We start from the raw sequence: 57671 nt of genomic DNA on the forward strand, positions 1-57671 counted from the left end.
CGAGGCGCGAGTCGTCGATGTCCATGCCCTCGAAGCTGCGGAACGTGTCCGCGTCGGTGATGGCGGCCCGGACGTCGTCGAACCGGGTCAGGGCGTACCAGCCGTAGCGCTCGCTGTGGTGGACGGGCGCCTCGTTCCGCATCCACCGGTACACCGCGAACGGGTCGGTCGGGTAGAAGTCCGGGTCGAACGGGTCGTACTCGACGGCGGTGGGTGCGGCCATCGCGTCCTCCGGGGGTCATACGTCGTCGGATGCGCTCACCGGCTGAGCTTTGAAGCGCTTCAAACAAGCTTAGAGCGCTTCAAAGCGACGCGTCAACGACCCCCGTGCCGGCGCGATGCACACCGGCCGGTCCCGGCGAGGGCGGTGCTCCGCCCCCGCCGGGACCGCACGGACCTACCGGGGCAGGATGTCCTTGTCGAAGATGTCCAGCGGGACCTTCAACGTCACCGCGGCGTTCGGGATGTCGACGATCCCCCCGATGTGCATCTCGCACGGCGCGACCGAGATGATCGTGTACGCCTGCTCCGGTGAGTACCCGAACGTGCCGAGGTAGTCGATCGCCTGCTCGACGGCGTCGACGGCCGCCATCGTGGCGTCGATGTACTTCTGCTCGGTCCCCTTGGCCGACAGCCCGGTGAAGCTCAGGTACCGGGTACCCAGGTTCGGATCCACCGGCGAGGGCCGCAGCATCGGCGTCCGCACGCCGTAGCGCGCCATCCCGTCCTTGATCACGTTGAACCGGTACCAGCCGGCACCGTCCATCTCGATCGCGTTCCAGGTGATCTCGCCGTCGCCCTCGGCGAAGTGGAAGTCACCGGTCGAGAACAACCCACCCTCGACGAACACCGGGAAGTACACCCGCGACCCGCGCGAGAGGTTCTTGATGTCGAGGTTCCCGCCGTTCTCCCGTGGCGGCACCGTCCGGGCCGCGGTCGCCGCGACCCGCTCCCACTCCGCCCCCTCCAGGGTCCGCAGCACCGCGGTCGAGGTCGCCTCCGCCCGCGGAGCCGCCAGCCCCTCGGCGATCAGCGGGTCCTCCCGCGCGTTCCAGGTCTCGAGCAGCTCCATCGACGGCGCCACCCCGATCACCCCCGGATGCGACAACGCCGGGATCTCCACCCCGGGGATCTGCCGGCTGGTCGCGAACAACCCGTGCAGATCCCACACCGTCTTGTAGCCCTGCGGGAACCACGACGCGAGCGGCCCACCCATCCCGGGCAGGATGTTCGAGTATCCGATCCCCGACAACGGCTGCACATCCAGCACGTCGACCACCAGCAGATCACCCGGCTCGGCCCCGTCCACCCGGACCGGACCGGCCATCGGATGGGTCCGGGTCAGATCGAAGTCCCGGATGTCCTGATCATCATCGACATCCTGCAGCTGGTAGTCGTCGTAACCACCGGCCTCCAGGATGATCTCGTCCCCGGGACCGAGCTCGTGCAGCGGCGGAATGTCCGGGTGCCACCGGTTGTGCCCCAGCTCCCGCTGCTCGGCCAACGGCACGCCGACCTCGCAGCGATACCGCGGCACACCCAGATCCCGGTCCGGGAACCGGGACACACCGGACTTCGTGAAATCGATGGGACCTGCAGACATCGTCGTCCTCCGTAGGGGTAGGTGACGACGACCATACTTCCAAATGGAAGTATGTCAACGCGCTCATGGTTCGCGCAGCACGGCTTCCAGCGCGCCCGCCTGCCACGGGGCGAGGCCCTCGAACTGCGCGTCGAGCGCGGCCTCGACCTGCTCCGCGAGCACGGTGACCAGCTCCCGGCCCCGCGGGGCGAGCCGCACGAGCACCCGGCGCCGGTCCATGCCGTCGAGCCCCCGGTGCACGAGGGCGTTCTCGACCAGCTTGTCGACGATCCGGGTCGTGGTCGGCGCCGGGGCCCGGCAGGCCGTCACCAGGTCGGACATCGGCGCGGCCTCGGCGCCCGCGAGGTGGTGCAGGACCCACCACTGCTCGACCGTCAGGCCCGCCGGAGCGACCACGCCCTGGATCGCCCGCTCGCACGCGAACGCCCGGTCCGCCACCAGGCGGGCGAGCTCGGTCGCGCTCGGTCCGTCCACCGCCACCCCGTTGCCTCCTCGGTCCCGGCCTTGCCTTCCCGGCCGACACTCGGGATAGTTTCATATGGACGTGTGTGATTCCAGCTCGCTCACCAGGACGAGGAGGTCCGCGTGGAGGAGCCGTTTCGCGTCGGGCTCGCCATCCCGCTGCAGGGACCGGGCGGGATCTTCGGACCGTCCTGCGAGGCGGTCGCCGAGCTCGCCGCGGCCGAGGTGAACGCCGCCGGCGGCGTACTCGGCCGCGAGCTCGTGTTCGAGGTCGTCGACGCCGGCGCACCCCTGCCCGAGATCCGCCGCACCGTCCACGACCTGCTCGAACGCCGCCGCCTCGACGCCGTCACCGGCTGGCACATCTCCAGCGTCCGCGAGGCACTCGCTCCCGTCCTGCGCGGCCGCGCACCCTACGTCTACACCTCCCTCTACGAAGGCGGCCCCATCCCCACCGGCGTCTACACCAGCGGCGAGGTCCCCGCCCTGCAGATCGCCCCCGCCCTGACCTGGATGCGCGACCACGCCGCCGTCCACCGCTGGGCACTGGTCGGCGCCAACTACGTCTGGCCCCGCCGCACCGCCACCCGGATCCGCGACTACGCCCGCACCGCCGGGATCGAGGTCGTCCACGAAGCCTTCGTCTCCTACGGCTGCCGCGACTTCACCACCACCCTCGTCGACATCGCCCGCAGCGACGCCGACGGCGTCCTCATGCTGCTCGTCGGCCAGGACGCCGTCATGTTCAACCGCCAGTTCGCCGAAGCCGGCCTCGACACCGTCATGCCCCGCTTCACCCCGCTCATGGAAGAGAACATGCTGCTCGCCACCGGCGCCGAAGGCACCGCCGACCTCTACGTCGCCGCCGCCTACTTCAACTCCCTGGCCACCGCCTCGGCACTCGACTTCATGTCCGCCTACGTCCACCGCCACGGCCCGGACGCGCCCGCGCTCAACAACGCCGCCGAGTCCTGCTACGAAGGCGTCCTCGCCCTCGTCTCGCTCACCGCCGCGGCCGGATCCACCCGGACCGCGGACATCGCAGCGGCGAACGCGGAGACCCCGGTCTCCTACGAAGGCCCCCGCGGCACCGTGACCCTCAGCAGCGGAACCCTCGACCAGGGCCGCCAGGCCGTCCACCTCGCCCGGGCCGACGGCTACGACTTCGACGTGCTGACCAGGCTGTAGCACTGCCGTCCCTCCCTGCCGGGGCTCGGTCCGGACGTCGGCGGTGGTGCCGCGGCATCGTGCGACCGGCCCGGATCGACGGGAGTTCACCGGTGGGCCGCGACCGGGCACGATGGATCCCGCCCACAGGCACGAGAACCGGGGACCGCACCGATGAGCGCACGGATCCTGCTGGTCGAGGACGACCGCACGATCGGTGACGTCCTGCTGGGCAGCCTCACCGCCCACGGCTACACGGCCCGGTGGGAACAGGCCGGCGGCCCCGCGCTCGACGCGGCCGCGCGGAACGGGTTCGACCTGGTGCTGCTCGACCTCGGCCTCCCCGACCTCGACGGCGTCGAGGTCTGCCGGCGGATCCGGGCGCTGCACCCGGACACCGTCGTCGTGATCCTCACGGCGCGGGCCGCGGAGATGGACGTCGTGCTCGGCCTGGACGCCGGCGCCGACGACTACCTCACCAAGCCGGTGCGGCTCGGCGAGCTGCTGGCCCGGGTCCGGGCCCACCTGCGGCGGGCCGGGGGCGAGCGGGCGGGCGTGCTCGAGGTCGGGGACCTGCGGGTCGACACCGGTGCCCGGCGGGCGTCGGTGGCCGGGCGGGAGCTGGAGCTGCGGGCCCGCGAGTTCGACCTGCTGGCCCGGCTCGCCCGCGACCCCGGGACGGCGCTGAGCCGGGAGGTGCTGATGGCCGACGTCTGGGACGAGCACTGGTTCGGCTCGACGAAGACCCTGGACGTGCACGTGGCAGCCGTGCGGCGGCGGCTCGCCGCGCACACCTCGGGCCGGGTCCCGGTGATCACGACGTTGCGCGGGCACGGCTACCGGCTCGAGCTGCCGTGAGACAGCGGATCGTGCGGATGGCGCTGGTGGCCGCCGCGGTCGCGCTGGTGCTGTTCGGGGTCCCGCTCGCCGCCGGCCTGGCCGAGTTCGCGACGGCCCGGGAGCTCGGCTCGCTGCAACGGCTCGCGGACATCACCGCGCGGAACGTCTACGACGACCTCGACCACGACCGGGTCCCGGACCGGCTGCCGCGCGAGGACGGCCTCGCCGCCGTCGCCCTGTACGACGAGGACGCCCGCCTGCTCGCCGGCGACGGCCCGCCGGCCGGCGACGAGGAGGTCGGCCGGGTGCTGCGCCGCGGGCTCGTCTCGGCGCCGCCCGGCGAGCTCGTCGTGGTCGCCCCGGTGCGCGACGGCGAGGACGTCATCGCCGTGGTCCGGGTGGCGGGATCCCGCAGCGCGGTGCTCGCCGGCCTGGTCCCGGTGTGGCTGGGGATGCTGGCACTGGCCGGGCTCGTGCTGGTCGCGGTGTGGCTCCTCGCCCGGCGGCTGGCCCGGCGGATGGCCCGGCCGCTGGAGGATCTCGCCCGGGACGCGGACCGGCTCGGCGCGGGCGACTTCGGGGTGCGGCCGGCACCGACCGGGATGCCGGAGGTCGACCAGGTGGGCACCGCGCTCGGGCACACCGCCGAACGGCTCGACGACCTGCTGGCCCGCGAGCGGGCGTTCTCGGCCGAGGCGTCGCACCAGCTGCGCACGCCGCTCGCCGGCCTGCGGCTCCGGCTGGAGTCCGCGCTGGACCGTCCGGACGGCCTGGACCGGGCCACCGTGACCGACGGGCTGGCCTCGATCGACCGGCTGGAACGCACGATCGACGAGCTGCTCCTGCTCGCCCGGGAGCGCCGCAGCGGCGCCGTGCCGGTGGACCTGCGGCGGCTGCTCACCGAGGCCGAGGCGGAGTGGACCGGCCGGCTCGCCGGCGACGGCCGGAAGTTCCGCACGTCCCGGCCGCCGGACCTGCCCGACCCGCCGGCGTCCGCGGCGGCGGTCCGGCAGATCGTCGCCGTGCTGCTGGACAACGCGCTGCAGCACGGCGCGGGCACGGTGACGGTCACCGCCCGGGAGGCGGGCCCGGACGCGGTCGCGCTGGACGTCGCCGACGAGGGCCCCGGCGTCGCACCGGAGGACCTGGCCGGGTCCCGGGGCGGTCTCGGGGTCGGGCTGGCCCGCCGGCTGGCCGAGGCCGAGGGCGGCCGGCTCACCGCCCGCCGCTCGCCGTCGGTGGTGACGCTGCTGCTGCCCCTCGACCCGTTGCCGTAGCGGTTTACCGTCCGTTTGCCCTCGGCTGGGCTCTTCCTGGGGGCGGGCGGCCTACCGTCGGTGCGGACACCGGACGGAGGCCCCCGATGACGATGCCGGCCACGACGTACGGGCTCGCCCGCGACCTGGTCTTCCTCGCCGTCGCGGGCGACGACGAGCTGGCCGCGCTGGGCATCTGGTACGCGACCGTCGCGATGACGGCCGAGGACGCGCCGGCAGCCGCGGTGCCGCCCGGCGCCCTGGTCCTGCACTGGACCGTTCCCCGGGCCACGCCCCCTCGCCGGCAGCGGGTGTGCCTGTCGATGACGGGTCCCGGGCACCCGGTCCGGGCGGTGCTCGAGCGGGCGGGCGCGGTGCTGCGTGGCCTCGGCACCCCTGACGGGCCGGTCGTGGCGGTCGTGCCGTCCACCCCGCGGATCCGGCTCGACGTCGCCGGCCGGCTGGTGACCACCGGCTACGACGTGCTCACCGGCTGACGGTCAGTACCGACGTTCGCCCAGGTAGGGGGCCCGTGGAGCGGCTCGTCCGCTCACGTACGGTGCGGGCCATGGCTACCGAGACGACCCGAGAGACGGAGACCACCCCGGCCGAGACGGAGGCGGCCGGCACCGACGGCACGGACACGGGTTCGACCGCTGCGGCCACCACCGACACCACGCCCGACGCGCCCGCCGGCGACGCCGGGACGACCGACCGGAGCCCCGGCGCCTCGGACGGAGCCGAGGCCACGACCACCACCGGGAGCACGACCGGAAGCACCACCACCGCCACGGCCGTCGCCGAGCGCCACACCCCGGCCGCCGGGGCGGCCGCGGGCTCGGGCGGTGCCGTCGCGGGCGGCGGCGCGGTCGTCGGCGCCGGGCTCGGGTTCGCCTCGCTGACCGGCACCCCGGTCACCGAGATGCTGCGCGACCGCGCGCAGCTGATCGGCCAGATCGACGCCGCGACCGGCATGCCCGGTAACCAGATCGAGGCGTTCTACGGCACGCCGTGGCACACCGCGGCGCTGGTGAACGGCGTCGTCGCGCTGATCGCCGTGGCCGTCGGCGCCATCCTGCTGCTCGGCCCCGCGCGCAAGCCCGGCGCGCCGTCCTGGGCGCGCCCGGTCGCGCTCGGCGGGCTCCTGCTCGGCGTGCTCGGCCTGCTCGTCGCCGGCGGGATGTACCTCGACCTGTTCGCCGCCCAGCCGGCGCTGCCGGCCATGCCGGGGATGCCCGGGATGGGCGGATAGCACCCGTCCGTGGGCCGGGCCCGTCGCGTGCGCGCGGCGGGCCCGGCTCATGCCCTGGTCTGGTACTCGCGGGCCACCTCGACCAGCATCTGGTGCATCGCCCGCTCGGCGGGCGCCCACAGCCGCTCCGGCCGGTGCGCGACCAGCACCCGCCGCGACGGCGCATCCCGGCCGAGGCCGAGCACGCGGACGTCCGGCCGCGGCGCGGAGACCGCGGTCCGTGGCGCCAGCGCCACCCCGACGCCGACGCTCACCATCGCCTGGGCCTCCTGGTAGTCGTTCGCCTCGAAGGCGATCCGGGGCGAGAACCCGGCGGCACGGCAGCTCCGTTCGAGCACCTCCGCGACCGGATGGTCGTGCGCGCGGACGATCCAGTCCTCGCCTGCCAGCTCGGCCATCGTCGTGTGCCGGCGCCGGGCGAGCCGGTGGTCCTCGGCGACGACGAGCACGGTCGGGTCGTCGAGCAGCGGCGTGAGCGAGAACGCGCCGGGGTCGACCCGGTCCCACTCGTAGTCCCACAGCAGCGAGAGCCCGACGCGCCCGGTCTCCAGCATCGCCACCAGCTCGTCGAACCGGGCGCTGCGGACGTCGAGCCGGATGTCGGGGAACTGCCGCCGGAACCGGCTCACGACCGGGGGCATGAGGGCGCTCGCGACGGTCGGGAACGTGCCGATCGCGAGCGTCCCCCGCCGGAGCCCCGCCAGCTCGGCGAGATCCGCCTCCGCCGCCTCCAGCCGGCGCAGCACGTGCCGGGCGTGGCCGGCGAGCACCGTGCCGGCCTCGGTCGGCCGCACCCCGCGTGCCTGGCGGTGCAGCAGCGGCTGCCCCGCCTCGATCTCGAGTCGCCGCAGCTGCTGCGAGACCGCCGACGGCGAGTACCCGAGCTGCTCGGCGGCCGCCGTCATGGACCCCGAGTCGAGCACGGCCGCGAGCAACGCGAGCCGCCGGACGTCCAGCACGAGCGCCTCCGATCCGCTGTGGTGTGCACAGCCGAGTGTCGGATTGTGCCATGGGCGTGCACTCGTACTTCACCCTTGGCATCGAGGTTATCGACCCCCGCCTCGGAAAGCGGCCCGATGCCGGCCGACCGAGCATGAAGCATCGATGAAGATGCATGCAGATAGTCGCGATTGTGCTGCACGCTCCTCCGGGTCACCGTTGCCCCACACCACGACGGCACCCGGCGGCCGTCCACTCTCGGAGGAGCAGCTGTGCGAGACATCCCGGCCACGTGGATGCGTGGCGGCACCAGCAAGTGCTGGGTGTTCGACCGTCAGTCGCTGGCCGTGCCCGGCCGCGGCGTCGACGAGATCCTGCTCCGCCTGTACGGCAGTCCGGATCCGCGCCAGGTCGACGGCATCGGCGGGGCGACGTCGACCACCAGCAAGGCCGTGCTGCTCGCGCCGAGCGCCAGCCCGGGCGTCGACGTCGACTACACGTTCGCCCAGGTCGGCATCCGTGAGGGTCGGGTGGACTGGACCAGCAACTGCGGCAACTGCTCGGCGGTCGTCGGCCCGTACGCGCTGCGTCGCGGCTGGGTCGTGCCGGCCGGGGACGTCACCACCGTGCGGGTGCAGAACACCAACACGGGCCAGTGCATCGTGCTGGAGGTCCCGACCCCGGTCGGGCAGGTGGTCGAGGACGGCGACGAACGGATCCCCGGGGTCCCGCGGCCCGGCCTGGGCGTCCGGATGTGGTTCGTCGACCCGGCGGGCCGGACGACCGGGTGCCTCCTGCCCTCCGGCCGGTGCCTCGACGATCTCGACGGCGTGCCCGCCACCCTGGTCGATGCCGGGGCCCCGCTCGTCGTCGTGCCCGCGGCCGCGGTCGGGCTGACCGGCCACGAGTCCCCCACCGAGATCGACGGGACGCCCCGGCTGCTCGACCGGCTGGACCGCATCCGCCGGGCCGGTGCCGTCCGGATGGGCCTGGCTGCCTCCGCCGAGGACGCCGCCCGGGCAACACCGAAGCTCGCCCTCGTCGCACCCGGGACGCCCGGGCTCTCGGACGTCACCGTCCGCATGCTCTCGATGGGCCGGGCGCACCCCGCGCTCGCGGTCACCGGCAGCATCGCGCTCACGATGGCGGCCCGGACCCCCGGCACCGTGCTCGACGGGTCCGGGTCCGCGGACCGTGACGATCTGCATGACGACCTGCTCCTCGACACCCCGGCGGGGGTCGTCGTCACCCGGACCGGGAGCTACGACGGCCGCCCGGCCGTCGCCGTCCGGCGGACCGTCCGGCGGCTCGCCGACGCCGTCCTGGCCCTGCCCGGCGACGAGAACGCCGCAACCGTTCCCTCCGCGGTCACCGCAGCCTGACAATCGACGCGGCGCGGCGGAGACCGACCGCCGCGCCGCGGACCCGGACCGCAACCGAACCGAAGGACAATGATGTCGCCCCAACTGCTCTCCGTCCTGGTCCTGGCCGGAATGTTCGTCATCGCGACGATCCTGCCGATCAACATCGGGATCCTCGCCTTCGTCGCCTCCTTCCTGGTCGGCACGTTCATGCTCGGCCTCGAGGAGAAGGAGATCTTCGAAGGCTTTCCCGTCTCGCTGTTCGTCACCGTCGTCGGTGTCACCTACCTGTTCTCGGTGGCGAAGCTGAACGGGACGATCGACCTGCTCGTCGAGGCCGGGATCCGCCTGGTGCGCGGCCGCGCGATCCTCGTGCCCTGGGTGCTGTTCGTCGTCGCCGCGGTGCTGACCGCGCTCGGGACCTTCACCCCGGCCGCCGTGGCGCTGCTGGTCCCGGTCGGGATGAGCTTCGCCTTCCGGTACCGGATCAGCCCGCTGATGATCGGGATGATGGTCATCTGCGGCGCGCACGCCGGGGCGTTCTCCCCGATGGCGGTCTCCGGTGCGCTGGTGTTCGGGATCGTCGGCGAGTCCGGCCTCGCCGTCTCGGCCGCGGTGCTGTTCTTCTCGAGCCTGCTGTTCAACAGCCTGCTGGCCGCGATCACCTACGTGCTGCTCCGTCGCCGGGGCGAGGAGAGCTTCGTCGAACGGCCCGGGTCCGACGACGACGGCGCCCTCCCGGCAGGCGGCGGTGGCGTGGCGACCCTGGTCCGTACCGAGCGCCGCGTCGTGACCTGGCAGCAGCGCGCCACCCTGCTCGCGCTGGTCGGGCTGGTCGTCGGGGCCCTGGCGTTCCACCTGCAGATCGGGTTCCTCGCCCTGGCCGCGGGCGCCGTCCTCGGCCTCATGGACCGCGACAACCTCGGCAAGGCGATCGACGGCATCAGCTGGCCGACGATCCTGCTGGTCGCCGGCATGGTCACCTACGTGGGCGTGCTGGAGCACGCGGGGACCATCGAGTGGGTCTCGGAGGGCGCCGTCGGCATGGGCGTCCCGCTCGTGGTCGCGCTGGTCCTCTGCCTGGTCGTCGGCGTCACCTCGGCGTTCGCGTCCTCGACCGCGATCCTGACCGCGGTCATCCCGATGGCGATCCCGCTGCTGCTGACCGGTTCGCTCCCGGCAGCCGGCGTCGTCGCGGCGATGGCGATCTCCACCACGATCGTCGACGTGTCGCCGTTCTCGACCAACGGTGCGCTGGTCCTGGCGAACGCGCGCGGCGTGGACCGGGCCCGCTTCTACCGGCAGATCATCGGCTACACGTGCGCGATCGTCGGCCTCGGCCCGGTGGCCGCGTGGGGGATCCTGGTGCTCCCCGGCGCGTTCTGACGGCGCACCCTGCGGACCGGCGTCGACGGGCACTGGCCGACGGCGGCCGGGACGGCGACACTCGTGCCTGGACCCGGCAAGGAGGAGCCCGGATGAAGAAGCTCGTCAACAACCCGGCCGACGTCGTCGCCGAGGCCCTGGTCGGCCTGGCCAGGGCCCATCCCGGCCGGCTGCGGGTCGACCACGTGAACCGGGTGGTGCAGCGGGCCGACGCCCCGGTGCGGGGCAAGGTCGGCATCGTGTCGGGCGGCGGCACCGGGCACGAGCCGCTGCACAGCGGTTTCGTCGGTCCCGGCATGCTCGACGCCGCCTGCCCCGGTGAGGTGTTCACCTCCCCGGTACCCGACCAGATGCTCGCGGCGACCACCGCGGTCGACGGCGGCGCCGGCGTGCTGCACGTGGTCAAGAACTACACCGGCGACGTCATGAACTTCGACATGGCGGCCGAGATGGCCGCCGCCGAGTCCGGGGTCCCCGTCGAGTCGGTGGTCGTCGACGACGACGTCGCCGTCCAGGACAGCCTCTACACCGCGGGCCGGCGCGGCGTCGGCGCGACCCTGTTCGTCGAGAAGATCGCCGGGGCCGCCGCCGAGCAGGGCCGCGACCTCGCCGGCGTCGCCGGGATCGCCCGGCGGGTCGACGCCGGCTCCCGCAGCATGGGCATGGCCCTCACGTCGTGCACCGTGCCGGCCAAGGGCAGCCCCACGTTCGACCTGCCCGACGACGAGATCGAGGTCGGCATCGGGATCCACGGCGAACCCGGCCGGCGCCGGGTGCCGATCGCCCCGGCGGGCGAGATCGCCGAGATGCTGGTCGAACCGGTCCTGTCCGATCTGGACTTCACCGGCTCCGGCGGCGTGCTGGTGCTGGTGAACGGCATGGGCGGCACCCCGCTGCTCGAGCTCTACCTGATGTACGGCGAGATCGCCGCGCTGCTCGACAAGGCCGGCGTGAGCGTGGCCCGCAGCCTGGTGGGCTCCTACGTCACGAGCCTGGACATGGCCGGGTGCTCGCTGACCCTGCTCCGGGCCGACGACGAGCTGCTGTCCCTCTGGGACGCTCCCGTGTCGACGACGGCGCTGCGCTGGGGGATGTGACCGCCTTGCCGGACACCACGATCGACGCGGACGCGCTGGGCCGCTGGTTGCGGGCGTTCGCCGCCGCGATCGCCGAGCAGAAGGACGCGCTCACCGCGCTCGACGCGGAGATCGGCGACGCCGACCACGGGGCCAACATGGACCGGGGGATGCAGGCCGTCGTGGCCGAACTGGACGGTGCGGCGGGCGGGGACCCGGCGGCCGTCCTCAAACGGACCGGGATGGCGCTGGTCCGCAGCGTCGGCGGGGCCAGCGGCCCGCTGTACGGGACGCTGTTCCTGCGCATGGCCACCGCGGCCGGGTCCGCCGGGCTCGGCCCGGCCGGGTTCTCCGCGTGCCTGCGTGCCGGCCTGGACGGCGTCGCCGCGCGGGGCAAGGCCGAGCCGGGCGACAAGACGATGATCGACGCCCTGTCCCCCGCCGTCGCCGCGCTGGCCGAGGCCGTCGCCGCGGGCCGGCCGCTGGCCGAGGCGCTGCGGGACGCGGCCGTGGCCGCCGAGCGGGGCCGGGACGCCACCACCCCGATGGTCGCCCGCAAGGGGCGGGCCAGCTACCTGGGCGAGCGCAGCGCCGGGCACCAGGATCCCGGCGCGACGTCCGCCGCGCTGCTGATCGCCACCGCCGCCGACACGCTCGCCGGGTGATCGGGCATGACGGTCGGCATCGTCGTCGTCTCGCACAGCCGCGCGCTCGCGGAGGCCGCGGTCGCGCTCGCCGTCGAGATGGCCCCGGAGCCGTCGATCGAGTGTGCCGCCGGCACCGAGAGCGGCGGGTTCGGCACCGACGCCGTCACGATCGGTACCGCGGTGGCCCGGGCCGACTCCGGCGACGGCGTCGTGGTGCTCATGGATCTCGGCAGCGCCGTGCTGTCCGCCGAGACGGCCCTCGAGCTCCTCGACGACGAGCTCCGCGACCGGGTGCTGCTGTGCCCCGCGCCGCTGGTCGAGGGCCTGGTCACGGCGGCGGTCACGGCCGCGGGCGGGGGCGGGGCCGCGGAGGTCGCCGCCGAGGCCGCGCACGCGCTGGACGCCAAGCGGTCGCACCTCGGCGACGACGCCCCGGGCGCCGGCGCGGCCGGGGCGGGGGCGGGGGCGGGCGCGAATGACACCGCCGGGCCGGCGACCGGTGCTACCGCCTCCGCGCGGTTCACGGTGTCCGTTCCGCACGGGCTGCACGCCCGGCCGGCCGCGCGGGTCGTGCAGGCCGTGCGCGGGCTGGATGCGGACGTCCGGCTGCGCAACCACACCCTCGGCACCGCGGAGGTCCCCGCGACGAGCCTGTCGCGGGTGGCCACGCTCGGCGCGCTGCAGGGCCACGAGGTCGAGGTCCTCGCCGGGGGCCCGGACGCGGACGCCGCCGTCCGGGCGCTGCTGGACCTGGCCCGCGACCGGTTCGGCGAGGAAGGAACGGAGGGCGGGGAACCGGCCCCGCAGCCCGCCCCGGTGACCTGGGCCGGCGGCCCGCTGCCCGCGTCCCCGGGTGTCGGGATCGGCCCGGCGTGCCTGCTCGGCCCCGCCGTCGTCGCCGTGCCGGCGCCGCACCCCGGTGCGCCGCCCGCGCAGCGCGCGCGGCTGGAGGAGGCGTTCCGGCAGGTGCGTGCCGCGCTGGGTGCCGTCCGGGACCGGGCGGCGCGCGAGATCGGGGCCGGGGAGGCCGCCATCTTCGACGCGCAGCTGCTGCTGCTCGACGACCCCGACCTCACCGGCGCCGTCACGGCCCGGATCGACGCGGGCGAGGACGCGGCCCGGGCCTGGGCCGACGGCGTCGAGGACGTCGCGCAGCGGTTCGAGACCGCGCCGGACGACTACCTGCGGGCCCGCGCGGCGGACGTCCGCGACCTGCGGGACCAGGTGCTGCGCGGGCTCGGCGGGCGCACGACCGAGGGCGTCGACGCCGACGGCGTGCTCGTCGCCGACGATCTCACCCCGGCCCGGGCCGCCGAGCTGGACCCGTCGGTGACCACCGGGGTCCTGCTCGCCCACGGCAGCCCCACCGCGCACAGCGTGATCCTGCTGCGCGCCCGCGGGATCCCGGCCGTCGTCGGAGCCGCGTCGCTGGTGGCGGGTGTCCGCCACGGCAGCACCGTCGCGCTCGACGGCACCACCGGCGAGGTGTCCGTCGACCCGGACGAGGTCACCCTCGCCGCGTTCCGCGACCGCGCCGACGTGCTGCGGCGCCGGCGCACCGAGGCACTCGCGCACGCCGGTGAGCCGGCCGTCACCGCCGACGGCACGACGGTGCTGGTCGGCGCGAACCTCGGTTCCGCGGCGGACGCCGCCGACGCGGTCGGCGCCGACCTCGCCGGCCTCGTGCGGACCGAGTTCTGCTTCCTCGACCGGTCCGGGCCGCCCACCGTCGACGAGCAGGAGGAGGCCTACCGGGCGATCGCCGAGGCGATGGGCGGGCGGCGGATCACCCTGCGCACCCTCGACGTCGGCGGGGACAAGCCGCTGCCGTACCTTCCGGTGGCCCCGGAGGCGAACCCGTTCCTCGGGATGCGGGGCATCCGGCTGGCGCTGGCCCGGCCGGACCTGCTGGCCGAGCAGCTCGAGGCGATCGTCCGGGTCGCGCACGACCACCCGGTCGACGTCATGTTCCCGATGGTCGGCACGCTGTCCGAGCTGATCGCGGCCCGCGAGCTGCTGGACCGGGCGGTGGCGGGCGTCGACCGCGGGCAGCCCGACGGCCTGCGCGTGGGGATCATGGTGGAGGTGCCCGCGACGGCGCTGAAGGCCGCCGCGTTCGCCCCGCACGTCGACTTCCTGTCCATCGGGACGAACGACCTCACCCAGTACGCGCTGGCCGCCGAACGCGGCAACGAGGCCCTCGCCGCGCTCGCGGACCCGCTGGACCCCGGGGTGCTCGCCCTGGTCGCCGCGGCGGGGGCGGTGGCCGGGCCGGACCTGCTGGTCGCGGTGTGCGGCGAGCTCGCAGGGGACGAGGCCGCGGTCCCGCTGCTGGTCGGGCTGGGGGTCCGCGAGCTGAGCGTCGCCCCGGCCGCTGCAGCCGGGATCAAGCAGGCGGTCCGGTCCGTCGACGTGGCGGGGGCCCGCGAGCTGGCGGCGCGTGCACTCGCGGCGCCGGACGCCACCGCGGTCCGGGCCCTGCTCACCTGAGCCGGCGGGACCGGCCCGCCGCACGCGTCCTCCTCGAGGCGCCCGGCTCACGGGTCGTCACGACCGCAGGGCACACCCGATGAGGCTCGCGGCCGGTCCGGACGGGCGGACGGCCGCGGGCCACACCGCGCGCAGCACCCGGGAGAGGTCGATCCCCTCGGTCGGCACCTCGACCAGCGCGCGGGTCGCGAGGTCGCCGCCGACGACCAGCTCGCTCAGGACGGCGGGACCGCCGCCGCCGAGGACCGTGCTGCGGATCGCGGTGCTGGACCCGAGTTCGAGCAGCGGCGGCACGAGCCGGTGCCCGGCCCGGGCCACCGCCCGTTCGAGGGTCTCCCGGGTGCCCGAGCCCCGCTCCCGGCTGATGATCGGTGTGCCCGCCAGCTCCGCCACGTCCACCGGGCGCCGGCGGCGGGTCCACCGGTGGCCGGGCGCCACGACGAGGACGAGCCGGTCCCGCGCGACGACCCGGGACCGCAGCCCCGTGGAGCCGTGCGGCGACTCGATGAACCCGACGTCGACGAGCTGGTCCCGGGTCAGCTCGCACACCCGCGTCGAGTTCGTGACCTGAAGCCCGACGTGGAGATCCGGATCGGACCGGCGGAGCTCCCCGAGCCAGATCGGCAGGAGGTGCTCGGCGACCGTCAGGCTGGCCGCCACCGTCAGCTGGCCCGCGGCCTCGCGGCGCAGTGCCCGGGTGCCCTCGACCAGCACCGAGAGCTCGTCGAGGACCCGCTCGGCCCATCCGGAGACCAGCTCGCCGGCCTCGGTGAGCACGGATCCGCGGCGGCTGCGGTGCAGCAGCCGCACGCCGAGCTCGCGCTCCAGCGCGGTCAGCCGCTTGCTGACCGCGGGCTGGCTGAGGGCCGACTCCCCGGCCGCCGCGCTGATGCTGCCGCGCCGGGCGACGAGCACCAGCAGCCGCAGCGACCCGACGTCCGGCAGCGGTTCCATTCCCGGATGTTATGACGTGCGGCCGATTCGACGGCTACCGGACGAGCCGGGAGGCCGGGACCGTGGTGGGCATGGCGACAACGTCGGATCCCGGGACGGAGCGGGGGCGCCGCATCGGCGGGCTCGTCCCGGGTCTCCTCCTCGTCGTCGCGGGGACGGCCGTCTCCTGGGCGGTCACCTCGGTCGTCCCCGCGGTCGGCGCGCTCACCGCCGCCGTGGTGCTGGGGGTGCTGGCCGGGCCGCGCCTGCCCGGTCCCGCGCAGCCCGGCCTGCAGTGGGTGACGCGCCGGTTCCTGCGGGCCGGCGTCGTCCTGCTCGGGCTCCAGCTCGGGCTCGACCAGCTGACCGGCCTGGGCACCGCCGTGGTGCTCGCGGTGGTCGGCACCGTGCTGGTGACCTTCGCCGGGACCCTGCTGCTCGGGCGGCTGCTCGGGGTATCCCGCGGCCTCACACTCATGATCGCGACCGGCTTCTCGATCTGCGGTGCGTCCGCGATCGCGGCGATGGACAGCGTCACCGACAGCGACCGCGAGGACGTCGCGACCGGGATCGGGCTGGTGACGCTCTACGGCAGCGCGGCGATCGCCGCGGTCCCCCTCGTCGGCACCGGCGCCGGGCTCGGGCCGCACGCGCTCGGTGCGTGGGCGGGCCTGTCCGTGCACGAGGTGGCCCAGGTCGTGGCCGCCGCGTCACCGGCCGGCGCGGCGGCGGTGTCGGTCGCGGTCGTGGTCAAGCTGACCCGTGTGGTGCTGCTGGCCCCGATCGTCGCCGGTGTCGGGCTGGTCGAGCGGCGCCGGTCCGGTGGGTCCGCGGGCAGGCGGCCCCCGCTGGTCCCGCTGTTCGTCCTGGGCTTCCTGGCCATGGCGGCCGTCCGCAGCACCGGGCTGGTGCCGGGGCCGGTGCTCGAGCTCGCCCAGGGTACGACGACGCTGCTGCTCGCCGCGGCCCTGTTCGGGCTCGGGACCGGGGTCCGCGTCGGCGGATTGCTGCGGACCGGACGGCGCGGGCTGGCACTCGGTGCGTTGTCCACGCTGCTGGTCGGGCTTGCCGGCTACGGCGCGCTCGCGGTCGCCGGGGTCGTGTGACCGCTTCCCCCGAGGCCGGCGGCGACCAGCGGATCTTCCCGAGCTGGGGGGATCATGGGGTCCGGGCCGGACGTCGGCGTGGGGACGCCGTCCGACCGCGGCCCGGGAAGGGGACGGACACGTGACCGCACGGAACCGACGTGCCGGGAGTCGACGGCCGCGGTGTGCCGCGGTGGTCGGCGCGCTGGTGACCGTCCTGGCCGTGTCGGCGTGCACGGCGGACCCGCCGCGCGGGCCGGGTGCACCGGCCGCGCCGCGCCCGCAGGCGTCCGCCGCGGACACCGTCGCGAGCGGGCTGGGCGTTCCCTGGTCGGTCGCGTTCCACCGGGGCGTCCCGCTGGTCAGCGAACGGGACTCCGCGCGGATCCTCGAGCTCGACGGGGCCGGCGGCGCGCGCGTGGTCGGCACCGTGGAGGGCGTCACCGCGGTCGGCGAGGGCGGCCTGCTGGGGATCGCCACGCACCAGGGCGAGCTCTACGCCTACTCGACCTCGGCGGAGGGCAACCGCATCCAGCGGTTCCCGCTGGTCGGCGACCCGGGCGCGCTCCGGCTGGGCCCGCCGCGGACGATCCTGGCGGACCTGCCGTCGGCGAGCTACCACAACGGGGGCCGCATCGCGTTCGGCCCGGACGGCATGCTGTACGCCACGGTCGGCGACGCCGGCGACCGCGACAGCGCGCAGGACCTCGGTGCGCTGTCCGGGAAGATCCTCCGCCTGACCCCGGACGGCGGCGTCCCCGCCGACAACCCGTTCCCGGGATCGCCGGTCTACAGCTACGGGCACCGCAACCCGCAGGGCCTCGCCTGGGCCGACGACGGCACGCTGTTCGCCAGCGAGTTCGGGCAGAACACCTGGGACGAGCTGAACGTCATCGAACCCGGTGCGAACTACGGGTGGCCCCTCGTCGAGGGGATCGCCGGCCGGCCCGGGCACGTCGACCCCGTCCAGCAGTGGGATCCCGCGGACGCCAGCCCCAGCGGGATCGCCATCCACCGGGGACGGATCCTCGTCGCGAACCTGCGCGGTGAGCGGCTGTTCGCGGTGCCGGTCTCCGCCCCCGCGACGTCGGTCGAGCTCCACACCGGGACCTACGGCCGGCTCCGCGACGTCGTCGTCGCCCCCGACGGGACGCCGTGGATCGTCACCAGCAACACCGACGGCCGCGGGGACCCGTCCGCCGGTGACGACCGGGTCGTCCGGATCCCCTCGCCCTGAGCCGGCCATACCCCGATGGCGGGCCCGCCTGGCGGGCGGGTGGGGGGACGGGGGACCCTGTGGGTGTGAGTGAGAACCCGGTAGCGCTCGATCTCGACGACGCGGGGCTGGCTCAGGCCCTGCCACGTCCCGCGCATCGCCACGACGAGATCGGTGAGGTCCCGTTCCGTCCGGTCCAGTTCCGTGACAACGATCTGCCCACGGCACTGGAACGCGCCGCGTCCTGGCTGCGCGACACCCAGCGGTGGCTGGGCGAGCCCGTCGACGTGATCGCCGTCCATCTCGACTACGACGACGCCCCCGACGCCGTCTACTACGAGCTGAAGCTGCTCTGCAACGAGGAGGACCTCGCGGGGGCACCGATCGCGGTCCGGGACCAGACCTCGGAGCGGCGCCGGTCGGCCCAGGCCTGAGCACACGGACCGGCCGTGCCCGACGTGTGCGGGCACGGCCGGTCCGCCCCGTTCAGCGGCTCGCCTTCAGCTCCGGGAACTGGTCGTCGCGGTACTCGTGGACCGTCCCCGTGCCGGCGGCGGCGTCCTCCTCGCGGCGCCGCAGCTCCACCCGCCGGATCTTCCCCGAGATCGTCTTGGGGAGCTCGAAGAACTCCAGGCGCCGGACCCGCTGGAAGGGCGCGAGCTTCTCGCGCGCGTGCCGGAGGATCTCCCGTGCGGTCTCCCCGGTCGGGTCGTACCCGGCGGCGAGGGCGACGTAGGCCTTCGGGACGGCGAGCCGCAGCTCGTCGGGGGCCGGTACCACGGCGGCCTCGGCGACCGCCGGGTGCTCGATCAGCACGCTCTCCAGCTCGAACGGGGAGATCTTGTAGTCGGACGCCTTGAACACGTCGTCGGTCCGTCCGATGTAGAAGATGTACCCGTCCTCGTCCCGCGACGCGACGTCACCCGTGTGGTAATAGCCGCCCGCCATGGCCTCGGCGTTGCGCTCCTCGTCGTCCCGGTAGCCGGTCATCAGCCCCATCGGGCGGCGGGCCAGGTCGATGCAGATCTCGCCCTCGCTCCCCGGGCGCCCGGTCGTCGGGTCGACCAGCACGACCGGAACCCCCGGCAGCGGCAGCCCCATCGACCCGGGCTTGACGGGCATGCCGGGCACGTTCCCGACCGCGAGGGTGAGCTCGGTCTGCCCGTAGCCGTCGCGGATGGTCAGCCCCCACGCCGACCGGATCTGCTCCATGACCTCGGGGTTGAGCGGCTCCCCCGCCGACAGCAGCTCCCGCAGCGCGCCGGGACCGCCGGACAGGTCGGCCTTGATCAGCATGCGCCACACCGTCGGCGGTGCGCAGAACGTGTTCACCCCCGCCCGCCGGACCTGCTCGAGCAGCGAGGCGGGGTCGAACCGCGAGTAGTTGTAGACGAAGATCGTCGCCTCGGCGATCCACGGCGCGAAGAAGCACGACCACGCGTGCTTGGCCCAGCCGGGCGAGGAGATGTTGAGGTGCACGTCGCCGGGCTTCGCCGCGACCCAGAACGACGTCGCCAGGTGCCCCACCGGGTACGACACCTGGGTGTGCTCGACCAGCTTGGGCCGGCTCGTCGTCCCGGAGGTGAAGTACAGCAGCAGCGGGTCCGACGGCGCCGTCCCGGGGTGCGGCGCAGGCGCGGCGTCGCGGGTGTAGGCGTCCCGGAACGGGATGGCGCCGGGCCCCGCGGCCCCGACGACGAACCGGGTGAGCGTGCCGGCGAGGCCGTCGAACTTGGCGGCGTCGGCCTCGTTGACGACGGCGTGCCGGGCGTCGGCCCGCGCGATCCGGTCGGCCAGCTCGGCCGCACCGAGCGCCGTGGTCGTCGGCAGGATCACCGCGCCGAGCTTCATGACCGCGAGCATCGCGTCCCACAGCTCGACCTGGTTGTTCAGCATGATCAGCACGCGGTCGCCGCGGCCGACGCCGTGCGCGGCCAGGTGCGCCGCGACCTGGTCCGAGCGGCGGGCCATCTCGTCGAACGAGTACCGGGCCTCCGACCCGTCCTCCTCGACGATCCACAGTGCCGGCCGGTCGACGCCCCGGGCGACGGCGTCGAACCAGTCGACCGCCCAGTTGAAGCGATCACCGAAGTCGGGCCACTCGAACTCCGTGACCGCCTTCCCGTAGTCGCTCGCGAGGTTCTGCAGCACGTCCCGTGCTGCGCGGTAGGCCTCCGTGGTGCTCGACATCCATCACTCCGTGCGCGGGGTTCGAGGCACTGCCGCGACAGTGGGGCAGGCAGCACCGGGGACAGGGGTTCGGGGTGAGCCTCGCGCCGGACGGGGTGCGGCTGCTACCCCCGCACGGAGGTAGTGCGGTTCCGGCGACGCTCCTACGGTCGGGGAACCGGCCCGTTCCGAGGAGTGCACCGATGGCGATACCGCCGCCCGACCCCGCCCGCCTGTCCGCTCTGAACGAGCACTTCGCGTTCGGGCTGTCCGAGACGGAGCTCGCGGAGTACGGGCCCGCGGTGGCCGCCACGCTCACCGCCTCCGAGCGGGTCGAGGAGCTGTACACCGCGACCGCGCCACCGCCGCCGGACCGGAAGTGGGCCGAGCCGGCCGACAACCCGCTCGGCGCCTGGTACGTCACGACCTCGATCCCCGGGGCCGCAGGCGGCCCGCTCGCCGGCCGGACCGTGGCCGTGAAGGACAACGTGCCCGTGGCCGGCGTGCCGATGATGAACGGCTCGCGCACCGTCGAGGGGTTCGTCCCGCGCCGGGACGCCACCGTCGTGACCCGGCTGCTGGACGCCGGGGCGACGATCGCCGGCAAGTCCGTCTGCGAGGACCTGTGCTTCTCCGGGGGCAGCTTCACCTCGCATCCCGGGCCGGTGCGCAACCCGTGGGATCCCGCCCGCAACGCCGGGGGCTCGTCGTCGGGCAGCGCCGCCCTCGTCGTCTCCGGGGCGGTCGACCTGGCCCTCGGCGGCGACCAGGGCGGCTCGGTCCGGATCCCCGCCTCGTTCTGCGGCGGTGTCGGGCACAAGCCCACCCACGGCCTGGTGCCCTACACCGGCGCGTTCCCCATCGAGCAGACCATCGACCACCTCGGCCCGATGACCCGCACCGTCGCCGACGCCGCTGCGATGCTGACCGTCCTGGCGGGGGTCGACGGCCTCGACCCCCGCCAGCCCACCGCGATCGACCCGGTGGACTACGCCGCGGCCCTCGGCGACCCCGCGGACGGGCTGCGGATCGGGGTCGTCACCGAGGGCTTCGGCACCCCGGTCAGCGATCCCGGCGTCGACGACGCCGTCCGGGACGCGGTCGCCGTCCTGCGCGGGGCGGGGCTCGCCGCCGAGGAGGTCTCCATCCCCTGGCACGCCGACGCGATGGCGGTCTGGAACGTCATCGCCACCGAGGGGGCGGCGTTCCAGATGATCGACGGCAACGCCTACGGCATGAACTCCCCGGGCCTCTACGACCCCGAACTGATCGCCCACTACGCCGCCGGGCGGATCACCCGCGGCGCCGAGCTGTCCAAGACGGTCAAGCTCGTCGGGCTCTCCGGCCGCTACACCTTCGAGCTCGGCGGCGGGAAGTACTACGCGATGGCCCGCAACCTCGCCCTCGACCTGCGCCGGGCCTACGACGACGCGCTCACCGCCTACGACGCGCTCGTCATGCCCACGCTGCCCTACACCGCCCGGGAGCTGCTCGGCCGCGACGCACCCCTGGACACCTACCTGCCCACCGCCCTGTCGATGATCGGCAACACGGCACCGTTCGACGTGACCGGGCACCCCGCCGCCTCCGTCCCCACTGCACTGGTCGACGGGCTCCCGGCCGGGCTGATGATCGTCGGGAAGCGGTTCGACGACGCCACCGTCCTGCGCGTCGCCCACACCTACGAGCAGGCCGTCGGTGGGTTCCCGGCGCCCCCGCCGCGGGCCGGCTGAGCTCCGCGGCCCGGGCCCGGCGTCAGCAGCCGCCTCCGCCGCCGTCGCTGCAGCCGGCCCCGCCACCGCCGTCTCCGAAGAAGATCCCGCCGGCATGTGACCCGCTGCGCCGGCGGGTCGGTGTCCACGGTGTACCGGTGCTCGTGCTGCGCACCCGCGGCCGCAGCCGGAACCAGGTTCGCGCGGCGAGCACCAGCGGTGCCACCCCGATGAACGCCGCCACCACGACCAGCTCCCCGATCCCGAGCTCGCCGGCGTGCGTGACCACGTACCCGATGCCCAGCACGCCGAAGCCGGCCAGACCGGCCGCGAGCAACCCCGACAGCACCGTGACGGCTGCCGCCACCGGCCGCCGCCAGCGGGCCGGCGCGGGCGAGGCCGGCCGGGGACGCCCGGTCCGCGTCGTGTCCGATCCCGGTTCCGAGGCAGCCATGCCGCGATACTGCCGTTCCCGCCCGTCCGGAGCGAGGACTCTGACCGACCCCTGACCGCGCCCTGACGTTCCTCGAACATTCCGCGGTCACGGTGGGGCCATGCGCATCGCAGCACCGGCGTTCCGCGCATCGGGGAGGGGTGGCCGGACGGCCTTTGAGGGGGAGGCCGTCCGGCGCCTGCTCCAGCGGGTCGGCCTGGGAGCGCGCCGCGACGAGCTGGAGGCGGCGCGGGCCGTCGGGTTCGACGCGACGCTGGTCCGGCTGCTGTCCCCGCCGGGGCGCGACGCCGGGGCGGCCGCGACACAGCCGCCCACCTTCGCACCGGCCGGGCCGCGGGCCGGGAAGAACGACCCGGAGGCCCGCGCGGAGCAGCGTCGCGAGGCGGCCCTGCAGTCGCGCCGGCTCGGGGTGTGGTGGCTGGACCGGATGGCGGCCGCCGATGAGCCGTTCCCGGAACGGATGGCCTGGTTCTGGCACGGGCACTTCGCCACGAGCGCGCAGAAGGTGCGCCACCCGCAGCTGATGTCGGCGCAGAACGAGACGCTGCGGCGGCTCGGCCGGGGCGACTTCCGCGCGCTCGCCCGCGCGATGGTGGTCGACCCGGCCATGCTGGTGTGGCTGGACGGCGGCGGGAACCGGGTCGGCAGGCCGAACGAGAACCTGGCCCGCGAGTTCATGGAGCTGTTCACCCTCGGCGTCGGCAACTACACCGAGGACGACGTGCGGCAAGCGGCGCGCGCGCTCACCGGATGGCGGGTCGACCGCCGGACCCTCGCCGCGCGGCTCGACCCGGCCGCCCACGACCCCGGCCCGAAGACCGTGCTGGGCACCACGGCCGAGTACGACGCCGCCGGGCTCTCCGACCTGCTGGTCACCCGGCCCGCGTCGCCCCGCTTCCTGGCCGGCCGGGTGTGGCGCCGGTTCGTCTCGGACACGCCGCCGGACCCGGCGACCCTCGACGCCCTGGTCGCCGCGTACGGCCCGGCCCACGACATCACGGCGATGGTGCGCGCCGCGGTGACGTCCCCGGCGTTCGGTGACCCGTCATCGGTGCTCGTGCGCCAGCCGGTGGAGTGGCTGGTCGGGGCGCTGCGCGCGCTGCGCCTGCCGGCGTCCCGGATGAGGGAGACCGCCCTGGCCGGCGGTCTGCGCGATCTCGGCCAGACCCCGTTCTTCCCGCCGGACGTCGGTGGCTGGCCGGCCGGTCCGGCCTGGCTGTCGACGGCCGCCGCGCTGTCCCGGCTCCGGACGGCACGCGCCCTCAGCGGTGCCGCGGACCTGTCCCCCGTCACCGACGAACCCGTCCGCGGGCGGGTCGAGGCCACCGCCGCGCTGCTCGGGCTGCCCGGGTTCACCGCGCGCACCACGGCCGCGCTGGCCCCGCTCGCCCGGCGGCCGCCGGACCTGGTCGCGGCCGCACTCGCGTCCCCCGAGAACACCGTCAGCGCCTGAAGCGGAGGGATCCGTGAACACCCTGACCCGACGCCGGTTCCTGGCCTTCAGCGGGATGGCGACGGCTGCCGCCGCGGCGACCAGCGCCGGCTGGATGGAGCTGGCCGACCGCGCCCGCACCGACCCGCTCCCGCCCGGTGCCCCGGTGCTCGTGCTGGTCACGCTGTACGGCGGCAACGACGGCCTGAACACGGTGGTGCCCGCGGCCGACCCCGCCTACCACTCGGCCCGGCCCGACCTCGCCTACGACCAGGGCGAGGTGCTCGACCTCGGCGAGGGGCTGGGTCTCAACCCCGGCCTGCCCGGGCTCAAGGGGCAGTGGGACCGCGGCACGCTCGCGATCGTGCGCGGGGTGAGCTACCCGAAGCCCGACCGCAGCCATTTCCGCTCGATGGACATCTGGCAGACCGCGGACCCGGTCGGCCCGTCGTCGACCGGGTGGATCGGACGGTGGCTGGACGCGAACGGCCGGGACCCGCTCGCCGCGGTGTCCCTGGAGCCGGTGCTGCCGCCGCTGCTGGCCGGGGCGGCCACGACCGGGGCCGCGCTGCCACTGCGCGGGCTGGCACTGCCCCGCGGGGAGCTCGGCACGGCGTTCGCAGCGATGGGCTCCGGGGACGGCGGGGAGCCGGCGCTGCAGGCCACGGCCGCACGATCGATCGCCGACCTGCACCGGACCGTGGACACGTTCGGCTCCGCGCTCGGCGACACCACCGGCTCCGCGGGGAAGGGAAGCGACGCGCTCGCCGCGCAGCTCGAGGTGGTGGCCCGCTGCGTCGAGCTGGGGGCGCCGAGCCGGGTGTACTCGGTGAGCCTCGGCGGGTTCGACACGCACGCCGACGAGCGCGACACCCAGCAGCGCCTGCTGTCCGAGGTGGACGCTGCGGTGTCCGGGTTCCTGACCCGGATGACCGGCACGGACCGCGGGCGGCAGGTGGTGGTGACGGTCTACTCCGAGTTCGGACGGCGGGTGGCCGCGAACGCCAACGAGGGCACCGACCACGGCACCGCGGGCCCGGTGCTGGTCGCCGGCGACGGCGTGCGGGGCGGCTTCGTCGGCGAGCAGCCCAGCCTGACCGATCTCGACGACGGCGACCTCAAAGCGACGACCGATTTCCGCGACGTCTACGCCACGCTGCTCACCCGGGTGCTCGGTGCCGACCCGGAACCGGTCCTCGGGCCGGGCCGGACCGAGCTGCCGCTGTTCACCGCGGCATGAGCCCGGCGAGCGTGACCGTGAAGGCGACCCCGCCCTCGGGCGCAGGTGCCGCGGAGATCGTCCCGCCCATCCGGGTCACCAGGCCGTGCGCCAGAGCCAGCCCGACCCCACCGGTCCCGGTCGGACGGTGGCCCCGGTACCTGTCGTGCAGCGCGCCCCGCTCGAACACCACGGCATAGTCCTCGTCGGACAGTCCCGGTCCGCCGTCGCGCACCTGCAGCACGCCGCCGTCCCGCGCGGCGAGCACCAGCGGGGCCCCGGCCGGGGTCACGCGTAGCGCGTTCTCGGCCAGGCCGTCGAGCACCTGGCGCAGCCGGCGCGGGTCGGCCCGCACCGGGACCGGGTGGTCCGGCGTCTCGACGTGCAGCACGACGCCGGTGTCCCGGCCGCGGAGCTCCCACGCCTGCCCGGCCTCGGTCACCAGCGCGGCGAGGTCCACCTCGGCCGGGTCGACGGCGAAGTCGTCGGCCTCGAGCCGGGCCAGCTCCATCAGGTCGGTGACCAGGCGGTCCAGGCGCCCCGCCTCCCGCACGATCGTCGCACCGGCCGGCCGCACGTCCGGCCCGGTGACGACGCCGTCGGCGAGCGACTCCCCGAAGCCCCGCACCGCGGTCAGCGGGGTGCGCAGCTCGTGCGACACCGACAGCAGGAACCGGCGTTGCCGGTCCTCGCTGCGGGCCAGCGCGTCCGCCAGCTCGTTCACCGCGCCGGCCACCTCGGCCACCTCGGCCGGCCCGCGGACCGGGACCCGCACGTCGCGCTCACGTCCGCGCAACCGGTGCGCGGCCGCCGCGACCGTGCGCAGCGGGCGCCCGGACATCCGGCCGACGACGGCGCCCACCAGCACCGCGACCACCACCCCGACGCCGACGGCCAGCCCGACGTTCCGCCGCAGCGCACCGACCGGCCCGGAGTCGACCGAGCGCACCAGCGCGAACGCCCCGGCCGGGCTGGGCCGCGCCTCGACCAGGTAGACCTTCCCGCCGACGTCGGCGGCACCGGAGACCGGCGTCCCGGTCCGCGCCCGGTCCGCACGGGCGCGGGTCAGCGCGAGGCCGACCGGACCGTTCCCGGCCCGGGGCGTCCCGAGCCGCACCACGGCCACCTCCTGGGCCCGCAGCACGTCGACCACCCGGCGCATGCCCGCCACGCCGCCGGACGGTGTCGCGGGCCCCTCGACCAGCTGGGCGGCGACCACGTCGGCCTGCTGGGCCAGCGTCCCGCGGGTCACCTGGCGCGCGGTCATGGTGACCAGCTGCAGGGACACGACGGCGGCGACGCCGACCGCCGCGAGCGCGACGAGCAGGCAGGCGGCGGTCACCCGCCAGGCCAGCGACACCGGCCGCCGGGTCACCGCGGGCCCTCCTCCGCGGCGTAGCCGACACCGCGCACGGTCCGGATCGGACCGGACGGACCGAGCTTCGCGCGCAGCTGCGCGACGTGCACATCCACCGTGCGGGTGCCGGTCCCGGCCGGGTAGCCCCAGACCGCGGACAGCAGCTGCTCGCGGGAGAACACCCGGCCCGGCGCCCTCATCAGGTGGGCCAGCAGGTCGAACTCCGTCGCGGTGAGCTCGACCTCGTCGTCACCGGCGTGCACCCGCCTGCGGTCGACGTCCACCCGGACCGTGCCGGCGACGAGCTGCTCGCCCGCCACATCCCCGGACCGGCGCAGCACGGTGCGGACCCGCACGGCCAGCTCGCGCGGGCTGAACGGCTTGGTCACGTAGTCGTCGGCGCCGATCTCCAGGCCGAGTATGCGGTCCACCTCGTCGTCGCGGGCGGTCACGAACAGCACCGGCGTCCGGTCCTGCGCCGCGCGCAGCCGCCGGCACACCTCGATCCCGTCCAGCCCGGGCAGCCCGACGTCCAGCACGATCGCCACCGGCCGGTGCCGGCGGACCGCGCCCAGGGCGGCCTCGCCGTCCGGCTCGACCAGCACCCCGAACCCGTCGCGGCGCAGGTACAGCGCCACCAGCTCGGCGATCGCGCGGTCGTCCTCGACCACCAGGACCAGTCCCCGCTCTCCGGTCGGCGTCATGGACCGATACTGGCATCGAGTGCCCCGGTGGCTCCCGGGGTCTACTTCTTCAGCCGCCGGCTGCCGCCGTGCCAGTCCTCGGTGACGCCGACACCGTCCCCGGCGACGCCGAGCGCCCGCAGCTGCGGCCGCTCGCGCAGGCTCCGCTTGAGCTCGGCGAACCCGGGGAACCGGGCCAGGGCGATCACGTGGTCCCACAGCTGCTCGGCCTCGTCCGCACCGGGCAGCCGGCTGATCACGGGCCCGAAGAACGCGACGCCCTCCGGCGGTTCGAAGTGGATGATCGGGGTGCCGACGTCCTTCCCGGTCAGCGCGAGCGCCTCGTCGGTCTCGGCCCGTACGACGGCGTCGAGCGTGTCGTCGTCGAGGGCGCCGGACAGCGCGCGGGGCAGCCCGGCCGCGTCGAGGATCGGCTCGACGAACGCCGCGGTCCCCCGCCGCTCCTCGCGGTCGCCGGTGACCGGATCGCTGTCGAAGATCGCCGCGCCGAGGGCCGCGTAGAGCCGGCCGACGGCGTCCGGTCCGTGCTCGTCGCGGGTGCGGGCGGCCACCCGGAGCAGCCGCAGGCCCGCGGTGTGGCCGGCCTCGTACTCGGGCGGGAAGTGGGCGTCGTAGTCGACGTGGGCGTTGACCAGGCGCAGCGAGATGAACCGCCACTCGACCGAGTAGTCGCGGCGCGCCTGCACCTGCCGGACCCATTTGCTGGTCATCCAGGCGAACGGGCACACGGGGTCGAAGTAGAAGCGGATGTCGGCCATCGGGTCACTCCTCCGGTCGGGGCGGGGTCGGTGGCGCACGGCCCGCTGCACACCCCGAGGGTACTTGCGCGCGGGCGAGCATCGCCCGTACGGTAGGTATAACGTTCACTTTACTAAGGACGCCATGAGCAAGCGTGACGACATCCTCACGACCGCCGAACGCCTCTTCGACCGGCAGGGGTTCCACGGCACCGGCATCGACCAGATCGTCCGGGAGGCCGGGGTCACCCCACGCACCCTCTACCGCCATTTCCCGTCCAAGGAACAGCTCGTCGTCGAGGTGCTGCAGCAGCGCGAGGAGCGCTTCCTCGGCCGGCTCGAGCACGGCCTCGACCCCGACGCCGGCACGGAGCCGGACCGGGCGTCGCTGTTCGCCGAGCTCGAGAGCTGGTTCTCCGAGGAGAGCGACCGGGGCTGCCTGTTCCTGCGCGCGCTCGCGGAGTACGGGCACAAGGACGCCGAGATCACCCGACGGGTCCTGCGCCACAAGCAGCGCGGGCTCGAGCACCTGTACGCGCGGCTCGAGGACTCCCACAACTCCCCCGACGAGCTCCGCGACAAGGCCGAAGGCCTGATGCTGATCATGGAGGGCGCCGTCGCGCTGGCCCCGGTCATCGGCGGATCCGATGCGGCGCGGCGTGCCCGCCGGCTCGCAGATCGCCTTCTGGCGAACCCACCCCGCACCGACCTCGACAGGAGGGGCGCATGACGCCGACCGTTCCCGACACGATGCACGCCGTGCTGCTCACCGGGCACGGCGGGCTCGACCAGCTCGAGTACCGCACGGACGTGGCCGTTCCCCGGCCCGGCCCCGACGAGGTCCTCATCCGGGTCGCCGCCGCCGGGATCAACAACACCGACATCAACACCCGGATCGGCTGGTACTCGAAGTCCGTGGGTCAGGCCACCGGCTCCGGGGGCGCGACCGGGTTCGAGAGCGTCGACGACGCGGATGCCACCTGGTCGGGGAAGGCGCTGGAGTTCCCGCGCATCCAGGGCGCCGACTGCTGCGGGCACATCGTGTCGGTCGGCCGGAACGTGGACCGGTCCCGCATCGGTGAGCGGGTGCTGGTGCGGACCATGCTGCGCAGCTACGTCGACTACCGGCCCTTCGAGTGCTGGACCTTCGGCAGCGAGTGCGACGGCGCCTTCGCCCAGTTCGCCGTCGCACCGGCCGGCGAGACCCACGAGGTGGACAGCGACTGGTCCGATGTGGAGCTCGCCTCGATCCCGTGCGCGTACTCCACCGCCGAGAACATGCTGCACCGGGTCGGTCTCGGCGCCGAGACCGTGCTGATCACGGGTGCGTCGGGTGGCGTGGGATCGGCCGCCGTCCAGCTCGCCACGCGGCGCGGCGCGACCGTCATCGCGCTCTCCTCCCCCGCCAAGGCCGACGAGATCCGCGCGCTCGGTGCCGACCGGGTCGTCGACCGCGGCGCCGACCTGGTCGCGGAGCTCGGGGCCGGCTCGGTCGACGCCGTCATCGACCTCGTGGGGGGCGACCAGTGGCCCGCCCTGCTCGACGTCCTGCGCCGCGGCGGTCGGTACGCGACCGCCGGTGCGATCGCCGGACCGATCACGGAGATCGACCTGCGGACGCTCTACCTCAAGGACCTGACCCTGCTGGGCTGCACCTTCCAGGAGGACGAGGTCTTCGCGAACCTGATCTCCTACATCGAGGCCGGGGAGATCCGGCCGAACGTCGCGAAGGTGTTCCCGTTGCGGGACATCGCCCAGGCGCAGGAGGAGTTCCTGGGCAAGACGTTCACCGGCAAGCTCGTACTCACCGTTCCGGAGGCCGGGGAATGAAGATCGCCGAAGTCCACGTCCACCAGTACGGCCTGCCGGTCCGGAACGGCCCGTACCGGCTGGCCCGCGCCGACGTCTGGTCCCTCATCACGACGCTGGTCAAGCTGGTGGGCGACAACGGGCTCGTCGGCTGGGGCGAGACCTGCCCGCTCGGCCCCACCTACGCCGAGGCGCACCCCGCCGGAGCCGTGGCGGCACTGAGCGAGATGGCACCGGGACTGATCGGCGCCGAGGTGCTGCCGGTACCGCTGCACCGACGCATGGACGGCCTGCTCCACGGCCACAACTACGCCAAGGCCGCCGTCGACATCGCGGCTCACGACCTGCTGGGCAAGCAGCTCGGCATCAGCGTGTCCGACCTCCTCGGCGGCGCGGTCACCGACCGGGTGCCGTCCTACTACTCGACGAGTGTCGGCCCACCGGACGACACCGCCCGGCTCGCGGCCGAGAAGCTCGCCGAGGGCTACCCGCGTCTCCAGGTCAAGATCGGCGGGCGGCCGGTCGAGGAGGACATCGAGACCGTCCGCAAGGTCTGGGAGGTCATCCGCGGGTCGGGGATGCGGCTGGCCGTGGACGCCAACCGCAGCCTGACCACGCGGGATGCGCTGCGGCTCAGCCGGGAGTGCCCGGACATCCCGTTCGTCATGGAACAGCCCTGCGACACCCTCGAGGAGCTGCAGAAGATCCGCCCGCAGGTCGGCCACGCCATCTACATCGACGAGAGCGGCACCAGCCTGAACACGGCGATCACCGCCGCCGGCACCGGACTGATCGACGGCTTCGGCATGAAGGTCACCCGCATTGGCGGGCTCGCCCCGATGCGCGCGTTCCGCGACCTCTGCGCGGCCCGGAACCTGCCCCACACCTGCGACGACTCCTGGGGCGGCGACATCATCGCCGCCGCATGCACCCACGTCGGTGCGACGGTCGCACCCGAGCTGCTGGAGGGCGTCTGGCTCGCGGCCGACAGCATCGACGGTCACTACGACCAGGAGAACGGCATCCGCGCCGAAGGCGGCCACATCACGCGACCGCAGGGGCCCGGACTGGGCGTGGTGCCCGATGAGACGCTGTTCGGCGCGCCGGTGGCGTCGTTCTGACCACGGAGCCGGCCCCTGCGGCGGCGAGGTCCGGCCACGAGGACCGGGCCGATACGATCGCGTGATGGAATCGGTCCTCGGGGTCGGTGGCATCTTCTTCCGTGCCCGTGATCCGGAAGCACTGACCCGCTGGTACGAGCAGAACCTGGGCGTCACGCCGCCACCCACGACCTACGACGAGCCGTCCTGGCACCAGCAGGCCGGTCCGACCGTCTTCGCGGCCATGCCCGACGACTCCCCGCATTTCCCCGACGCGCGCCAGCAGTGGTCGATCAACTTTCGGGTCGCGAACCTCGACGCGATGATCGACCAGCTGCGCCGCAACGGTGTGGACGTCACACCGCACGACGAGACCTACCCGAACGGCAGGTTCGCCGAGCTGACCGACCCCGAAGGGACGCCGATCCAGCTGTGGGAACCTGCGGGCGCGGACGTCGGGGAGTTCCCTCGCGGAGCAACGTCCTGAGCTGCTCCCTGACGGTGCCCTGCGTCGGATGGCTGCTCGCTGGCGGTGTCGTCGCCGACGACGACCAGCCGCCCGGTGCCGACCGCGTCCGGGCCGCCTTGACGCGGTCGGCGATGCGGCTGGGATGGCGCACTCGTTCAGCAGGATGGCGTCGACGTTCTACGTCCGTCCATGCCGTCTCGGGATGGTGTCCGGGCCCCGTCGGGGCCAGCGGGCTGGCCGTTCCACCGGACACGCACTTAGCCTTGCTCCCGACGTCGCCGCACAGAGACGTGGGAGACGAGGTCGCATGCGTGTAGCCGCGGAGTTCTGGAGCACGGACCGTGACAGGTCAATCGTGGTGGACCAATGGCGGCAGATGCTCTCGGCGACTCACCTGCCGTGGACTGTCACGGTTCCGCCCCAGGTGCCCGGGCCGGCCGTGTTCGAGGCGACGGTGCAGCGGTGGTGGATCGATGACCTGGCGCTGGTGGACTGCACGTGTGGGCCGTGCTCCGGTACCCGGACGCGACGGGACATGGCCGACACCGACGGCGAGTTCGTCGTTGTTCTGATCAACCGGGCCGGCCGAGAAACGGTTGCTCAGGGCGAGGCGGAGGCGGGGCTGCAGCCCGGTGACGCGGTCGTGTGGGACAGCTCGAAGTCTGCACGGTTCGCCGTTCTGGAGCCGTTGGCCAAGCGGAGTCTGCTCATCCCGCGGGCGGCACTGGACGAGGTCGTGGGCCGTGCGCAGGTGACCGGCGGCGTGATGCTGGACGGTCGGAATCCGGCTACGCGACTGCTGACGTCATACCTGGACACGCTCAGCGCGGCGTTGCCGGACCTGGACCCTGCCGGAGTCAGTGCCGCGCGCAACGCCACGCTGGAACTGTTCATCGGGGCACTGCGGACGGGGAGCAACGTTCCGGAATCGAAGGCCGGCCAACCGGCCCTGCGGGCTGCGATGGACCGCTACATCGAGCGCCACCTCGTCGACGACCCGACCATCTCCACAGCCCGGTTGGCGAAGGCCCATGGCGTCTCGGTACGCACCGTCAACCGGATCTTCAACGCCACCGGGCAGACGGTGAACGAGGTGGTCCGTGTACGCCGACTTGCCCGCGCCCGGGAGGAACTGGCCGACACCGACCGGCCGGTGGCCTCGATCGCGCACCGCTACGGCTTCTCCGACACCAGCCACCTGAGCCGGTTGTTCAAGGCGCACTACGGCTCGACCCCGAGCGACTACCGGGCAGCAGCCCGACGGTGACGCGGCTGCTGTCCGTGGACCGTCGTGGCGTATCTGTTCGACCAGATGGCGCGCGCGTTCAACGTGGCGGCCGCCGCTCACACGAGACTGGGGTCACAGCGGCTCAGGGGTGAGCGGGCGCCTCCCCGGGCCGACGGATCCGACCCTGGAGGTACGGGCGATGGCTCGACGTGACGTGGAGTTCACCGGCGAGGACGTGATCCTGCGTGGCTGGTTCTATCCCGCCGAGGGAACCGGAACGGCGGCTCCGGTGATCGTGATGGCGCACGGCTTCTCAGCTGTGAAGGAGATGTACCTCGACAAGTACGCGGAAGCGTTCGCTGCTGCCGGGCTGAACGTCCTGGTGTTCGACAACCGCAACTTCGGCGCCAGTGACGGTGAGCCGCGCCAGGAGATCGACCCGATTCAGCAGGTCCGTGACTACCGCCACGCCATCACCTACGCGCAGAGCCTGCCCGAGGTCGATCGCACCAAGGTCGGCGTGTGGGGGTCGAGCTACTCCGGCGGGCACGTGCTGGTCGTCGCCGCCATCGACAAGCGGGTCGGCGCCGTCGTCTCCCAGGTGCCGCTCGTGTCCGGCCACGAGAACATCCGATCTCTGGTGCGGTCGGACTTCATCGGCGGCTTCCGCGAGATGTTCGACGCCGACCGAGAGGCCCGCGGACGGGGCGAGGCCCCGGCGATGGTGCCGGTGGTCGACAAGGACCCCCTCGGCCCCTCGGCGTTGCCGACGCCGGATTCCTACCAGTGGTTCACCGAGACCCACGAGCAGCGCGCCCCCTCCTGGCGCAACGAGGTCACCTTGCGCACCGTGGAGATGCTCTCGGAGTACGAGCCCGGCTCCTACATCTCGCGGATCGCGCCGACCCCGCTGCTGATGCTCGTCGCGCGCAACGATGTACTCACGCCGACCGAGCTCGCGATCGGCACGTTCGAGAACGCCAGGGAGCCGAAGAAACTGGTGGTTCTGCCGGGCGGTCATTTCGACGCCTACGTGAACGGATTCGAGGAGTCCTCCGAGCCCGCCACGGACTGGTTCGTCCAGCACCTCAACGGGTGAGGACGACCGGTGGCCCACCAGCTCACCGCGATCTACGCACCGCCCGTTGATCCGGCCGCGTTCGACAGACACGACGACGAGGTCCACGCGCCCCTGGCGGCGATGTTCCCCGGTCTGCGGAGCTTCACGATCCACCGGCCCGGCCCCGGTCCGGACGGCGGGCCGCCCGCAGCGCACCTGGTCGCCGTTCTGACCTTCGACTCGGAGGACGCACTCAACGCCGCGCTCAGCGGGCCGGCGGGGCAGGCGGCGGTCGCGGACCTCGACAACTTCGCTCAGGCAGGGGTCACCATCCTCACCGGCCCTGTCGAAGTCGTCGTCCGACAGTGAACAACCCAAAGGGAGAAACGATGCCTGATCGGCTGCAGGACAAAGTCATCGTCGTCACGGGGGCCGCATCCGGATTCGGGCGCGGCATGTCCGTCGCGTTCGCGGCAGAGGGCGCAAAGGTCGTCGTCAGCGACGTACACGAGGACGCCAACGCCGGCGGCTTCGAGACCGACGGCTCGATCACAACCGTGCAGGAGATCGAGAAGCACGGCGGAACCGCCACGTACGTGCAGTGCGACGTCACCGACGCCGGGCAGGTCGACGACCTGATCGCCACCACGGTCTCGACCTTCGGACGTCTGGACGTAATGGTCAACAACGCCGGCGTCTATCGACGGGACAAGCTCGTGCACGAGTTCGGTGTCGAGGACCTCTACGCCTGCTTCGACGTCAACTGCAAGGGCAGCTTCTTCGGCGCCCAGTCCGCGATCAAACAGTTCCTTGCCCAGGGCGACGGCGGCAACATCATCAACCTGGTCTCGACAGCCGGGCTGCAGGGCCACCCGTCCCAGTCGGTCTACAACATCTCCAAGGGTGCTCAGGCCCAACTGACCCGCTGCCTGGCCATCGAGTACGGCCGAGACGGCATCCGTACCAACGGGATCTGCCCCACGTTCGCCAAGACCTCGCTGACCCGGAAGTTGTTCGACGACAAGGGCTTCGACGACTTCTTCGTCGAGTCCGTCCCGCTCAAGCGCTGGGGCGAGGTCGCCGACATCGCCGACCTGGCCGTGTTCCTGGCCTCCGACGAGTCCAGCTACATCCACGGCGACCTGATCCGCATCGACGGTGGCGAGACCCTCTGCCGCTACTCCGTCTGACCCACTTGGCACCCAGGAGCGTCGCGGCTCGACGCGGCGCGCAGGAAGGACACCTCATGGCTCGACTGATAGGAAAGACTGCCGCCGTCACCGGCTCCAGCTCCGGCAACGGCCGCGCGATCGCCCTCGCCCTGGCCGCCGAAGGCGCCAACGTCGTCTGCTCCGACATCCGCAAGAACGCGCTCGACGGCGGCTACGAGGACAACCTCGGCCAGGACACCGATGACATCATTCGTGCCAACGGCGGCAAGGCCGAGTACCTCGACGCCGACGCCGGCAAGCGTGACGATGTCCAGGCCGTCGTCGACCGCGCGGTTCAGGCGTTCGGACGCCTCGACATCATGGTCAACAACGCGGGCATCTTCACGGGCCTGCACACGATCGTCGACGAGACCGAGGAGGAGTTCGACAAGACCATGCTGGTCAACTGCAAGAGCGTGTGGTTGGGCTGCAAGTCCGCGATCACGCAGATGCGCCGGCAGGACGTCGTCGACGGCACCCGCGGCCGCATCGTCAACATCGCCTCCATCGGTGGACTCGTCGGCCTGGCCATGGAGCCGGCCTACTGCACCGCCAAGGGCGCCGTGGTGAACCTGACCCGCCAGCTCGCAGTCGACTTCTCCCCGGAGCGAATCAACATCAACGCGGTCTGCCCTGGCTTCCTGCACACCGCGATGGTCCGGCCGTTCATCGACGACCCGGAACTCAACGAGGTCCTGCACTCGAAGACTCCGTGGCCGGACCTGGGCTACGCCGAAGACGTCGCCAAGGCCACCACGTTCCTGGCCTCCGCGGACGCGTCCTGGGCCAGCGGCAGCATGCTCACCATCGACGGCGGCTACACCGCCCCCTGACCCGCGACCGGGTCACGAGCTCTCCGCGGCTTCTCGCGGTGACACCGACGATCCGGTGGCCTGGACGGCGTCCGGTCGGAGGCCCCGGATTCAACGGCGGTCGCGTCCGCAAGTTCGGGATCGCCAGCTCCACCGTGCCCGGCGCGGGTATCCTCTCCCGGACCCGATAGCGGAGCCGACAGTCGTCGGCGCAGCAACTCGCGTGGACGGACGAGGTACCGTACCTGTGACTGCCGGCCGACACGTCAGAGGATTCGACACCGCACATGAGCGAGGGCACTCCCTCCGACAGCCATCGCCCCTCACTCGATCCGGGCGAGCGGCTCAGCCCGCAGATCGCGCGCCTCATCCGCGAGCTGATCATGAATGGGGAGGCCAAGGGCCACTCGTGGTTGCGGACCGAGCATCTCGGATCGCGATTCGGGGTCAGCGCCACCCCGGTCCGTGAAGCACTGATGTCCTTGCACGGCGAGGGTCTGGTGTCCTTCCATCCCGGCCGCGGGTTCCAGGTCGTCCCGATGACGCGACAGGACCTCCTCGATCTCTACGACGCACAGGCCCACTTCGCCGGAGAGCTCACCTCGCGCGCCGCTCCGCTCCTCACCGACCAGGACCTCGAGCTCCTCCAGCAGATGCAGCAGGACCTGATCAGGGCACTCGAGGAGGGCGACGGCGTCGGCGCCGAGTCGATCGAGATCGGGTTGCACCGCGTCATCAACGTGGCCGCCGACGCGCCGAAGCTGCGCTGGCTGCTCAAGTCAACCACCCGTTACGCGCCGTTCCGGTCCTGGAGCAGCGTCCCGCACTGGTCGACCGCGGCCCCGGACGACCACCTGCTCATCCTGCGCAGCCTGGAGCGACGCAGCGCCACCACCGCCGGCGCAGCCATGACCGCGCACATCCACAACGTGGCCGATCTCCTCGCGGACCACCTCATGGAGCGCGGCGTGCTCGTGGAGGACCACGAGGCGGCGCCGGACAGGATGCGATCGCACCTGGCTGACGTCTCCCGCCGCGCCGGCTCGCGACTCCCCGGCCGCCGGGACCGGCCCGCTCCGGGATCCCCTCCGGCTCGCTGATCGTCCCGGCGGCCCGACTGTCTCGCCCGGGGCGCCGGCCGTTGCCCGAGGTCGCTGCATCGTCCCGACAGCCTCGCATGATCGCGCTAGATTCTATACAATCATTCTCCAGTCACGCGTCGATCAACCGGCGCGACGATGCGGAGGAACATGGATCACACGGATGTGTCGGACCCGACCGAGCCGGCCGGGTCCGGTCACCCGACCCGTCCCGCCGTCACGGGCCCCGGACACCGGTTCCGGCGCTCGGCGTATCGGCCCGGTCGCCCCGGTGTTCACCGGGGTCGAGGTGACATCCCGACGTCGTCGACGCACAGTCGGAGAACAGCAACCTCGCCCCTGGCCACGGAACCCTCTCGGGCGCGCCGACAGGCCGCCGCCGCGACCACCTCCGTGCTGCCTTCGCGCTTCCCGCCGACGGGCACGTCGAGCCGCCTGCTGCCCGGCCGAGCCCTGGTCGGCGATCGGATCGCGGCCAGGGCCGAGCAGCCGCACAACCTTGCACTAGACCATAATCTCTATAGATTGAATCGCCACGGGCGAGCGAACTGACGAAGGAGTCGGCCATGCCGTTGTACGACTACGCGTGCTCCTGCGGGGCCCGCTTCGAGATGATGGTGCCGTCCTGGAGCTCCCCCGCTCCGGGCTGCCCGGCGTGCGGAGCGGCCACCCACCGCCGTCCCCCATCACCGGCGATGCACGGTCGCGCCACGCCTCCGGCGGCCATGTCCACCGCGCCGCAGTCGTGGGAGGGCGTCAACAACGGCGACCGGGACACGATCACGCACTGGCGACGTCAGATGGACGCTCGCCAGGAGTTCGAGTCCCGCCACCCCGAGCACAAGGAGCACCGGGATGCGGTCGCCGCGCACGAGGGAAGCTTCGAGCGCCGTCCGCTGACCTACAAGGAACTCGCGTCACGTGCCGCGACCACCAAGGACGCCACGACAGCGGCCGCGGAGGCCAGCCGGGATCGCCGCACGGGCCCCGGCTCCACGAGTTCCGCCACGTGACCGGCGGCGCCCCTCCCACCACCCGCCCGGCCGATCAACGAAGCGAGGAACGATGAAGACGACCGCGGCGGTCATCCACGAGGCCGGAAGGCCGCTCGAGCTGGTCGAGCTCGATGTCGCGGCGCCGGGTGAGGGTGAGGTTCTCATCCGCTACACCCACGCCGGGCTCTGCCATTCCGACCTGCACGTCATGCAGGGCGACATGAAGGGCTGGTTGCCGCTCGTGCTCGGGCACGAGGGCGCCGGCGTCGTCGAGGACGTGGGCCCGGGCGTCACCCGGGTCGCTCCGGGCGACCACGTGGTCTGCTCGTTCATCCCGAGCTGCGGGCACTGCCATTGGTGCGCCACCGGGCAGCAGGCGATCTGCGACATGGGCGCCAACATCATGCGCGGCTTCCTCCCGGGTGAGAGCTGGCCGCTGTCGGGGCCTGCCGGGCGCTACGGGGCGATGTGCATGCTCGGAACCTTCAGCCAGTACGGCGTGATCCATCAGACCTCGGCGGTACGCATCGAGCCCGATCTGCCGCTGGACAAGGCCGCACTCGTCGGCTGCGGCGTGCCGACCGGGTGGGGTTCGGCGGTGAACGCCGCCGACGTCCGGGCCGGTGAGACCGTCGTCGTCTACGGCACGGGCGGGATCGGAATCAACGCCGTGCAGGGCGCCCGGCACGCGGGCGCGGTCAACGTCATCGCAGTGGATCCGGTGGCGACCAAGCGCGAGGCAGCCCGCCAGTTCGGTGCCACGCATGCGGTCGGGACCGCCGACGAGGCCCGCGAGCTGTCGTCGTCACTCACCCGCGGAGTGGGTGCAGCCAAGGCGATCGTGACGGTGGGGACGATGACCTCCGAGGTGGTCTCACAGGCGTTCGACGCGGTCAGCAAGGCCGGGGTGGTGGTCCTGGTCGCGCTGGGAGACTTCGACACCAGGACCATCGAGGTGTCCGGCACCGTCGCGACGCTGTGGAAGAAGACGATCCGCGGCAGCCTCTTCGGTGACTGCAACCCGACCACCGACATCCCGCACCTGCTCGGGCTCTACCGGACCGGTGACCTCGAGCTCGACGGCCTGGTGACCCGGACCTACGCCCTCGACCAGGTCAACCAGGGCTACGACGACCTGCTGGCCGGGCACAACATCCGCGGCCTGATCGTCCACGAGCACTGATCGACCCACGAGGGTGAGGCGCCCGGTCCGGCGGGCCGGGCGCCTCACCCTGCCCCGGGTCTCGGCCGGCGCGGCCCGGTGCTCGGGTGTGGGTGGGGCGACGGCGGCGCCCCGTGGCGGGACCCGGGCACGCACCTCTCCGCCGGCGCGTGCCCGGCCGTGCTCAGAGCTGGATGGACTTGATCTCCTGGTACTCCTCGAGCCCGGGCCGGCCCATCTCCCGGCCGACGCCGGAGCGCTTGTAGCCGCCGAACGGCGCGAACGCGTTGTAGGCCCCACCGTTGACGTCGATCTGCCCGGTGCGCACCCTGCGGGCGAAGGCCAGCGCACGATCCTGGTCCGCCGACCACACCGCACCGTGCAGGCCGTACTCGGAGTTGTTGGCGATCGCCAGCGCCTCGTCGTCGTCCCGGTAGGGGATCACCGACAGCACCGGCCCGAAGATCTCCTCCTGGGCGATGGTCGAGTCCGGGTCGACGTCACCGAACACCGTGGGTGCCACGTAGAAGCCCGTCGTCCGGCCCTCCGGAGCATCGGCTCCACCGGTGACGAGCCGGGCACCCTCCTCGATGCCCGTACGGATGTAGCCGCGGACCCGTTCGCGCTGGGCGGCGGAGACCATCGGGCCCAGCTTGGTCCTGGGGTCGAGCGGGTCACCGGGGACGAAGCCCTCGGCGGCAGCCTTGGCCAGCTCGAGCACCTCGTCCTGCCGGTCGGCGGGGACGACGAGCCGGGTCCAGGCGGTGCAGGTCTGGCCGCCGTTGAGGAAGGCGTTGGCCACACCCATCTTCACCGCGCCCGCGACGTCGGCGTCGTCGAGCAGGACGTTCGCGGACTTGCCGCCGAGTTCGAGGGTCACCTTCTTCACCGTGCGCGCGGCCAGCTCCGCGACCCGGGAGCCGGCCCGGACCGACCCGGTGAACGACACCATGTCGACGTCGGCGTGGGTCGCCAGCGCCTCACCGATGACCGGGCCGGTACCGTGCACCAAGTTGATCACGCCCGCCGGGAAGCCGGCCTCGTCGATCGCCTCGAACAGGTGCCGCACCACGAGTGGCGCGACCTCGCTCGGCTTGAGGACGACGGTGCATCCCGCCGCGAGGGCAGGTGCGATCTTGGCGGTGATCTGGTGCAACGGGTAGTTCCACGGGGTGATCGCCGCGACCACACCGACCGGCTCCCGCACGACGAGGGAGTTGCCGACCTTCTCCTCCGGCTCGTCGCCCTCGAGGATCTCGACGTAGGTCGAGACGTCGGTCTGCGGCAACGCCGCCTGGATCCGGCTCGAGATCCGCATCGGGGTACCGACGTCCCTGGAGATCGTCTCGGCGATCTCCTCCGCCCGCTTCGCCAAGCCGTCGTGCAGCCGGCGCAGGTACTCGGCACGTTCCGGTCGCGTCGTCGCGGCCCACTCCGGGAACGCCTCCCGGGCGGCCGCGACAGCCTCCTCGACGTCGTCCACGGTGCCCTCCGGCACCGCGCCGATGACCTCCTCGGTGCTCGGATCGACCACCGGAATCGTGCCGCTGCCGGTGCTCGGCACCCAGGCACCGGAGCGATAGAGCTTCTCGGTCTCCACGGTCATTGCTCGCTCCTTCTCGCCGCGCGACGGCGGCATCGCCGACCCGGCAGAACGTCGGGGCGGACGAACTCGTACGCAGCGATTCTATAGAAGATGACAAACGGCAACAGCGCCGCTCCGCTCGGCGGCGGACGCGGACGGCGAGGTCGCCGTCCGGTGGGAGCCGGGTCACGGGTTGCCGCCTGCCCACCTGGATCGAACCCAGGCCTCCGACCGGCCCGAGGACTGGAACGGCAGCCGATCTGCAATTCATGTCCGCTTCTGCATGTTTTCTGCAGAATCCTTGTCCTTGCGGTGACAGCGAGGACGCCCCGGATACGCAAGCCGAACCTGCCGTCGGTAGGCGCCGACCTCGATCAGGAACCCCAGGTGCAGACCGACCGGATGGTGCCTGAAGAGCCCCGGTCCGATCGACGGGCCGCCGATGATCGGGACGTCGTTCACGGCGAGACGACCGACGACCCGCTCCAGCGGGTCGTCGGTGATGAGGCAGGGCTCGGAGGTCGCCGGGTCCGCGAGCCGGCCCCGGACCGGCGGATGGCATGTCGCACCGGCCCGGGGCCGTGCCGATCAGGTGTAGGAGTTGCCCGGGCCCAGCTTGAGCTCGGTGAACTGCACCGGGTCGTGGCCGAAGACGACCTGGGCGTCGGTCTTCTCCTGGATGCTGCGGATCTTCTCCACGGAGTTGAACCAGGCCACGGTGTCGTAGACGATGCCGGCCGCGATCGGGGGCGGCCCGAAGCTCTCGCTGCGGTACAGCGAGTCCGAGGCGAAGATCATCGTCCCGGTGTCCTTGAGGTCCACCTGCAGCGACAGCGTCCCCCAGGTGTGGCCCGGGGTGCGCAGGAGCGTGACCCCCGGGAGGATCTCGGTGTCCTCGTTGATGGTGGTCAGCTCGAGGCCGTCGTAGTCGGACTTGATGTGAGCGCCCTTGTTGTAGCCGTCGAAGCTGAACGCGCCCTCCTTCTCGGCCTCGTCGACGACGATGGTCGTGTCTGTGCCGTTCCAGAACTGGGCGTTGGCGGCGTGGTCGAGGTGCAGGTGCGAGAGCAGGAGGTAGTCGATGTCGCCCGCCTCGAGCCCGAGCTGCTTGAGGCGGGAGTCCAGCCACATGTCCTCGGTCGTGGCGTCGACCGGGAAGAACTGGTCGAGGCCGGTCGGCCCCCAGCGCTCTTCCCAGTTCCGGGGCACCCCCGTGTCCCACAGCAGCTTCTTGCCGTCAGGGTGCTCGATGAAGACGGCATGAGTCGGAACCTCGACCCAGTCCTTCTTCTTGTCCGGGCTCTGCTGAGTCGCCATCCGCGACGGGTCGATCAACAGCCACGTCAGGTCCGCGTGCATCGTGCCCGTCGGCAGGATCGTCACCTTGATCTTGTCATCTGCCACGTCCTGAACCTCCTCGTCGTTGTGGTAGGTGCTGCGGTCCGCCGTTCCGTGTCGAGCTCGATCCGCTACTGCGATCCCGACGGTCCCCGGCCCGGCCAGTGATCTGGGCCATAGCCGACCGTTCCATATTCCATAGAATCATGTCAACGCAGGCATGGGTCGCCACACCCACACGGGCGACGAGGATGCACCGCCCTTCACCGCCGATCGCGGTCCACGGTGTGCACGAGCCCCGCGCGAGGACCTCGCATCGGCGAATCTGGACCGGCGAACCACCGCTCCCGGGAGCCGGGCCACGCCGACCGCTCGCTTGACTTTTTCAGATTCTATAGAGATAGTCGCCGAGGTGCAGGTCACACTTCGGGAGGTTGCTCGATGGAGAGCTTGATGATGGACCGCCAGCTACTGCTCAGCTCCCTGCTGTGGCGCACCGAGCGGCTCTTCCATGACAAGAAGATCATCACCAGACTCGGCGACGGCCAGTACCACAGCTACACCTACCGCGAGTACGGCCGGCGGGTCCGCAAGCTCGCCAACGCCCTGGGCAAGCTCGGGGTCGAGCACGGCGACCGGGTCGCCACGCTGGGCTGGAACCACTACCGGCACATGGAGACCTACTTCGCCGTGCCCGGCACCGGGGCGGTGCTGCACACGGTCAACCTGCGGCTGTTCCCCGAGCAGCAGCGTTACACGATCAACCACGTCGAGGACCAGGTGCTGTTCTTCGATCCGGACCAGCTGTCCGTGGTCGAGGAGCTGGTGGACCTCGGGATCCCGACGGTCAAGGCGTTCGTGGTCTTCGGCGACACGGTGCCCGAGACCCGGCTGAGCAACGTCCACGCCTACGAGGAGCTGATCGCCGGCGAGTCCGACCGGTACGAGTTCCCCGAGTTCGACGAGCACGACGCCGCCGCGATCTGCTTCACCTCGGCGACCACCGGCGACCCGAAGGGCGTCGTCTACAGCCACCGCGGCATGGTCCTGCAGGCGATGTGCCTGGCCATGCACGACAAGCTCGGCATGAGCGAGGACCAGGTCTGGCTCGAGGTCGCCCCGATGTTCCACTGCAACGGGTGGAACATCCCGCACACGGCCCTGCTGCAGGGCAGCACCCTGGTCCTCCCCGGAGTGCACCCGCAGCCGATCGACTACGTGCAGATGATCTCGGACCTGAAGATCACCGGCATGAACGCCGCGGTCACGATCGGCACGCTGATGCGGGACGCCGTCGTGTCCTCCGGAAGGGACTGGGACCTCAGCAGCCTCACGACGATCTGGCTCGGGGGCCAGGCGCCGTCCAAGGCGATCATGCAATGGTGGGAGGAGCAGTACGGCACCTACATCACCCAGGGCTGGGGCATGACCGAGAACACCCCCCAGATCTGCTTCTCGGCCATCAAGAGCACGCTGCGCGACGGAGCGACCGAGGACGAGCTGCTGGCCTTGCGCCAGAAGCAGGGTCAGCCGATCCCGCTGGTCCAGATCAAGATCATCGGCCCGGAGGATACCGAGCTGCCGTGGGACGGCGAGAGCGTCGGCGACTTCTGGGTCCGGTCGCCGTTCACCGCCAGCGAGTACTACAAGGACGACCGCACCGCCGAGAGCATGGTCGACGGCTGGTTCCGCACCGGCGACGTCGGCGCCATCGACCCCGACGGCTACGTGATCCTCAAGGACCGCTCGAAGGACCTCATCAAGTCCGGCGGTGAGTGGATCTCCTCGATCGACCTCGAGAACGCCCTGATGGCGCACCCGAAGGTGCGCGAGGCGACCGTGGTCAACATCCCGGACGAGAAGTGGCTGGAGCGTCCGCTGGCCTGCGTGGTGGCGACCGACGAGTCGCTGACCGAGGACGAACTGCGCGAGCACCTGTCAGTCGACTTCGCGAAGTGGTCGATCCCGGACCGTTTCCTGTTCGTCAGGGAGGTCCCGAAGACCGGCGTCGGCAAGTACGACAAGAAGATCGTCCGCAACCTCTACGCCGACGGCGGCTTCGAGGCCGTCGAGTCGAAGCTGGGCTGACAGCGGCGCAGTCGCCCGTCCCCGGCGGGGCGGCCCGGGGTGCAGCTCCCGCTCAATGGTCCCGTTCCGGGTGCCGCGCCCCGGTCGCGGTCATCGCCCCCGGTACACGGGCGGGCGCTTCTCGGCGAACGCCGTGGCATCCTCCACGGCATCGTCGGTCCGCATGCACTCGACGAAACGACGGAACTCCTGGGCCATCGCGGCGTCGTGATCCTGGCCGAGTCCGTCGAGGACGGCGGCACGGGCCGCACGCACCGCTATCGGGCCGCGCTCGGCGATCGTGTGGGCGAGGGCGACGGCGGTGGATCGTAGCTCGGGGAGCGGAACGATCCGGTTCACCAGCCCCACCCGGTGTGCCTCGGCGGCATCGATCGGGTCGCCGGTCAGGATCATCTCCATGGCCAGTCCGAGTGGTACGGCGCGTGGCAGCCGGACGGTTCCCCCGCGCCGGGAATGATCGCCCACTTCGTCTCCGAGAGGCCGAGGGTCGCGTTCGGCGAGGCCAGGCGGATGTCGCAGGCCAGCGCCATCTCCAGGCCGCCGGCCAGTGCGTGGCCGTTGATGGCGGCGATGACGGGTTTCGTGCGGGACGTCGCGGTGAATCCGCCGAAGTTCCAGGGCGGCTCCTTACCGGCACGCACGGCCGACCGATAGGCAGGAATCAGTGTCTTCAGGTCTGCCCCCGCGGAGAAGGCTTCGTCCCCGGAGCCGGTGAGGACGGCCACCCGGAGATCGGGGTCGGACTCGAAGTCCGCGATCGCTCGGCCGAGCGCCTCGTCGTGTTCGGGGTCGAGGCTGTTGCGAGCCGCTGGCCGGTCGATGGTGACGACGGCGACGGCGCGATGAACGTTGATCGCCGTGGTCGACGGTCTCCCCTCTCGTAGCGGCTCGTGGCTGTGGTTCCGCGGTGGGATCGTGCATGGCGAACATCCCGCCCGCGGTCGCGGCCGACCGCCTCGAGATGGTGCCTCAGGTCGGGTCGGCTGCGGCCGCGTACTCGCGAAGTGTGCGACGCAGGATCTTTCCGTTCGGGTTCTTCGGAATCTCGTCGACGATCCGGAGCATCCGCGGGTACTTGAAGGCGGCCATCCTCTCCTTGCAGAACTCGACCAGGTCTTCCTGGGTCGTCGCGGCCTCCGACTTGAGGCTGACGAAGGCGGCGACGGTTTCGCCGCGGTAGGCGTCCGGAACGCCCACGGCTCCCGCTTCCCGAACGTCAGGATGCTGGTAGAGCACGTCCTCGATCTCGCGCGGCCAGATCTTGAATCCGGAGGCGACGATGAGGTCTTTCTTCCGATCCACGATGTAGAACCAGCCGTCCGCGTCCATGAAGCCGACGTCACCGGTGTGGAGCCGGCCCGCGGGAATGGCGTCCGCGGTTTCCTCGGGCTTTCGCCAGTATCCGGGGATGACACTGTCGCTCTCCATGACGAGCTCGCCGACCTCACCGGCCGGGACGTCCGCGCCTTCCTCGTCCACGACGCGCACGACGTATCCGCTGACCGGAGGGCCGACGGAGAGCGCACCGCTACGAGGATCGACCGGGGCACGACGGGTCGCGGGCACGGCGTGCGACTCCGAGGTGACCTCCGTCAGCCCGTACAGGTTGTGGACGTAGGCACCGAACTTCGCCTCGAGCTGCTCGACCGTCGCCGCCGAGACCGCCTGCCCGCCGCTCCACAGCTTGGACAGTGAGGTGAGGTCGTAGTCGTCGACCTGCGGTTCGTTCATGAGCGCGATGTAGGCGGTGATGGATCCCATGACCCAGGTCGCGCGGTACCGCTGCACCAGCCGGGCGATCGCCACCGGGTGGAAGCGATAGCCGAGCACCAACGGCATCGGCAGCAGCAGGGAAACCCCGATATGGGCGATGAGACCCGTGACGTGGAACAGCGGCGCGATGCCGAGACACACGTCGTCCGTGGTCAGCGTGCACCACGTCCGGTAGTTCTCGGAGCTGAACACGACCCCGCGGTGCACGTTCATGGCGCCCTTGGGCGGCCCGGTGGTACCGGACGTGTACACCAGGAACGCCACGTCGTCGGCGCTCAGCTCGACCTCGGCGGGGCGCCGTCCCGCGTAGCAGTCCAGCAGCTCGCCGAAGTCCCTGACCCCGGCGGGTCGGTTTCGGCGCACCGCGGGGAACAGATCGTCGGGCCACTCGCCGACGAAGTCCAGCTCGCTGGCGCTGACGATCGGCACATCATGGCGGTCCGCGACAGCACCGAGATCGTGCACGAGCGACTCGAGCTGGATGAGCACCCGTGGCTGCGAGTCGCTCACCAGCTTGTCGAGCTCCGCGGCCCTGAACATCGGGTTCACCGGTACCAGCGTGGCACCCAGACGCCACGACGCGATCATCGCCAGCACGAAGGCCGGCATGTTCTGCACCTGGATCATCACCCGGTCGCCGCGGCCGACCCCGAACTCGTCGGCCAGCCCGACGGCGAGCGCGGCCGACAAGGAGTCGACGTCGGTGACCGTGAGCGTCGCATCCAGGTAGTGGATGAGTGGGAGGTGCGGCGCACGACCGAGAGCCGCATCGAACATGTCCAGTCCCGTGTCGTAGGGCAGGACCGGATTCGCCGGAACCCCCTCGTCGTACAGCGCGAGCCACGGGCGCTGGTCGTACACCGACATCGTTGCCTCCTCTGGGTTGGAAATCGTCGATCGCGACGGCACCCGGCCGGGTGTACGCGAGGCGGTCGTCACCGTGGTCGACGTGCGTGAGGCCGTGCCGTCACGCCGTCGGGAGGTTCTCGTCGAGGCCGAGTTCGCGCGTGCTCCGGTCCCGCATCTCGATCTTGCGGATCTTGCCGGTCACCGTCATCGGGAACTCGTCCGTGACGATCACGTACCGAGGGATCTTGAAGTGCGCGAGCCGGCCCGCACAGAAGTCGCGGAGGATCGGCGCGGTGATCGGGGACCGCTCCGGTCGCATCCGGATCCACGCGCACAGTTCCTCGCCGTACCTGGCGTCCGGAACCCCGATCACCTGCACGTCGGCGATATCCGGATGCGAGTAGAGGAACTCCTCGATCTCGCGCGGGTAGATGTTCTCCCCGCCCCGGATCACCATGTCCTTGAGGCGCCCGACGATGTTGACGTAGTCCTCGTCGTCCATGACGGCGAGGTCGCCGGTGTGCATCCAGCCGGCGTCGTCGATGACCTCGGCCGTCTTGTCGGGCTGCTCCCAGTACCCACGCATCACCAGGTAGCCGCGAGCGCAGAGTTCGCCGGTCTCACCGCGAGGCACGGTCAGTCCCGTACCCGGATCGACGATCTTGATCTCCACGTGGGGCTGGGGGGTCCCGACCGTGGACGTGCGGCGTTCGATCGAGGCCTCGACCCGGGTGTGGGTGGAGACGGGCGACGTCTCCGTCATGCCGTAGCTGATCGTGATCTGGTCCATGTGCATCTCGGCGACGACCCGCTTCATGTACTCGACGGGACACGGCGAGCCGGACATGATTCCCGTCCGCAGGCTCGCCAGGTCCGCCTCCGGGAACCCCGGGTGCTCGAGGATCCCGATGAACATCGTCGGGACGCCGTAGAGTGCCGTGCACCGCTCCGCTTCGACGGCTCGCAGGGTTGCACCGGGATCGAACGACGGCGCCGGGATCACGACGCAGGAGCCGTGCGCCATGGATCCGAGGTTCCCCATGACCATGCCGAAGCAGTGGTAGAAGGGCACCTGCACACACAGGCGATCGTCCTCGGTGAACCGCTGGACCTCGGTGACGAGGAAGCCGTTGTTGAGGATGTTGTGATGCGACAGGGTCGCCCCCTTGGGGAAACCCGTGGTGCCGGAGGTGAACTGGATGTTGATCGGGTCGTCCCGGTCCAGGGTTGCCATCCGCTCGGCAACGGCCTCCACGTCGACGACGCCGCGGTCCAACGCCTCCCACTCCGGACTTCCGATCAGCACGACCTCGCGCAGGTCCGGAACGTCGTGCCGGACCTCGTCGATCATCGAGGCGTAATCGGACGTCTTGAACTCCTGGACCGCGACCAGGACGGAGACCCCCGCGTGCGCGAGCACGAACTTCAGCTCGTGCGACCGGTACGCGGGGTTGACGGTGACGAGGATGGCCCCGACCTTCGCCGTGGCGTACTGCAGCAGAACCCACTCGGGGACGTTCGGCGCCCAGACCGCGACCCGGTCACCCTTGCGGACGCCGAGCCGGAGCAGGCCGGTGGCGAGGCGGTTCACTGCCGAATCGAGATCGCGATAGGTCCATCGCCGCCCGGTCGGCACGTCCACGAGCGCATCGTGGTCTCCGAACTCGGCCACGGTGCGCTCCAACCGCCCCCCGATGGTGTCACCGAGGAGAGGAGTGTCCGACGGCCCGCTCGCGTAGCTCGGCTCGGACCTCACGAGCCGACCGCCGGAACGCCACAGCCACGCCCGTGCAGGAGGCGCGACCGCTCCTGGTTCTCCCACGTCGACCTCGGCATCGACCCCTCCACGATGAGCTGGCCAGTCACGCAATGGATTGTGGATGTATCTATAGAATTTGGCAAGCGCCGTCGCACGTCATCGCAGGACAACCGACTCACGGTGTGCAATCTGACCGCTGAGCGGCAGGTCTCTACATAGAATCAGGCAGATCCATCTCGCACTCGACCGCTTGATTCAGATTCCGCCGTGGGTTCCCGTCGGCAGCGGAGGTCGCGCCGTCCCGTCGCCGCGTCGCTCGACCCCGCGGGCGCAGTTTCCGTGGGGTCACCGTCTGGCTCGATCAGGACACGCGCTGGTCAGCGGTGATCACAAGTTGCTGACCTGCGCTGCTGTGGGGCAGGTCGGGATCGAACCGACGACCTGACCGATTATGAGTCGGCTGCTCTGACCGCTGAGCTACTGCCCCGGTGCACCACGAATCTTGCCAGGGGCGGATCGCCGCACCCGCACCGGAGGGCGGTCACCAGCCTCGTCGCGACGGAGCGCGTCCACCCCCGACCCTCATGATCACCCGTCGGGGGCGGCGGGACGGGGCATTAGCCTGCGTCGGATGCGGCTCGGCTACCTCACCCACGTCACCGGGGACGAGCCCGGGCGGGCGTACCGCGATACCGTCGACCTGGCCGTGCAGGCCGAGGAGCTCGGCTACGACTCGTTCTGGGTCGCCCAGCACCACGACGGTCATCTCGGCGGGCTGCTGCCGTCTCCCCTGGTCCTGCTGGCCGCGGTGGCCGAGCGGACCCGGCTGATCCGCCTCGGCACCGCGGTCGTCGCGCTGCCGCTGGAGGATCCGCGCCGCCTCGCCGAGGACGCGACCGTGCTCGACGTGCTGTCCGGCCGGCGGCTGGAGCTCGGCATCGGCGCGGGCGCCGATCCCGCGGCTGCCCGGCGGTTCGGTCGCTCCTACGACGACCGGCACGCCGAGACCGTGGCCGCGCTCGACGTGCTGCTGGAGCACCTGCCGGCCGCCCTGGCCGAGGAGCGGACCTGGTGGGCGACCGCGTCCGCCGTCGACGCGGCCGCCGACCGGGGGCTCGGCATCCTGTCCGGGAAGCCGCCGGCCGGCGACGCCCGCGTGGTCCCCGATCTCGCGCGGTACTGGACCTACGCGCGCGGGGTACCGAGGGTCGCGCTGTCGCGGCCGCTGCCGCCCGGGCGCTCCAGCGGGCGGATCATCGACGAGCTGCTCGCCGATCCCGCGCTGCCGTGGGCCGGGGAGCTCATCGTGCAGGCGCAGCCGGCGACCGCGCCCGCGGCCGTGCACCGGGAGGTGCTGGAGCGGACGGCCCGCCACGTGCGGCCGTTCCTCGGGGTGGCGGGGCCGGCGCACGCCTCGCCGGCGCCGCGGATCGCGAGGTAGCGGTCCGGGCACCGAGTGCCCGCGGCCACGGGAAGCGCTCAGCTGCCGGTTGTCGGCGCCACTGCGGCACGCTCGCCCAGCCGGACCAGGTCCGCGCCGCGCAGACCCGGCCAGCCGTGCACCGCGTCCCGCCACGGCCCCGGGATCGCCGACACCCCGAACCGCGCCCCGAGCAGCGCCCCGGCGATCGCGGCGACGGTGTCGGTGTCCCCGCCCCCGCCGACGGCGGCGACCACGCCGCCGGCGAACGACTCCGCCCGCCCGACGGCCGCCCAGGCGCCGCACAGCGCGGCGACCACCCAGCCGTTGTCCGCCGCGTAGGCGCCCGGCACCCGCGAGGACGATTCGGACACCCACACCGCCCACTGCGGATCGACGCGGTCCAGTCCGGACCGCAGGTCCAGGGCGCCGGTCCGGACCGCGTGGTCGATCGCCAGGCACCACAGCGCGCACGCGTCACCGGCGACGGGGTCGTGGTGGGTCAGCGCGCTGACCGCATGCGCGGCCGCGACGATCGCGTCCCGGTCGCCGAGGTGGGCCAGCGCGACCGGAGCGGTGCGCATCAGCGAGCCGTTGCCCGCGGTGCGGCCGGTGCGCCGGTGCAGCTCGGCGGCGCGCTCCCGCATCCGCCCGGCCGACCCCGGGCCCGGGCGCAGGCCGGTGAGCACCGCACGGGTCTGGGTGCCGACGTCGGGTGGTCCGGTGGCGAACCACTCCAGGAAGCCGTCGGCGACCGCGTCCAGCGCCGCCGGGGTACACAGGTCCGCACCGGTCGCGGCGACGCGGGCGACGGCGCAGGTCATCTCGGTGTCGTCGCTCCACTGCCCGGGTGCGTAGTCCCCGAGCCCGCCGCCGAGCATCTCCGGTGCACCGGTCAGCGGCCGCGAGCCGTACTCGTAGGGCACGCCGAGCGCGTCCCCCACGGCCGCTCCCACCAGTGCACCCGCGGCCCGGTCCGACTCCACGGCAACCCCCTCCGTTAGCGCGATGTTGCGCTAACCCATAAGAGCAGATGTGCGCTAACTTGTCCAGCGTGATCTGGAGGGACGAGCACGGCAGGCGGCTCGACGACTACCCGCAGCCGTCGGTCGCGGTCGACGTCGCCCTGCTGACCCTGGACCAGGACGGGCGGCTCGCCGTCGTCGTCCATGCCCGGCCGGGAGCGCACGAGCACGGCCGCCCGGCCCTGCCCGGGACGTTCCTGCGCGTCGACCGGCGCGAGACCCTCCGCGAGGCCGCACTGCGGGCGTTGCGGGACAAGGTGAACGTGACCGGCCGGGAACCCCGGCAGCTGGCCGTGTTCGACGACCCCGACCGTGACCCCCGGGGCCGCGTGCTGTCGGTGGCCCACGTCGATCTCGTCCCCCCGGACCGGATCACCGGCACGACGGGCGTGCTCGCGCCGGTCGGGCCGCTCCCCCACCCGCTGGCCTACGACCACGAGCGGGTCGTCGCGGCCGCGATCGACCACGTCCGCGCGGCCTACCGGCGGCTGCCCGACCCCGCGGGGCTGGCCGGGGCGGAGTTCACCCTGCTCGAGCTGCAACAGGTGCACGAGGCCGTCCTCGGCGAACCCCTGCAGAAGGACACCTTCCGCCGGCACACGGCGCCGGATCTCGTGGAGACCGGCCGGGTGCGCGCGGGCACCGTCGGCAAGCCGGCCCGGACGTTCCGGCGGCGCTGACCGGGGACCCGCCTACCAGGACCAGCTGCCGGTCACCAGGGCCACCCCGGTGATCGCGAGCGCGCCGACCACGACGTGCTCGCCGGTCCCGCCGGTCCGGAAGCGGAGCACGTCCGGCCACCGCAGCCGGGCCAGCGGCCAGAACGCGAACCGGTTGCCGGCCGACGTCAGCTCGTCCCCGATCGCCCCGATCCAGCAGCCGGCCCCGGCGGCCACCCCCGTCCACACCGCGGTCGCGCCGGGCAGCACGAGCCCGGTGCCCCACCAGGCGAGCAGCCCGACCGCCGCCGCGAACACCGGTGAGTGCGACAGCCCCCGGTGCGAGATCCCGGTGAGCCGCTTCGACAACCACCGGATCGCCCGGCAGAGCAGCCAGGTGACCGGCGGTAACGCCCGGGACGCCGTGCTCGACGGGTGATCGAGGTCCGGGGCGAACGCCGCCAGCGCGCACACGGCGACGACCACCGGCACCAGCACGGGCGGCGGGGGCACGGCCGCGCACACGGCCAGCCCCAGCACCGCACCGGACAACGCGTGGGTACGGCCCATCACCTGGTCATCACGGCGGCGTCGCACTCCCGGGGTCGGCGGAGGAAGGTCACGGCGCGCCTCCGGGCCCCGGCCATGCGGACGGTGGCCGGGCGGGCCGCCGTTCACCCTACGGAGGCATCACGCACGGTGACCGCCGCGACACGCGGCTTCGAGGATTCGGCCGGCGTGACGCGAGGTACCCGCCGGGCATGACCGACGACCTTCCGATCCCCGACTACGACCACCTGCCCGAGAACGCGCTGGCCAACCGGGTCCGCACGCTGGACTCCGACGGTGTCGCCCGCCTGCTCGAGCACGAGCGGGGCCACGCCGACCGCGTCCAGGTCGTGCAGCTGCTCGAGCGGCGGCTCGACGAGCTGCGCTCCGGGGCCGCGGAGCCCACCGGTGGTGACCCCGCCGGCACCCAGCCCGAGACGGCGTCCACGCCGGACCACGGTTCGCCGGTCGAGGACCGCGACCAGCAGCAGAACAACCAGCCGCTGCGCCACGGCGTGGCGGCACAGACCCCGAACCGCCCGATCCGCTGACGGTCCGGAGGAGACCCCACCGGCCGCGCCGTCCCCGGTCGCGGCCGGATTGACCACCTCGTCGGTGATCGGCAGGCTGGCCGGCGTGACGGGGGCGTGGCGGAACTGGGCGGGCAACCAGCGCACCCATCCGGTCCGTACCGTGCGGGCCCGCGACACCGGCGAGGTCGCCGACGCCGTCCGGGCCGCCGCGCTGACCGGGCTGCGGGTCAAGGCGCTCGGCTCCGGCCACTCGTTCACCGGGATCGGCGTCCCGGACGGGGTCGCGATCCGGCCACCGGCCGACCCGGCGGGCATCCGGCTGGACGGCGACCGGGTGCACGTCCCCGCCGGCGTGCCGCTGCGGGTGCTGAACCGCCGGCTCTGGCAGTTCGGACGGGCGCTGCCGAACCTGGGCGACATCGAGCAGCAGACCGTGTCCGGCGCGATCGCGACCGGCACCCACGGGACCGGTGCCGGGTACCGGTGCATCGCCGACGGCGTCCGCGGCCTGGAGATCGTGCTCGCCGACGGGTCCGTCCGGCGGGTCACCGAGGGGCCGCTGTTCGACGCGGCCCGGGTCGGCCTGGGCGCGCTCGGCGTGCTCACCGAGGTCACCCTCGAGACGGTGCCCGCGTTCCACCTGCACGCGGTGGAGGCGGCGCGGCCGCTGGCCGAGGTGCTGGAGGGCCTCGACGACCTCGCCGCCGGCCACGACCACGTCGAGTTCTACTGGTTCCCGCACACCGGGACCGCGGCTCTGAAGGTGAACGACCGCATCACCGCGCGCGAGCCGCGCCGCGGCCGGGTCTCCGCGTGGGTCGGTGACGAGCTGCTGGGCAACGCCGGGTTCGGGCTGGCCTGCCGGGCCGGCGCGCTGCTCCCGCCGCTGGTCCCCCGGATCAACGCGTTCCTGGCCGGGCAGATGGCCTCCGCCGAGTACGTCGGGCGGTCCTACGAGGTGTTCTGCAGCCCGCGCCGGGTCCGCTTCCTGGAGATGGAGTACGCGGTGCCCCGCGCGGCGCTGCCCGAGGCGTTCGCCGGGCTCCGTGCCGCCGCCGACCGGCACGCCCGCGACGTGACCTTCCCGGTCGAGGTGCGGGTGCTCGGCGCCGACGACGTCCCGCTGTCCACCGCGTACGGCCGCGACACCGCCTACCTCGCGGTCCACGTCCGGCGTGGACGCCCGCACGAGGCGTACTTCGCCGCCGTCGAGGCCGTGCTGTCCGCACTGGACGGACGCCCGCACTGGGGCAAGCTCCACACCCGGACCGCGGCGCAGCTGCGCCCGCGGTACCCGCGCTTCGACGAGTTCGTCGAGCTCCGCGACCGGCTCGACCCGGAGGGCCGGTTCCGCAACGCCTACCTGGACCGGGTGCTGGGAGTACCGTGCGCGTCGGAGACCTGACCACCCCCGCCCTGCTCGTCGACGCGGCCGCCCTCGAGGCGAACCTCGCCGACATGGCGCGGGCGCTGCCGGGCCAGCGGCTTCGGCCGCACGTCAAGGCGCACAAGACGACCGCACTCGCCGCCCGGCAGGCCGCGCACGGTCACCACGGTTTCACCTGCGCGACCGTCCGCGAGGTCGAGGGCATGGCCGCGGCCGGGCTCGGCGCGGACCTGCTGCTCGCCAACGAGGTGCTCGACGCCCGCCGGCTCGGCGCCGTCGCCGCCACCGGATCCCGGGTGACGGTCGCGATCGACTCGCCCGAGACGCTGCAGGCCGCGGTGGACGGTGGCGTGCCGGAGGTACTGATCGACGTCAACATCGGGCTCCCCCGCTGCGGGATCGCCCCCGGCCGGGCCGGGGAGCTCGCCGACCGGGCCCGCGCCACGGGCCTGACCGTGCGCGGGGTGATGGGCTACGAGGGGCACCTGCAGCTCCTGCCGGACCCCGCCGAGCGGGCCCGGCTGACCGCGGAGTGCACCGACCGGCTCCTGGCCGCGCACGCCGACGTCGGCGGCGACGTGATCTCCGGCGGCGGCACCGGGACGGCCGCCTGCAACACCGCGTGCACCGAGATCCAGGCCGGGTCCTACGCGCTGATGGACACCGCATACACCGCCGCAGGCCTGCCGTTCCGGCAGGCGCTGACCGTGCTGTCCACCGTCGTCTCGACGACCGCACCGGCCGGCGAGATGCCCGGCTGGGCCGTCGCCGACGCCGGTCTCAAGGCCTTCGGGATGGACCACGGCAACCCGGAGGTGCCCGGCGGCACCGTGTGGTTCTGCTCCGACGAGCACCTCACGTTCGCACCCGACGCGCAGCCCGTCGTCGGGGACCGGGTGCGGATCGTGCCGGCGCACATCGACCCGACCGTCGCGCTGCACGAGCGGATGCACGTCGTCGACGGCGACGAGGTCCTCGACACCTGGGCGGTCGACCTCCGCGGCTGGTGACGGTGCGGGCGAGCAGTGACCCGGCAGCTACTCGCGCTGCACCGCCTCGAGAGGACCCGGCATCGAGATGCCGTACTCACGGATCTTGCGGTAGATCGTCGCCCGCGACGAGCCGAGGAGGCGTGCGGCCTCGACCTTGTTGCCGTCGGTGTCGAGAAGCGCCTGGATGATCGCGTCGCACTCGATCGCCTCCAGCGGGGTGAGCACGCGACGGGTGGTGGCGCGGCACTCCGGTGGCAGGTCGCCTGCCTCCACGACGCCGACCCGGCGCTTGGCGACCACCTTGCGCAGCACCTGCCGGAGCTGCTCGACGTTGCCGGGCCACCGGTTGCGCATGAGGACGTGCATGGCCTCCGGGGAGCAGGTCAGCGTACCGCGGGCGAGGCGGCCGAGCAGGTGCGGCACCAGCTCGGCGACGTCCTCGATGTGGTGGCGCAGCGCCGGCACCTCGACGGTCCGCGGGAAGCAGGACAGTAGTCCGGCCAGGTCCGGCGAGCGGTGGCGGCTCCCGCGGGTCACGGTGGCGACGACCCACGGCCGGTCGGCCCCGGTGGCCTCCCGGTACGGATCGAGCGCGTGGGTGAGCGCATCCACGCCGTGCGCGGGCAGCTGGTCGAGGTGGGTGAGGATGAGCGTGCTGGCGCCGTTCTCCAGTTCGTCGACGACCTCGCCGATCCAGTGCGGGCCGTAGCCGTCGGCGTCCAGCAGGCGCACGTGGCGCGCCGGCGTGCGGTTCTGGTGCGTCGCCCGCGCGAGGGTTGCCTTGCCGACCCCGGGTTCGCCCTCGAGGATGAGCCACTCCTGGGCCTGGAAGTGCCGGTCGATGGCGTAGGCGCACTTCCGCCAGGACGTGCTGGAACCGACGGCGGTGGGCAGCGGCGGGGCGTGCGCCGACGCCGCGTTGCCGCGCTCGGCCGGACCCATCTGGGCGACGGGGTGCACCTGGAGCACGCCGCCGCTCACCCCCGCTTCACAGAAGCTCGGTTTGCAGTAGACGCGCGCGGTGAGCCCGCTCGGAAGGTCGACGACCAGCTGGCGGGCACGCCCCGAACCGAGGGCCTCCGCCGCCTCGGCGAGCAGGGGTGCCTGGTCGCCCGGGTCGAACAGCTCACGGGCCCGGTCGTTCATCATCAGCAGGTCCGCACCGATCGCGAACACCGCACCCCGGTTGCGTCGGCACGCCTGCAGGTAGTCCTGCAGCAGCAGGTGCTCGCGCCGCCCGGCGTGCTCGAGTACCGCCTCCTCGATCCGGCGGGCGACCGAGGCGACCGCGGTGGTCATCATCGTCCCGGCGTCCGACCGCCAGCAGGTCACGTCGACGACCCCCAGGACTCGGCCCGTGCCCGGGTGCCGGATCGGCACACCGGCGCAGGCGAGATCCTCGAGGTGCTCCACGTAGTGCTCGTGCCCGAACACCTGTGCGGGTCCGCCGCCCTCCAGGGCACTACCGATGCCGTTGGTCCCGACGTGGCGCTCCGCGTAGCTGAACCCGGGGGCGAGCAGCACCTGGTCGAGGTACGACTCGAGGGTGGGGTCGCCGGTGCGCCGGTCGAGCACCACCGCGTCGGCGTCGCAGAGGAGCACGCTCACCGGTTCGGTCGCGAACTGGTCGGCCACCTCGCGCAGCACCGGCCGTGCGGCCCGGGCGAGCGGGGTGTCGACGTCGACGTCGTCGGCGTACGGCAGCTCGATGTGATCGGCCGGAACCCGCCAGGTCAGCGAGCGGGTCCAGGAGGCGAGGATCGGTTCGCGGACGACCCCGGGCTGAACCGGTTCGTCCAGCAGGAACGACACGCGGGCCCGGGCGAGGTCCTCGGTGCCGGGACCGGCGGGCGGACGTCCCCGCGCAGCCGCGACACCACCGCGTTCCGGGGGCTGGCGCGCGTGCGGGCGTCGTCCTGGCGGTCCGGCTTCCGTGCGTGCGGCCAACAGTGCCTCCTCGACAGCGTCGTCGATGCGCCGGTGCACCCGGTCAGGTCCGCGCCCGGCGGTTCGCCAAGCGTAGTGCCACGATCACCCGCAACCGCGTCTCAGATTGAGACCGCACGCGACCGCCGGACCGGGTGTGATCGGCACCACGAGGCGGACGGCCGCGGAAGCGGCGATTCCGGCCGGCCATCTCGGATCTACCTCCGGAGTCGAGGACGCCCGCGCCGTCGGCGGCTCATCGGGGCTCCATAGGGGCTCATGGCCACTACCACCACCCGTGAGGAGATGACGTTGAGTCGGCAGAGTCTGGCGAAAGCGCACCAGAAGATCCAGGAACTGGCCTGGGAACCGCAGTACCACGAGCCGTACATGAAGTACGGCACCGACTACACCTTCCGGAAAGCCGCGAAGAAGGACCCGCTCAAGCAGGTCCTGCGCTCCTACTTCCCGATGGAGGAGGAGAAGGACCACCGCGTGTACGGCGCCCAGGACGGCGCGATCCGCGGCAACATGTTCCGCCAGGTGCAGGAGCGTTGGCTCGAGTGGCAGAAGCTGTTCCTGTCCATCATCCCGTTGCCGGAGATCTCGGCGGCGCGTTCGATGCCGATGCTGTTCAACGTGGTGCCGAACCCGGAGCTGCACAACGGCCAGGCGATCCAGATGATCGACGAGGTGCGGCACTCGACGATCCAGCAGAACCTCAAGCGCCTGTACATGAACAACTACATCGACCCGGCAGGCTTCAACAACAGCCTGCGCAACTTCCAGAGCGACTACGCCGGCACGATCGGGCGGCAGTTCGCCGAGGGGTTCATCACCGGCGACGCCATCACGGCCGCGAGCATCTACCTGACGATCATCGCCGAGACCGCGTTCACCAACACGCTGTTCGTCGCGATGCCCGCCGAGGCCGCGGCCAACGGCGACTACCTGCTGCCCACGGTGTTCCACTCCGTGCAGTCCGACGAGTCCCGGCACATCTCCAACGGCTACGCCACGCTGCTGATGGCGCTGTCCGACGAGGACAACCGCCAGCTGCTCGAGCGCGACCTGCGGTACGCGTGGTGGAACAACCACCGGGTGGTCGACGCGGCCATCGGCACGTTCATCGAGTACGGCACGAAGGACCGCCGCAAGGACCGCGAGTCCTACGCGGAGATGTGGCGGCGCTGGATCTACGACGACTACTACCGCTCCTACCTCGTGCCGCTGGAGAAGTACGGGCTGACGGTGCCGCACGACCTCGTCGAGGAGTCGTGGAAGCAGATCTGGGAGAAGGGCTACGTCCACGAGGTGGCGCAGTTCTTCGCGACCGGGTGGCTCG

At 72.7% G+C, this 57671-nt stretch carries 53 protein-coding genes, 1 tRNA gene and 1 pseudogene (2 of these 55 running past the window's edge); 35 read left to right on the top strand and 20 right to left on the bottom strand.

Features of this window, described 5'->3' with window-relative positions; translation table 11 throughout:
• From H7X46_RS18610 to H7X46_RS18620, 3 genes are all read right to left on the bottom strand, one after another.
• Positions 1-223 carry the 5' portion of a cytochrome P450 gene (locus H7X46_RS18610; RefSeq protein WP_186360619.1) on the bottom strand. It extends 2009 nt beyond the left edge of the window, so 223 of the gene's 2232 nt are visible here — the first part of the coding sequence; its start codon is at positions 221-223; its stop codon lies off the left edge, out of view.
• Positions 224-397: 174 nt separating this feature from the next.
• On the bottom strand, positions 398-1603 hold the full coding sequence (locus tag H7X46_RS18615) for an acetamidase/formamidase family protein (protein ID WP_186360620.1): 1206 nt from the start codon (positions 1601-1603) through the stop codon (positions 398-400).
• 63 nt (positions 1604-1666) lie between these two features.
• Complete coding sequence (locus tag H7X46_RS18620; protein ID WP_186360621.1) at positions 1667-2077, bottom strand: MarR family transcriptional regulator; 411 nt, start codon at positions 2075-2077, stop codon at positions 1667-1669.
• A 111-nt stretch (positions 2078-2188) separates the two neighbouring features.
• On the opposite strand from H7X46_RS18620, the gene H7X46_RS18625 reads away from it, so the two are divergent.
• The 5 genes from H7X46_RS18625 (at position 2189) to H7X46_RS18645 (ending at position 6580) form a co-directional block, all read left to right on the top strand.
• The gene (locus tag H7X46_RS18625; RefSeq protein ID WP_186360622.1) at positions 2189-3253 is read left to right on the top strand and encodes a substrate-binding domain-containing protein; all 1065 of its coding nucleotides are present in this window, start codon (positions 2189-2191) and stop codon (positions 3251-3253) included.
• 153 nt (positions 3254-3406) lie between these two features.
• Positions 3407-4090 (top strand): response regulator transcription factor, encoded by a 684-nt coding sequence (locus H7X46_RS18630; RefSeq protein ID WP_186360623.1) that lies wholly within the window; start codon positions 3407-3409, stop codon positions 4088-4090.
• Positions 4087-5349, top strand: coding sequence for a HAMP domain-containing sensor histidine kinase (locus H7X46_RS18635; RefSeq protein ID WP_186360624.1), 1263 nt, complete (start codon positions 4087-4089; stop codon positions 5347-5349). Before H7X46_RS18630 ends, H7X46_RS18635 begins: the two co-directional genes overlap by 4 nt.
• 86 nt (positions 5350-5435) lie before the next feature.
• Entirely contained in the window at positions 5436-5825 is a 390-nt protein-coding gene (locus H7X46_RS18640; RefSeq protein ID WP_186360625.1) for a hypothetical protein, read from the top strand.
• A gap of 71 nt (positions 5826-5896) precedes the next feature.
• A complete protein-coding gene (locus H7X46_RS18645) occupies positions 5897-6580 on the top strand; it encodes a hypothetical protein (protein ID WP_186360626.1) in 684 nt (227 codons plus the stop codon).
• Positions 6581-6627: 47 nt separating this feature from the next.
• Here H7X46_RS18645 and H7X46_RS18650 read toward each other — a convergent pair whose 3' ends face one another.
• On the bottom strand, positions 6628-7539 hold the full coding sequence (locus tag H7X46_RS18650) for a LysR family transcriptional regulator (protein ID WP_186360627.1): 912 nt from the start codon (positions 7537-7539) through the stop codon (positions 6628-6630).
• Between the two features lie 252 nt (positions 7540-7791).
• Between H7X46_RS18650 and H7X46_RS18655 the strand changes: the two genes are divergently transcribed.
• The 5 genes from H7X46_RS18655 (at position 7792) to ptsP (ending at position 14479) form a co-directional block, all read left to right on the top strand.
• On the top strand, positions 7792-8901 hold the full coding sequence (locus tag H7X46_RS18655; RefSeq protein WP_186360628.1) for a PrpF domain-containing protein: 1110 nt from the start codon (positions 7792-7794) through the stop codon (positions 8899-8901).
• Positions 8902-8973: 72 nt separating this feature from the next.
• The gene (locus tag H7X46_RS18660) at positions 8974-10266 is read left to right on the top strand and encodes an SLC13 family permease (protein ID WP_186360629.1); all 1293 of its coding nucleotides are present in this window, start codon (positions 8974-8976) and stop codon (positions 10264-10266) included.
• A gap of 92 nt (positions 10267-10358) precedes the next feature.
• Positions 10359-11363: a dihydroxyacetone kinase subunit DhaK gene (dhaK, locus tag H7X46_RS18665; protein WP_186360630.1), complete on the top strand. Its 1005-nt coding sequence runs from the start codon at positions 10359-10361 to the stop codon at positions 11361-11363.
• Positions 11364-11368: 5 nt separating this feature from the next.
• Positions 11369-12007, top strand: coding sequence for a dihydroxyacetone kinase subunit DhaL (gene dhaL / locus H7X46_RS18670; protein ID WP_186362754.1), 639 nt, complete (start codon positions 11369-11371; stop codon positions 12005-12007).
• A 6-nt stretch (positions 12008-12013) separates the two neighbouring features.
• The gene (ptsP, locus tag H7X46_RS18675; RefSeq protein ID WP_186360631.1) at positions 12014-14479 is read left to right on the top strand and encodes a phosphoenolpyruvate--protein phosphotransferase; all 2466 of its coding nucleotides are present in this window, start codon (positions 12014-12016) and stop codon (positions 14477-14479) included.
• 57 nt (positions 14480-14536) lie between these two features.
• Here ptsP and H7X46_RS18680 read toward each other — a convergent pair whose 3' ends face one another.
• Entirely contained in the window at positions 14537-15433 is an 897-nt protein-coding gene (locus H7X46_RS18680; protein ID WP_186360632.1) for a LysR family transcriptional regulator, read from the bottom strand.
• Positions 15434-15504: 71 nt separating this feature from the next.
• On the opposite strand from H7X46_RS18680, the gene H7X46_RS18685 reads away from it, so the two are divergent.
• The 3 genes from H7X46_RS18685 (at position 15505) to H7X46_RS18695 (ending at position 18147) form a co-directional block, all read left to right on the top strand.
• Complete coding sequence (locus H7X46_RS18685) at positions 15505-16518, top strand: YeiH family protein (RefSeq protein WP_186360633.1); 1014 nt, start codon at positions 15505-15507, stop codon at positions 16516-16518.
• Between the two features lie 172 nt (positions 16519-16690).
• On the top strand, positions 16691-17734 hold the full coding sequence (locus H7X46_RS18690; RefSeq protein WP_186360634.1) for a PQQ-dependent sugar dehydrogenase: 1044 nt from the start codon (positions 16691-16693) through the stop codon (positions 17732-17734).
• 65 nt (positions 17735-17799) lie between these two features.
• Positions 17800-18147, top strand: coding sequence for a hypothetical protein (locus H7X46_RS18695; protein WP_186360635.1), 348 nt, complete (start codon positions 17800-17802; stop codon positions 18145-18147).
• A 52-nt stretch (positions 18148-18199) separates the two neighbouring features.
• On the opposite strand, the gene H7X46_RS18700 is transcribed toward H7X46_RS18695, so the two are convergent.
• A complete protein-coding gene (locus H7X46_RS18700) occupies positions 18200-19903 on the bottom strand; it encodes an AMP-binding protein (RefSeq protein ID WP_186360636.1) in 1704 nt (567 codons plus the stop codon).
• A gap of 182 nt (positions 19904-20085) precedes the next feature.
• Between H7X46_RS18700 and H7X46_RS18705 the strand changes: the two genes are divergently transcribed.
• The gene (locus H7X46_RS18705; RefSeq protein WP_186360637.1) at positions 20086-21615 is read left to right on the top strand and encodes an amidase; all 1530 of its coding nucleotides are present in this window, start codon (positions 20086-20088) and stop codon (positions 21613-21615) included.
• A 22-nt stretch (positions 21616-21637) separates the two neighbouring features.
• Here H7X46_RS18705 and H7X46_RS18710 read toward each other — a convergent pair whose 3' ends face one another.
• Positions 21638-22048 carry a hypothetical protein gene (locus H7X46_RS18710; protein ID WP_186360638.1) on the bottom strand — a complete coding sequence of 137 codons (411 nt, stop codon included), beginning with the start codon at positions 22046-22048 and terminating at the stop codon, positions 21638-21640.
• 100 nt (positions 22049-22148) lie between these two features.
• Between H7X46_RS18710 and H7X46_RS18715 the strand changes: the two genes are divergently transcribed.
• Entirely contained in the window at positions 22149-23501 is a 1353-nt protein-coding gene (locus H7X46_RS18715; RefSeq protein ID WP_186360639.1) for a DUF1800 family protein, read from the top strand.
• Positions 23502-23514: 13 nt separating this feature from the next.
• The gene (locus tag H7X46_RS18720; RefSeq protein ID WP_186360640.1) at positions 23515-24720 is read left to right on the top strand and encodes a DUF1501 domain-containing protein; all 1206 of its coding nucleotides are present in this window, start codon (positions 23515-23517) and stop codon (positions 24718-24720) included.
• On the opposite strand, the gene H7X46_RS18725 is transcribed toward H7X46_RS18720, so the two are convergent.
• From H7X46_RS18725 to H7X46_RS18735, 3 genes are read right to left on the bottom strand one after another with little or no spacing between them, the layout of a single operon-like run.
• Positions 24707-26074, bottom strand: coding sequence for a histidine kinase dimerization/phospho-acceptor domain-containing protein (locus tag H7X46_RS18725; protein ID WP_370588846.1), 1368 nt, complete (start codon positions 26072-26074; stop codon positions 24707-24709). The two genes, H7X46_RS18720 and H7X46_RS18725, sit on opposite strands and share 14 nt — an antisense overlap.
• A complete protein-coding gene (locus H7X46_RS18730) occupies positions 26071-26760 on the bottom strand; it encodes a response regulator transcription factor (protein WP_186360641.1) in 690 nt (229 codons plus the stop codon). The genes H7X46_RS18725 and H7X46_RS18730 overlap by 4 nt, the downstream gene beginning before the upstream one ends.
• Before the next feature lie 41 nt (positions 26761-26801).
• Complete coding sequence (locus H7X46_RS18735) at positions 26802-27518, bottom strand: hypothetical protein (RefSeq protein WP_186360642.1); 717 nt, start codon at positions 27516-27518, stop codon at positions 26802-26804.
• A 124-nt stretch (positions 27519-27642) separates the two neighbouring features.
• Here H7X46_RS18735 and H7X46_RS18740 point away from each other — a divergent pair, with 124 nt between their 5' ends.
• From H7X46_RS18740 to H7X46_RS18795, 12 genes are all read left to right on the top strand, one after another.
• Positions 27643-28227 carry a TetR/AcrR family transcriptional regulator gene (locus H7X46_RS18740; RefSeq protein ID WP_186360643.1) on the top strand — a complete coding sequence of 195 codons (585 nt, stop codon included), beginning with the start codon at positions 27643-27645 and terminating at the stop codon, positions 28225-28227.
• The gene (locus H7X46_RS18745; RefSeq protein ID WP_255426170.1) at positions 28224-29327 is read left to right on the top strand and encodes an alcohol dehydrogenase family protein; all 1104 of its coding nucleotides are present in this window, start codon (positions 28224-28226) and stop codon (positions 29325-29327) included. The genes H7X46_RS18740 and H7X46_RS18745 overlap by 4 nt, the downstream gene beginning before the upstream one ends.
• Positions 29324-30427 carry a mandelate racemase/muconate lactonizing enzyme family protein gene (locus tag H7X46_RS18750; RefSeq protein WP_186360644.1) on the top strand — a complete coding sequence of 368 codons (1104 nt, stop codon included), beginning with the start codon at positions 29324-29326 and terminating at the stop codon, positions 30425-30427. The genes H7X46_RS18745 and H7X46_RS18750 overlap by 4 nt, the downstream gene beginning before the upstream one ends.
• 64 nt (positions 30428-30491) lie before the next feature.
• Positions 30492-30893: a VOC family protein gene (locus H7X46_RS18755; protein WP_186360645.1), complete on the top strand. Its 402-nt coding sequence runs from the start codon at positions 30492-30494 to the stop codon at positions 30891-30893.
• Between the two features lie 289 nt (positions 30894-31182).
• Positions 31183-32142, top strand: coding sequence for a helix-turn-helix domain-containing protein (locus H7X46_RS18760; RefSeq protein WP_186360646.1), 960 nt, complete (start codon positions 31183-31185; stop codon positions 32140-32142).
• A gap of 175 nt (positions 32143-32317) precedes the next feature.
• Positions 32318-33202, top strand: a complete 885-nt coding sequence (locus tag H7X46_RS18765) for an alpha/beta hydrolase (protein WP_370588847.1) — start codon at positions 32318-32320, stop codon at positions 33200-33202.
• 9 nt (positions 33203-33211) lie between these two features.
• On the top strand, positions 33212-33532 hold the full coding sequence (locus H7X46_RS18770; protein WP_186360648.1) for an EthD family reductase: 321 nt from the start codon (positions 33212-33214) through the stop codon (positions 33530-33532).
• Between the two features lie 20 nt (positions 33533-33552).
• A complete protein-coding gene (locus H7X46_RS18775) occupies positions 33553-34353 on the top strand; it encodes an SDR family NAD(P)-dependent oxidoreductase (protein ID WP_186360649.1) in 801 nt (266 codons plus the stop codon).
• A gap of 56 nt (positions 34354-34409) precedes the next feature.
• Positions 34410-35207 (top strand): SDR family NAD(P)-dependent oxidoreductase, encoded by a 798-nt coding sequence (locus H7X46_RS18780; protein ID WP_186360650.1) that lies wholly within the window; start codon positions 34410-34412, stop codon positions 35205-35207.
• A gap of 266 nt (positions 35208-35473) precedes the next feature.
• Positions 35474-36286: a GntR family transcriptional regulator gene (locus tag H7X46_RS18785; RefSeq protein WP_186360651.1), complete on the top strand. Its 813-nt coding sequence runs from the start codon at positions 35474-35476 to the stop codon at positions 36284-36286.
• A gap of 566 nt (positions 36287-36852) precedes the next feature.
• Positions 36853-37299, top strand: a complete 447-nt coding sequence (locus H7X46_RS18790; protein WP_186360652.1) for a zinc ribbon domain-containing protein — start codon at positions 36853-36855, stop codon at positions 37297-37299.
• A gap of 52 nt (positions 37300-37351) precedes the next feature.
• Entirely contained in the window at positions 37352-38464 is a 1113-nt protein-coding gene (locus H7X46_RS18795; RefSeq protein ID WP_186360653.1) for a Zn-dependent alcohol dehydrogenase, read from the top strand.
• Positions 38465-38627: 163 nt separating this feature from the next.
• Here the strand turns inward: H7X46_RS18795 and H7X46_RS18800 are convergent, their stop codons facing one another.
• From H7X46_RS18800 to H7X46_RS18810, 3 genes are all read right to left on the bottom strand, one after another.
• Positions 38628-40049 carry an aldehyde dehydrogenase family protein gene (locus H7X46_RS18800; protein WP_222131357.1) on the bottom strand — a complete coding sequence of 474 codons (1422 nt, stop codon included), beginning with the start codon at positions 40047-40049 and terminating at the stop codon, positions 38628-38630.
• A 246-nt stretch (positions 40050-40295) separates the two neighbouring features.
• Positions 40296-40490: a hypothetical protein gene (locus H7X46_RS18805; protein WP_186360654.1), complete on the bottom strand. Its 195-nt coding sequence runs from the start codon at positions 40488-40490 to the stop codon at positions 40296-40298.
• 126 nt (positions 40491-40616) lie between these two features.
• Positions 40617-41432, bottom strand: a complete 816-nt coding sequence (locus H7X46_RS18810; protein WP_186360655.1) for an N-acyl homoserine lactonase family protein — start codon at positions 41430-41432, stop codon at positions 40617-40619.
• 375 nt (positions 41433-41807) lie between these two features.
• Between H7X46_RS18810 and H7X46_RS18815 the strand changes: the two genes are divergently transcribed.
• Entirely contained in the window at positions 41808-43454 is a 1647-nt protein-coding gene (locus H7X46_RS18815) for a long-chain fatty acid--CoA ligase (protein WP_186360656.1), read from the top strand.
• Between the two features lie 90 nt (positions 43455-43544).
• Here H7X46_RS18815 and H7X46_RS30795 read toward each other — a convergent pair.
• The 4 genes and pseudogenes from H7X46_RS30795 to H7X46_RS18835 all read right to left on the bottom strand — a co-directional run bounded on the left by H7X46_RS30795 (position 43545) and on the right by H7X46_RS18835 (position 48322).
• Positions 43545-44368 (bottom strand): annotated as a pseudogene (locus tag H7X46_RS30795) (enoyl-CoA hydratase/isomerase family protein).
• Between the two features lie 55 nt (positions 44369-44423).
• Positions 44424-46166 (bottom strand): class I adenylate-forming enzyme family protein, encoded by a 1743-nt coding sequence (locus H7X46_RS18825; protein ID WP_370588848.1) that lies wholly within the window; start codon positions 46164-46166, stop codon positions 44424-44426.
• Between the two features lie 28 nt (positions 46167-46194).
• Complete coding sequence (locus tag H7X46_RS18830; protein ID WP_186360657.1) at positions 46195-47832, bottom strand: AMP-binding protein; 1638 nt, start codon at positions 47830-47832, stop codon at positions 46195-46197.
• Between the two features lie 416 nt (positions 47833-48248).
• Positions 48249-48322 (bottom strand) — tRNA-Ile (locus tag H7X46_RS18835).
• Between the two features lie 144 nt (positions 48323-48466).
• Here H7X46_RS18835 and H7X46_RS18840 point away from each other — a divergent pair.
• Positions 48467-49276 carry an LLM class flavin-dependent oxidoreductase gene (locus H7X46_RS18840; protein ID WP_186360658.1) on the top strand — a complete coding sequence of 270 codons (810 nt, stop codon included), beginning with the start codon at positions 48467-48469 and terminating at the stop codon, positions 49274-49276.
• A gap of 38 nt (positions 49277-49314) precedes the next feature.
• On the opposite strand, the gene H7X46_RS18845 is transcribed toward H7X46_RS18840, so the two are convergent.
• Positions 49315-50241: an ADP-ribosylglycohydrolase family protein gene (locus tag H7X46_RS18845; RefSeq protein ID WP_186360659.1), complete on the bottom strand. Its 927-nt coding sequence runs from the start codon at positions 50239-50241 to the stop codon at positions 49315-49317.
• Positions 50242-50309: 68 nt separating this feature from the next.
• Between H7X46_RS18845 and H7X46_RS18850 the strand changes: the two genes are divergently transcribed.
• Entirely contained in the window at positions 50310-50960 is a 651-nt protein-coding gene (locus H7X46_RS18850) for a hypothetical protein (RefSeq protein ID WP_222131358.1), read from the top strand.
• A gap of 12 nt (positions 50961-50972) precedes the next feature.
• Here H7X46_RS18850 and H7X46_RS18855 read toward each other — a convergent pair whose 3' ends face one another.
• Positions 50973-51509, bottom strand: coding sequence for a metal-dependent hydrolase (locus tag H7X46_RS18855; RefSeq protein WP_186360661.1), 537 nt, complete (start codon positions 51507-51509; stop codon positions 50973-50975).
• A gap of 191 nt (positions 51510-51700) precedes the next feature.
• Here H7X46_RS18855 and H7X46_RS18860 point away from each other — a divergent pair, with 191 nt between their 5' ends.
• The 3 genes from H7X46_RS18860 to H7X46_RS18870 all read left to right on the top strand — a co-directional run bounded on the left by H7X46_RS18860 (position 51701) and on the right by H7X46_RS18870 (position 54418).
• Positions 51701-52039, top strand: a complete 339-nt coding sequence (locus tag H7X46_RS18860) for a hypothetical protein (RefSeq protein ID WP_186360662.1) — start codon at positions 51701-51703, stop codon at positions 52037-52039.
• 64 nt (positions 52040-52103) lie between these two features.
• A complete protein-coding gene (locus H7X46_RS18865) occupies positions 52104-53426 on the top strand; it encodes a D-arabinono-1,4-lactone oxidase (RefSeq protein ID WP_370588849.1) in 1323 nt (440 codons plus the stop codon).
• Positions 53408-54418 carry an alanine racemase gene (locus H7X46_RS18870; RefSeq protein ID WP_186360663.1) on the top strand — a complete coding sequence of 337 codons (1011 nt, stop codon included), beginning with the start codon at positions 53408-53410 and terminating at the stop codon, positions 54416-54418. Before H7X46_RS18865 ends, H7X46_RS18870 begins: the two co-directional genes overlap by 19 nt.
• A 27-nt stretch (positions 54419-54445) precedes the next feature.
• Here the strand turns inward: H7X46_RS18870 and H7X46_RS18875 are convergent, their stop codons facing one another.
• Positions 54446-56347, bottom strand: coding sequence for a sigma-54-dependent Fis family transcriptional regulator (locus H7X46_RS18875; RefSeq protein WP_186360664.1), 1902 nt, complete (start codon positions 56345-56347; stop codon positions 54446-54448).
• Between the two features lie 306 nt (positions 56348-56653).
• On the opposite strand from H7X46_RS18875, the gene H7X46_RS18880 reads away from it, so the two are divergent.
• On the top strand, positions 56654-57671 hold the 5' portion of the coding sequence (locus H7X46_RS18880; protein WP_186362760.1) for a methane monooxygenase. It continues 620 nt past the right edge of the window; the window shows 1018 of its 1638 coding nt (coding positions 1-1018); the start codon lies at positions 56654-56656; its stop codon lies off the right edge, out of view.

Source organism: Pseudonocardia sp. C8 (genome assembly GCF_014267175.1).
Taxonomy (GTDB): domain Bacteria; phylum Actinomycetota; class Actinomycetes; order Mycobacteriales; family Pseudonocardiaceae; genus Pseudonocardia.

Excerpts from the sequence above, each read along its gene's own strand:
- H7X46_RS18615 (WP_186360620.1), bottom strand. The coding sequence starts at position 1,603 with ATGTCTGCAGGTCCCATCGATTTCACGAAGTCCGGTGTGTCCCGGTTC.
- H7X46_RS18630 (WP_186360623.1), top strand. The coding sequence starts at position 3,407 with ATGAGCGCACGGATCCTGCTGGTCGAGGACGACCGCACGATCGGTGAC.
- H7X46_RS18640 (WP_186360625.1), top strand. The coding sequence starts at position 5,436 with ATGACGATGCCGGCCACGACGTACGGGCTCGCCCGCGACCTGGTCTTC.
- H7X46_RS18645 (WP_186360626.1), top strand. The coding sequence starts at position 5,897 with ATGGCTACCGAGACGACCCGAGAGACGGAGACCACCCCGGCCGAGACG.
- H7X46_RS18660 (WP_186360629.1), top strand. The coding sequence starts at position 8,974 with ATGTCGCCCCAACTGCTCTCCGTCCTGGTCCTGGCCGGAATGTTCGTC.
- dhaK (WP_186360630.1), top strand. The coding sequence starts at position 10,359 with ATGAAGAAGCTCGTCAACAACCCGGCCGACGTCGTCGCCGAGGCCCTG.
- ptsP (WP_186360631.1), top strand. The coding sequence starts at position 12,014 with ATGACGGTCGGCATCGTCGTCGTCTCGCACAGCCGCGCGCTCGCGGAG.
- H7X46_RS18680 (WP_186360632.1), bottom strand. The coding sequence starts at position 15,433 with ATGGAACCGCTGCCGGACGTCGGGTCGCTGCGGCTGCTGGTGCTCGTC.
- H7X46_RS18685 (WP_186360633.1), top strand. The coding sequence starts at position 15,505 with ATGGCGACAACGTCGGATCCCGGGACGGAGCGGGGGCGCCGCATCGGC.
- H7X46_RS18700 (WP_186360636.1), bottom strand. The coding sequence starts at position 19,903 with ATGTCGAGCACCACGGAGGCCTACCGCGCAGCACGGGACGTGCTGCAG.
- H7X46_RS18705 (WP_186360637.1), top strand. The coding sequence starts at position 20,086 with ATGGCGATACCGCCGCCCGACCCCGCCCGCCTGTCCGCTCTGAACGAG.
- H7X46_RS18710 (WP_186360638.1), bottom strand. The coding sequence starts at position 22,048 with ATGGCTGCCTCGGAACCGGGATCGGACACGACGCGGACCGGGCGTCCC.
- H7X46_RS18715 (WP_186360639.1), top strand. The coding sequence starts at position 22,149 with ATGCGCATCGCAGCACCGGCGTTCCGCGCATCGGGGAGGGGTGGCCGG.
- H7X46_RS18730 (WP_186360641.1), bottom strand. The coding sequence starts at position 26,760 with ATGACGCCGACCGGAGAGCGGGGACTGGTCCTGGTGGTCGAGGACGAC.
- H7X46_RS18735 (WP_186360642.1), bottom strand. The coding sequence starts at position 27,518 with ATGGCCGACATCCGCTTCTACTTCGACCCCGTGTGCCCGTTCGCCTGG.
- H7X46_RS18740 (WP_186360643.1), top strand. The coding sequence starts at position 27,643 with ATGAGCAAGCGTGACGACATCCTCACGACCGCCGAACGCCTCTTCGAC.
- H7X46_RS18745 (WP_255426170.1), top strand. The coding sequence starts at position 28,224 with ATGACGCCGACCGTTCCCGACACGATGCACGCCGTGCTGCTCACCGGG.
- H7X46_RS18750 (WP_186360644.1), top strand. The coding sequence starts at position 29,324 with ATGAAGATCGCCGAAGTCCACGTCCACCAGTACGGCCTGCCGGTCCGG.
- H7X46_RS18755 (WP_186360645.1), top strand. The coding sequence starts at position 30,492 with ATGGAATCGGTCCTCGGGGTCGGTGGCATCTTCTTCCGTGCCCGTGAT.
- H7X46_RS18760 (WP_186360646.1), top strand. The coding sequence starts at position 31,183 with ATGCGTGTAGCCGCGGAGTTCTGGAGCACGGACCGTGACAGGTCAATC.
- H7X46_RS18775 (WP_186360649.1), top strand. The coding sequence starts at position 33,553 with ATGCCTGATCGGCTGCAGGACAAAGTCATCGTCGTCACGGGGGCCGCA.
- H7X46_RS18780 (WP_186360650.1), top strand. The coding sequence starts at position 34,410 with ATGGCTCGACTGATAGGAAAGACTGCCGCCGTCACCGGCTCCAGCTCC.
- H7X46_RS18785 (WP_186360651.1), top strand. The coding sequence starts at position 35,474 with ATGAGCGAGGGCACTCCCTCCGACAGCCATCGCCCCTCACTCGATCCG.
- H7X46_RS18790 (WP_186360652.1), top strand. The coding sequence starts at position 36,853 with ATGCCGTTGTACGACTACGCGTGCTCCTGCGGGGCCCGCTTCGAGATG.
- H7X46_RS18795 (WP_186360653.1), top strand. The coding sequence starts at position 37,352 with ATGAAGACGACCGCGGCGGTCATCCACGAGGCCGGAAGGCCGCTCGAG.
- H7X46_RS18800 (WP_222131357.1), bottom strand. The coding sequence starts at position 40,049 with ATGACCGTGGAGACCGAGAAGCTCTATCGCTCCGGTGCCTGGGTGCCG.
- H7X46_RS18815 (WP_186360656.1), top strand. The coding sequence starts at position 41,808 with ATGGAGAGCTTGATGATGGACCGCCAGCTACTGCTCAGCTCCCTGCTG.
- H7X46_RS18840 (WP_186360658.1), top strand. The coding sequence starts at position 48,467 with ATGCGGCTCGGCTACCTCACCCACGTCACCGGGGACGAGCCCGGGCGG.
- H7X46_RS18855 (WP_186360661.1), bottom strand. The coding sequence starts at position 51,509 with ATGGGCCGTACCCACGCGTTGTCCGGTGCGGTGCTGGGGCTGGCCGTG.
- H7X46_RS18860 (WP_186360662.1), top strand. The coding sequence starts at position 51,701 with ATGACCGACGACCTTCCGATCCCCGACTACGACCACCTGCCCGAGAAC.